Source organism: Rhizobium sp. P38BS-XIX, assembly GCF_012641435.1.
Classification (GTDB): Bacteria; Pseudomonadota; Alphaproteobacteria; order Rhizobiales; family Rhizobiaceae; genus Rhizobium.
Genome location: NZ_JABAIJ010000007.1, coordinates 1 through 56814, shown reverse-complemented (window position 1 = coordinate 56814; position 56814 = coordinate 1). Strand labels below are relative to the sequence as shown.

Sequence of the window (56814 nt, the reverse complement as noted above, 5' to 3'; positions counted from 1 at the left end):
CAATATGCCGGAGAACGCAACGATGCTGCTTGAAGTTTGCGTTGACGATATTGCCGGACTGAAAGCGGCCGTCGAAGGCGGCGCTGACCGCATCGAACTTTGCAGCGCGCTTCCCCTTGGCGGACTGACGCCCAGCGCCGGACTGATGGCCGCAGCGGCAAGCATGCCCGTCCCAGCCTATGCCATCATCCGCCCGAGAGCCGGCAGCTTCATCTATTCCGCCGACGAGTTCGCGATCATGAAACGCGACATCGATACGGCACGCGATGCCGGATTGCCGGGTGTGGTGATTGGTGCTTCCCTGCCCGATGGGCGGCTGGATTTCGAGACGCTATCGGCACTCGTCGCGCACGCCGGTTCTCTCGGCAAGACGCTGCATCGTGCATTCGACCTTGTCCCGGATGTTGCCGAGGCCGTGGAGACCGCCGTATCTCTTCGCTTCGAACGCATTCTGACGTCGGGCGGCGCAAAGACGGCGGCCGAAGGCATCGCTGCGCTGGAAGAGGCAATTGCCGTTGCCGCCGGCCGTATTTCGATCATGCCCGGCTCCGGCGTCACGCTTGCCTCCATCGACCAGCTATGGCCGCGCCTTTCGATCACGGAAGTTCACTCTTCCTGCGCCATCGCAATGACGGAGACGGACGAGCGATTGCTTGCCCTCGGATTTGCCACGCCGACGGCGCGTCGCACCGATGCTGCGACCGTTCAGGCGCTCAAGGCGCACCTTGCCGCTGCAAAGGTATGAATTGATAAAGAAACTTTAGGATGATCAATCGTTCATAAACGCATATGCTGTAGGCATGATCAGGCTGTACAACATAAAGTCATTGCAGCAAGGTGGGTTTCCTTAGGAGCAGCTGTAGATATAGATCATGTCGGTGGCGCCACCTCGCAAGAAAAGCCGGGCCGTCTTCTGGATTGCGGCTGTTGTCATCGGCTCGATCATCCTCGCGACCGCGCTGTTTGCGAACGACATGCGCAATCTGCGAGCGCTCGACAATCGCTACCACCTCAATCTCTTCCCGAAGCCCGAGCAACACACCTCCAACCCGCCAGCGCAGACGCCTGCGCCCATTAGCGCTCCGGCAAGCACGGTTGTCGAAACCGCCGCCGCCGAAAAGCCTGTGGTAACGCCGGGCAGCCCTCCCGTACGCACGGTCAAGACGTCAGCAAGGCCGCGGATCGATAGGCCCAGGCCCACCAGGACCTCGCACCTGTTCGACGCGCCGGTCGATGAGCTGCTGAGCGCCTTCGTGCGCAGCTGGAGAATATCCGGCCAGACCCTTTGCGCCGATCTGGTGAAATTTGGTCTCCCGGTCGGCGAGTGGCGATCAAGCGAACTCGGCGTCGGCACGTCGGAATGCAGCTATGCCATGCAGAAAGGCACCTATGGCAATGCGGGGGCATCCTCGTTCTTCATCATCGTTCGCGGCAAACCGACGGGCGAGATCGAAACCGTGCGCATCAAGGTCCTCATGCCCGACAATGCCGATGGAAAAGCCGTCGCCAGCAGCTTCGTCGACACCGTTGTTCTGCTGCTGAACGAAACGCACTGGCTTGACTTCCAGACGGCGCTGGATGCGATCGGCAAGCTGCAGGATATAACGCTGCAGGCATTCGGCGCAAAGCTTGCCTTCTTCAAGGAGTTCTCGGCCAACAGCAGCTTCAACCTTCAGCTGGAAATGCGAAGAACCAGTCCGGAACAACAACGAACCGCCATTGTCTTCGACAAGGCGCGCTGGACCCTGCCCTCGCCATCCTCTGCCAATTAGAATAATGAAGTGACAGTTTGCGTCCACACTACTTATTAGCTTTCTATCGAGTTTTTGTTGCACTGCGCCATCGATGGTGCGCATATAGGCGACGATTCCGAAGGTCGGCGGATCACCGGCCGGTAGCACCATGTTTCCCGAAAACGCGAGGCGGTTTCCGAAGCGGAGCATGAAAATCGTAAAACACGCCTGTCCCCCAGTCAGGCGTTGGAAAGCTATTACATTCCATGGATTCCACCGACCTCCATCCGCAGGGTCAGACTTTCGCTGTCGAACGCAATCCCCGCCTGCGCTACATCATCCCCGCAGTGGTCGCCGTAGCCTTCCTGATGGAACAGCTCGACTCGACCATTCTCGTCACCGCTGTTCCCGACATCGCCAAGAGCCTCGGCACGACACCGGTTCACATGAACCTCGCGGTCACGACCTATATCCTGACGCTCGCCATGTTCATTCCGGTGAGCGGCTGGTTTGCGGATCGCTTCGGCGCGCGGCGCATCTTCGCGCTTTCACTGTTCATCTTCACCGTCGGCTCGATCCTTTGCGGCCTCGCAACCAGCCTGCCGATGCTGATCGCCACGCGCGCGCTACAGGGCTTCGGCGGCGCGATGATGACACCGGTCGGCCGCCTCATCCTCATCCGAAGCTTCCCGCGAAGCCAGCTGGTCACGGCGATGACGTATATGACCCTGCCCGCCGTCATCGGCCCGGTGATCGGGCCAGTGCTCGGCGGCTTCCTGACCACATATCTTTCCTGGCGCTGGATCTTCTGGGTCAATCTGCCTTTCGGCGTGATCGGCATGTTCATGGCGCTGCGCTATGTCGAGGACACCGAACGCGACGATACGATCAAATTCGATTTTCCCGGCTTCGTCATGGTCGGCCTTGGTTGCGTGCTTCTGCAATACGGCATCGAGAATGTCGGCCGCCCGACGATCCCCGTATGGGCAATTTTCCTGACGCTGGCCGCCGCCGGCCTGCTGCTCATCGGCTTCATCCGCTACGCAAGAACCGCTGAATCGCCGGCCGTCGATCTCACGCTCTTCAGGCTGCGCACCTTCCGTGTCGGCACGCTTGCAGGCGGCATATGTCGCGTCGGTCTGAACGGCGTGCCTTTCCTCTTGCCGCTGATGCTGCAGGTCGGCTTCGGCCTGAGCCCGATCGTCTCAGGCACGCTGACCTTCGTCAGCGCCCTCAGCGCTCTCGCCGTACGGCCGGTCTCCGTGAAATTGCTGAAGCTTTACGGTTTCGATCGCATATTGACCTGGAGCGCCGTCTTCGGCGCCGCTGTCGTTGCCGGTTTCGCGCTGATCACGCCCGCTACGCCGCACTGGTTCATCATTCTCTACGTCTTCATCTTCGGACTGGCGCGCGCGGCGCAGTTCATGACCTCCAATACGCTCTCCTACTCCGATACGCCGGCTGCCCAGCTCAGCCGCGCGACGAGCCTCGGCGGCGTCCTGCAGCAATTGAGCGTCAGCTTCGGCGTGTCCGTCGCCGCCATGCTGCTCGGTGTGGTCACGCTGGATGGATCGCCGCTGACGCCGGATAAATTCCACATTGCATTTTTGCTAATGGCGGTGATCCCGCTGCTCGGCATACCCGGCTTCCTGAAGTTGCAGCCGGAAGACGGGGCGCAGGTGAGCGGCCATCAACGGCGGTCTCAGCCATAAACTCACTAAGCGTGGCCTGCAACGCTCGATGGTATCAGGTTGACAGCCTGATCGCGGACGATACAATCACAAGATGCTATCTCTTGATGATATTCGCTGGAGCGAATTGCAGCACGCCTACGGCGATGCTTCCAATATACCCAACCTGCTGCGGAGACTGGCCTCATCGCCAGGTCCGAAGCGAAACGATCAAGATGGTCCGTGGTTCGACCTTTGGTCGAGCCTGTGCCATCAAGGGGACGTTTACTCCGCATCGTATGTCGCGGTTCCTCACATCGTAAAGATCGCAGGCGAAGTGAAGGAGCCTGTCGACTTCTCATTCTTCCAACTGCCCGCAGCCATAGAGATAGCTCGTCGGACAGGGCACGGCCCTGATATCCCCACAGCTTATGCAGATGATTACCATCGTGCAATCGCGCAACTGGTCGAGAATGTGAGCCTTCACCGGAGCGAAGCTTGGGACCAGCCGATGCTCTTGTCTGCTGCTGCAGCACAGGCTGTGGCGAAAGGACATATCGATGTCGCTGAGGCATTGTTAAACTTGGATGCCGATTGGATTGCCAAAATCAATAGCTTCGAGTTTGATTGAGCCTTCCCAGCCAACTTAAAATGGCAAGCGGTAGAGCCTGTGCTGCCCAACAGATCGCGGCGTCTTCCGCGCGCTAAAGACTGCTGGATCACGGCCCATAGCGACCCTGTGCGCTCTACAGGTCTCACCCACATCCTCATCAAGCCTCGTAATGAGGAGACCACGAGCCAAAAGCTATTTTGGCTATATCTTTTTTGCTTTTCTTTGAATCGCGAAAGCGCTCTATCTTTTTGTTTTTGCGCATTCCGGACGGAAAACCACCAAGCACTTTTCCTGGAAATGCTCCGGCTGTCTTTCTTATGCCGCAAGTGCGGAGGATCGCGGATGGACCAGGTGCTCGCGAAGCACCGTGCCGGCGCTGTCCACCTCCTGCATCAGCACATCGTAGGTCCAGAGATCGGCAAGGTGCTGTAGCACGCGCTTGGCGTCCATATCCTCGAGCAATGCGCCGTTCAGTACCGTGTGCCTGACGATCAGCCGCCGGTCCCCCGCCAGATCGACATCGACGATCTCGATATGCGGATCGATCCAGCCGACATCATATTGCCGCGCAAGCTCGCGCCGGATGCGACGGTAGCCTCGCTCGTCGTGAATGGCCGCCACCCGCAACCCCTCTTCCTCCATGGGATTGTCGGTGAGGTGGAACATGCGCATTTGCCGCATCAGATGCGGGCTGAGAAATTGCGAGACGAAGCTCTCATCGCGGTAGTTGGCCCACAGATCGCGCAGCACCGCCATCGCATCGCCGGTGCCGGCGATATCCGGGAACCATTGACGGTCCTCTTCCTCCGGCTTCGTGACGATGCGCTCAATATCCTGCATCATCGCGAAGCCGATCGCATAGGGATTGAGACCGGAATAACGCTGATCATTGAAAGTCGGCTGGAAAACGACATTGGTGTGCGACTTGATGAATTCCAGGAAATCGCCGTCGCTGATGCCGCCAAGCTCGTGCAGCCGCGTCATGATGCGATAATGCACATAGGTTGCCGTGCCCTCGTTCATCACCTTGGTCTGGCTTTGCGGATAGAAATATTGCGCGACATGCCGGACGATGCGGAGGATCTCGCGCTGCCAGGGCTTCAGTCTTGGCGCCATCTTCTCCAGGAAATAGAGGATATTCTCCTGCGGCAGCCCTGCCAGAGAGCGCCGGCGATCCAGGTCGAGATCAGGCATCTTCTTGCCCGAACCCACGGGGATCGTGCGCCAGAGGTCGTTGAAGATCCGCTCGTCATATTCGCGCCGCTCACGCTCGCGCTTTTCCTCGTCGCGCAGATCCGGCGTCTTCTTGCCGGCGTAACGATGAACCCCATGCGACATCAGCGCGTGGGCGGCATCCAGCGTTCGTTCGACGGCGGCATGGCCATAACGCTCCTCGCAACGCGCAATATAGCCCTTGGCGAAATTGAGGTATTCAAGAATACCCTCGGCATCGGTCCATAGCTTGAAGAGATAATTGTTCTTGAAGAAGTGATTATGGCCGAAGGCGGCATGCGCGATGACCAGCGCCTGCATCGTCGCGGTATTCTCCTCCATCAGATAGGAGATGCACGGCGAACTGTTGATGACGATCTCATAGGCAAGTCCACGCAGGCCCTTGCGATAGAAGGCTTCATGATGGGCGAAATGCTTGCCGAACGACCAATGCTTGTAGAACAGCGGCATGCCGATGGAGGAATAGACGTCGAGCATCTGCTCGGCGGTGATGATCTCGATCTGGTTTGGATAGACGTTAAGCCCGAGCTCCTTGACCGCGATCGTCTCGCAGGCATCGTGGATCCGCTGAATGGTCGCGAAATCCCAGTCCGCACCTTCGAAAAGCCGTTCCATCGACGCCCTTTTGGCCATCATCCGCTCCTTGTTTCCGCTGTCCGGCGCTGGAAGAGTTCGTGGAAGACCGGGTAGATCTGGCTGCGGTCGCTGACACGCCGCATCGAAAGCACCGGCCATGCCGCCTGCACCCGCTCATAGAGAGACCAGATCGCAGAACCGGAAGAAATCGCCACACTGCGCGCCTCGCCCACCTCCAGATAGGCAAAATACTGGCAAACCGGCAGGATCTCGCCGGTCAGCAGGGCAGCCGTCGTCGCATTGTCGGAATAGGCATTGTCGCCGTCCGATGCCTGGGCGGCATAGATATTCCAATCCGAAGCCGGGAAACGATCCTGGACGATCCGGCGCATGGCATCGAGCGCGCTCGAAACCTGCGTGCCGCCGGTAGCCGGACTACGGAAGAAGGTCTCTTCATCCACTTCCTCGGCCACATCGGTGTGCCGTATGAAGACGATCTCGACGCGGCGATATTGCCGGGTGAGGAAGATGTAGAGCAGCATGTAGAAACGCTTGGCGAGATCCTTCATGTGCTCGGTCATGGAACCGGATACGTCCATGAGGCAGAACATCACAGCCTGAGCGACCGGCTTCGGCTCGTTTTCGAAGCGCCGATAGCGGATGTCGATCGGATCGATATAGGGAATACGCCGAACCTTGGATTCCAGCAGCTTGATCTCAGCCTCGAGCTCCGCCCGCCGCGTTTCGTCCTTGCACTCCTCAGCCTCCTCGACAAGCTTGGCGACCGTTTCCGCCTTGGGCCGATGAAGAGCGACGCGCCGCATCATCGCCAGCCGCATCGTGCGATTGATGGCGAGATTGGAGGGCGATCCCGTCACGGAATAGCCCGAACGTACCGGATTGATCTGCTCGGCAGACATCAGCCGCCGCTTGGCGAGATCGGGCAGCTCGAGATCGTCGAGAAAGAGATCGAGAAATTCGTCGCGCGTCAGGATGAAGCGGAAGGCATCCTCGCCGGTGCCGTCGCCGCCGGCCTTTGGCTTGCCGCCCCCACCCTCCGGGCGCGGGATGATATCGCCCTCGAGAAAGTCCTTGTTGCCGGGAAGAATATGCTCCTTCAGCCCCTCGGGGCCGCGATGGAACCGAGGCTCCTCGGTTCCATCTAGGGGAATGCTGATTTCGCCACCCTTCAGAATGTCCTGAATGTCGCGTTTTTGAGAGGATTCGTAGACCGCTCTCTGCACCAGCGCTTTTGCTCTTCGCAAAAATCGTTGACGATTTTCTAGACTTTTTCCGCCTGGGTTCAGGCGTCGGTCAACAATGTGCATTCCTTCTTCCTTGGTGGCTCATCCTGCCTGTTTCACACGCATGTACCATTCCACAAGCCGTCGAACCTGACGCTCGGTATAGCCCCGCGCCACCATGCGCTCGACGAATTCACCATGTTTCTTTTCCGATTCGCCGTCCTTCTTGGACCCGAACGAGATGACAGGCAGAAGATCTTCTACCTGCGAGAACATCCGCTTTTCGATGACCTCGCGGATCTTCTCGTAGCTTGTCCATGACGGGTTCTTGCCGCCGTGGCTGGCCCGAGCCCTCAAGCAGAACTTGACGATTTCGTTGCGGAAGTCCTTCGGATTGGCGATGCCGGCCGGCTTTTCGATCTTGGTGAGTTCCTGGTTCAGAAGCTCCCGGTCCAAAAGCTGACCCGTATCCGGATCCTTGAAATCGACATCCTCGATCCAGGCGTCGGCATAGTCGACATAGCGATCGAAGAGGTTTTGGCCGTAATCCGCATAGGATTCGAGATAGGCCTTCTGGATCTCGTGGCCGATGAACTCCGCATAGCGCGGCGCCAATTCGCTCTTGATGAACTCGATATAGAGTTTCTCGGTCTCAAGCGGCAGCTGCTCCCTGCGGATCGACTGCTCCAGCATGTACATCAGATGCACCGGATCGGCGCCGATCTCCGTGGTGTCGTAGTTGAAGGTCGCTGCTAGCACCTTGAAGGCGAAGCGGGTCGACGCCCCATCCATGCCCTCGTCCACACCGGCCGCATCGCGATACTCCTGCACGCTGCGCGCCCGAGGATCGGTCTCCTTCAGGCTTTCGCCGTCATAGACCCTGAGCTTGGAGAAAGCCGTCGAATTCTCGTGCTTGGAAAGTCGCGTCAGAACCGTGAAGCGGGCAAGCGTTTCCAGAGTCGACGGCGCGCAAGGGGCGTCGCTAAGCTCGGATTCCTCAATCAGCTTCTCATAGATCTTCTGCTCTTCGGTCACCCGCAGGCAATAAGGCACCTTTACGACGCAGATACGGTCGATGAAGGCCTCGTTGTTCTTGTTGGCCTTGAAGGTCTGCCACTCCGACTCGTTGGAGTGAGCTAGAATGATGCCTGAGAACGGTATCGCACCGATATTTTCGGTGCCGATGTAATTGCCTTCCTGCGTTGCCGTCAGCAACGGATGGAGCATCTTGATCGGCGCCTTGAACATTTCGACGAATTCGAGAATGCCCTGGTTGGCGCGGTTCAATGCACCGGAATAGCTGTAGGCGTCCGGGTCGTTCTGCGCCAGGCTTTCGAGCTTGCGGATATCCACCTTGCCGACGAGCGAGGAGATGTCCTGGTTGTTCTCGTCGCCCGGTTCCGTCTTGGCAACGGCGATCTGCCTCAACCTGGATGGCTGCATCCGCACCACGCGAAAGCGGGAAATATCGCCCTCGAATTCTTCCAGGCGCTTCAGGCACCACGGGCTCATCAGACCCGTCAGGCGGCGGCGCGGAATTCCATAGCGTTCTTCGATCATCGGCCCCATGGTAACAGGGTCGAACAGGCTCAGCGGGCTTTCGAAGACCGGGCTCAGCTCATTGCCGGCCTTAAGCACATAGATGGGATGAACCTCCATCAATGACTTCAGCCGCTCCGCGAGCGAGGACTTGCCGCCGCCGACTGGCCCGAGCAGATAGAGGATCTGTTTGCGCTCCTCCAGCCCCTGAGCCGCGTGACGGAAGAAGGCGACGATGCGCTCGATCGTCTCTTCCATGCCGAAGAAGCCCGAAAACGCCGGATAAGTCCGGATCGTCCGGTTCATGAAGACACGCCCAAGCCTTGTATCCTTGGCCGTATCGATCAGCAGTGGTTCACCCATGGCTGCCAGAAGTCGCTCCGACGCATTTGCGTACATGAGCGGGTCATCCCGGCACGCTTCCAGGTATTCAGAGAATGACATCTCGACTTCGCGCCGCGCTTCAAAAGAGCGGGCGAACGTGTTGAACAGTACATCGTTGTTTAACATGGCGCCCCGTTAGCTTGCTATTGCAAATAAACGCTGGACTTTACGAGATCACTGACCCCGTTAGTATCTAAGGTGCGGTATCAGTCGCTTCGAATCAATAGGTGACCCGTACAATAATTCGTACGCCTGATTGTAGATGCCATCAACATCTTGAAGTGCTCATACACCAAATTAATAAGTAGACATCTTCAAGTTGCTGTGACTTGCGCTGACCCGCTGACAGGCGCACGTCTTTTGGCGGTGTGTTCGCGCAGGCTTTCCTTATAGCAAACCGACCTTCGTAAAGGCTATCACCAGCCGGCGTCGACCTTCATTGTCCGCAGAATTTGGGAGAAAAAATGGTGCTGAAGCGGCGGAAAATGGAAGAGATGCGGACCGCGTGAGACCGAGAGTCCAGATCGAGGATCTTTCTTACAGCTGGAATTTGCATCAAAGCACGACTGCTCTCTCGCGTTGCCATTCCGCGGTTGCAAATTCGATATTGATACACATAATCGAATCATCAGCTTGGTTGGAAAATGCAATGACGCTTTGCAAAGAATGTAGCGAGGAGAAACCAGATAACCAGGTCCAACTTGGCGTCTGCGATGATTGTTTCAGATACGGCCCGCCAAATTCGGGACGCCCGCGCCCAACGACACAAGACACCAAGGCAAAAGGGCAAGCAGATGCTCCCGACATCATTCTGACAACCTCGGTCGATGTCCCCAATCGTAAGATAGAGAAAATCGTATCGATCGTCGCAACTGAAGTAGCCCTTGGCATGAACATCTTCAGAGATATTGCCAACAACTGGCGAGATTTCATCGGCGGGCGATCAAGCGCGTCACAAAAAGCGCTGGAGGAGGCCCGCACGGAGTGCTTTGCCGAGCTAAGACGCAAAGCAGCGGCCGCTGGTGCAGATGCCGTCATCGCCATAGACTTGGATTATAATCAGATCTCGACACATGGAGGCGGCAGTATTCTTTTCGTCGCAGCAAGCGGCACAGCCGTTAAATTAACCGCATTGCTATAGGTAGTGCGGCGCGAACACCTGAAATCGGCAAATTACGCTGGACGTATATCTAAATAGATTTGAGAATTTGAGTGGTGCCCAGACGCGGATTTGAACCACGGACACGCGGATTTTCAATCCGCTGCTCTACCAACTGAGCTATCTGGGCATCTAGACTTCGCGTCTCTCGAAGAGCCTTGGAAGGCGCTGGGCGTTTGGTGCGCCCCGGAAGCGAGCGGGGTTATAGCATCTTGTTCGCCCATGTCCAGCCGCAAATGACTCTTTTTTGACAGGAAATGAAATTTTGGTAATTCGCGAGCAAAATGAAGGGGTTCGCCAAAGGCACAACGAAAGGCGTCAAGCCTCTAGTCGTTCTCTGAACCGTCGGCCTTTGTCTCGTCTTCGCTAACAGGGATGGCGTAGGAGCCGTTGAGCCAGCGGGACAGATCCAGCGAACGGCAGCGATCCGAGCAGAAGGGATAGTGTTCGCGCACCGAAGGACGGCCGCATTCTGCGCAAGCACGCGTCTTGCGCAGCGGCTCGACCTTGGAGCCTACCTTGATCTCGTCGGTTTTCGCCATGATGATTATCCTTCCTGCCACCCGGCATGGACGTCGAAGCCCTCGCCTGCCAGCAGCAGCATGGTCTCATAAAGCGGCAATCCGACGACGTTGGTGTAGGATCCCACAAGTTTCTGCACGAACAAGCCGGCAAGCCCCTGGATACCATAGGCACCTGCCTTGCCGCGCCACTGGCCCGAGGCGAGATACATGTCGATATCGCGACCCGAAAGCCGCTTGAAGCGCACCTTGGTCTCCACGACCTTCTGCCGCAGCTTGCGATCCGGCGTAATCAGACAGACGCCGGTATAGACGACATGGCCGCGACCGGAGAGCAGATGCAGCGCCGAGGATGCCTCTTCGACGAATTCCGCCTTCGGCAGAATGCGCCGTCCGACGGCAACCACGGTATCGGCCGACAGGATATAGCTTCCCTGCCATGCGGCATCGCTCTTGATCGCCGCAAACGCCGCCTCGCCCTTCTCGGCCGAAAGCCGCCGCGCAAGCGAGCGCGGATGCTCCGACTTTTTCGGCGTTTCGTCGATATCCATGGGCATGAGGCGCGCTGGCTCGATGCCTGACTGGTGCAGGAGCTCGACGCGGCGCGGCGATCCGGAAGCCAGTATCAGCTTGTGTTTCATCGCCATCAGACCTCGACCTGTCATGCGGGAGTGAGAACCGGCTCTAGAGCATGACTTGATATCGTCGGCCCCAGCGAGCGGAGGACTACTTGAAACGGTAGGTGATGCGGCCCTTGGTCAGGTCGTAAGGCGTCATTTCCACCAGCACCTTGTCGCCGGCAAGAACGCGGATACGGTTCTTGCGCATGCGGCCCGCCGTGTGGGCGATGATCTCATGCTCGTTTTCCAGCTTCACGCGGAAGGTCGCGTTCGGCAGGAGTTCGGTGACGACACCGGGAAATTCGAGGACTTCTTCTTTCGGCATTAAAGCTTCTTTTCCTGTCGGTTGAGGTCGGCGCCCATGGCAAAAAGCCGGAGGTCGCCGGAAATTGCGCGGAAACTACACAATCGCCGCGGTTTTGTGAACCTCGTTGATAAGGGTTTCTGCATTTGTTTCGTTCGCAGCTCTAAAGCGAGCCGCGACGTTCCACAAGCCGGCTTTCGATCAAGCCGAGAAGATAGTCCCGAACAGCGCGATAGGCATCCAGCACCTGCTCGCGCGTTCCGTCGGTCGCGGATGGGTCCATGGTCGGCCAATAGATGACCTCGATGGCATTCGCCCGCGTCAGCTCGAGTGCCGCATGATGCGCCTCCGGCGACAGCGTGATGATGACATCGAAGAAATCATCCTCCAGCTCTTCCAGGGTCTGCGGCTGCCGACGGCCGAGCGACAGCCCCATCTCCGCCAATACGACGTCGACGAAAGGATTGCGCTCGCCGGCGCGCACGCCCGCCGACGCGATATAGGTGCCCTGCGGCAGCATATGCCGGGCGATCGCCTCCGCCATCGGCGAGCGGATGGCGTTCAGCCCGCACATGAAGAGGATGGCGCCGGGCGCTTTGCCATTGTGCTCGCCTCCCTGCCTCTGATCCCGGATCTGCTCCATGGCCGTCACCCGCGCCAGTAGAGCACGCAGACCAGCGTGAAGAGCCGGCGCGCCGTGTCGAAATCCACGCTGATCTTGCCGTTCAACCGGTCCATCAACGTCCGCGAACCTTCATTGTGAATTCCGCGCCGGCCCATGTCGATCGCCTCGATCCGGCTTGGCGTCGCCGAACGGATCGCCTCGTAATAGCTTTCGCAGATCATGAAGTAATCCTTCACGATCCGGCGAAACGGCGTCAGCGACAGAATATGCGTGGCAACGGCGCTGCCGTCCTCGATGCGAATGTCGAAGACCAGCTTCTGGTCCGCGAGCGAAAGGTTGAGGAGATAGGGGCCACCATTGTGCCCGACCGGCTCAAAGCTGTTTTCCTCGATGAGATCGAAGATAGCGACGGCGCGCTCATGCTCGACATCCGGCGTCGAACGGCCGATCGTGTCGTCCAGGACCACATCGCTCAGCCGGAAGACGCCCTCAGCCATGCCTTACCCCTCGAGATTGAGGCGGATCGCGACGGATCGCGCATGCGCATCCAGCCCCTCGGAATTGGCAAGCGCGATCGCCGCCGGCCCGAGAGCGCGAAGCTGTTCCGGCCCAAGTCGCAAGATCGAGGTGCGCTTGACGAAATCGAGCACGGACAGCCCAGATGAGAAGCGGGCCGAGCGCGCCGTCGGCAACACATGGTTCGAGCCGCCGACATAGTCGCCGATCACCTCGGGCGTATGACGGCCGACGAAGATGGCACCGGCATTGCGGATGCCATCCAGCAACGCGTCCGGATCATCCACCGCGAGCTCCACATGCTCGGCCGCGATACGGTTGGCAAGCGGAATGGACTGCTTGAGATCGGAAACAAGAATGATGGCGCCAAAATCGCGCCAGCTGGCGGCGGCCGTCTGCGATCGGCTGAGCCGCTTGAGCTGCCGCTCAACGGCGCTTTCCACGTCCCTGCCGAACTCGGCATCGTCGGTGATCAGGATCGACTGGGCACCCTCGTCATGCTCGGCCTGCGCCAGGAGATCGGCGGCGAGCCAGTCCGGATCGTTGTTTTTGTCGGCGATGACAAGCACTTCCGAAGGGCCGGCAATCATGTCGATACCGACCGTGCCGAAAACATGGCGCTTGGCGGCCGCGACATAGGCATTGCCGGGGCCGGTGATCTTGTAGACCGGCGCGATCGTCTCCGTGCCGTAGGCAAGAGCCGCAATCGCCTGCGCGCCGCCGATGCGGTAGATTTCCTCGACGCCGGCCATGCGGGCGGCAGCCAGTACGGCCGGATTGATCGCACCCTTCATCGTGGGCACAGCGATGACGATGCGCTCGACGCCGGCGACCTTGGCCGGGATCGCATTCATCAGCACCGAACTTGGATAGCTTGCCGTCCCGCCAGGCACATAGAGACCAACGGCTTCGATCGCCGTCCAGCGCGAACCGAGGCCGACGCCGAGGTCGTCCTCATAGATATCGTCCTTCGGCAACTGCCGGCGATGATGCGATTCGATGCGGGTCGCAGCCACCTTCAGCGCGCCCAGCACCTCGGCAGGAACGGCCTCGATCGCCGCGTCGATTTCGGCATCGCTGACGCGCATCGGCGTCGTGGCGAAATCGATGCCTTCGAATTTCTGGGAATAATGCGCAACGGCGCCGTCACCGCGCGCCCGCACATCGTCAATAATGCCGCGCACGACGGCATTCACATCTTCGGACACTTCCCGCTTGGTCGTCAGGAAAGCGGCGAACTGCTGCTCGAACCCTTCCGACGCCTGATCCAGCCAGATAGCCAACGCTGATATTCCTCTTCCATCGAGGCCGCCTTCAGCGGCCGGCATTCATCGATCGCCTGCTTATTCGCCCGTATCGGGATGTCGCGGCTTATGCGCGGTTTCCCATGCGCCGCCGATATCGGCAAGCTGAACCTCGATACATTCGACATCGAGCGCAATCGTGGCGTTGCCGGCCAGCGTCAGCTCGATCGTCCCGTCCGGCCCCTCGCCCTTCTGCTCGAAGCGGATGGCAAGCATCGACAGCACGTCGTCGCGGTTGCGGCGGTTTATCCCGCTGGAGCGCACCGCCTGCACGCGCTTGAACACCAGCGCGGCGCGATGACGCTCATAAGGCTTTTTGCGTTGATCGGATTGTTCCCAGTCGAAGCGATTGGCCGCCAGCGAAAACTGCTCCAGCTTCGGCGCAAAGGACATGTCGCCGACCTTGAAGACGCTATCCTGCATATGCGCGGAAATGACGCCGAGATCTTCGTTGTCGAGTGCCATTAGCCTGAGTTCGCCCATTCGTCCTTTATCCCCGATCGCACAATCGAAACGCCGCGCCGGCATTTCTCTTCTGTGGACATAGGATGCGAGCGCAAAAGACGCAACCGAAGAAAGCGGGCATGCCCGCTCTCTTGTCGTCATCGCGTTGAATTAGGGCACGCCGCACAAAACTCTGTCGCGCTTTTGCGACAGCGATGGGCATAAAACCGGAGCGACGTTTCGCGAGAGCGCGATCCGTCAGTCGCTGATGCGTTCGACGATGGCGCCGCAGCGCGTCAGCTTGTCTTCCAGCCGCTCGAAGCCGCGATCGAGGTGATAGATGCGCGACACCAGCGTTTCGCCTTCGGCGGCAAGGCCGGCGATGACCAGCGAGACGGACGCGCGAAGGTCCGTCGCCATGACGGGCGCGCCCTTCAGCCGCTCGACGCCTTCGATGCGGGCGGTCTGGCCGGAAAGCGAGATTTTCGCGCCGAGGCGGGCCAGTTCCTGCACGTGCATGAAGCGGTTTTCGAAAATCGTCTCGGTGATGTGCGAGATGCCGCCGGAGCGGGTCATCAGCGCCATGAACTGCGCCTGCAGGTCCGTCGGGAAGCCGGGGAACGGGTCGGTGACGACGTCGACGGGCTTGATGCCGCCGCCGTTGCGCTGGACGCGGATGCCGTTGCTCGTGGCCGAAATATCGGCACCGGCGCGGCGCAGGCTTTCGAGCGCCGTGTCGAGCAGCGCCATGTCGGTGTTTTCGAGCGTGACGTCGCCGCCGGCCATGGCGACCGCCATGGCATAGGTGCCGGTCTCGATACGGTCGGGCAGCACACGATGGCGCGCGCCGGACAGCGAGGTGACGCCCTCGATGGTGATCGTGCTGGTGCCGGCGCCGGAAATCTTGGCGCCCATGGCGATCAGGCAATTGGCGAGATCGACGATTTCAGGCTCGCGGGCCGCATTGCCGATGACGGTCGTGCCGCGGGCAAGCGTGGCGGCCATCATCATCACATGCGTCGCGCCGACGGAAACCTTCGGGAAGACATAGCGGGCGCCGATGAGGCCGCCCTTCGGCGCGGTGGCGTTGATATAGCCGGCGTCGATTTCCATGGTGGCGCCGAGCGCCTCGAGACCTTCGATGAACAGATCGACCGGACGCGTGCCGATGGCGCAGCCGCCCGGCAGCGACACGCGCGCTTGGCCTTCACGGGCGAGCAGCGGCCCGATGACCCAGAAGCTCGCGCGCATCTTGGCGACCAGCTCGTAAGGCGCTGTGGTGTCGACGATGGTGCGGCAAGTGAAATGGATCGTGCGGGAATAGCCGTCTTCCTGGCGCTCGCGCCGGCCGTTGACGGCGACATCGACGCCGTGATTGCCGAGGATGCGCATCAGAAGCTCGACATCGGCCAGATGCGGCACATTTTCGAGCGTCAGCGTATCGCTGGTCAGAAGCGAGGCGATCATCAGCGGCAGTGCGGCATTCTTCGCGCCGGAGATCGGAATGATACCGTTAAGCTCGTTGCCGCCGACAATCCTGATACGATCCATGTAAGCAATACGGGCAAGGCCCGCCTTTCCTGAAGTTCCGTGTCCCAAATCCCCACGCCAATACCACACGGTTGGGAAAGCGCGCTCTTTAGACGAAATAGCTCTGGGCTTCAATTCGTTTGATGATGAACAACATCAATCATGACGATTCGTCCAATTTTGCGGCGGTATCCGCGTCATCCCCAGCCTTTGCCGCCGGCAAACCATCGGTCTCGTCAGCCTGGCCGGCGCGCCGCGCGCGCACCTGCTGCTTGCGGCGCGAGAGATTTTCGCGCAGCTTCTGCGCCGCGCGCTCCCGCCGCCTGTCCGCCTCGGTGATCTGCCTGCCGCCCATGGGCTCGCCCGCCTCGCTGGCGCTCGGAGCACCCTGCAAAGCCTGCCCATCATCGATTTTCGTCTTGTCCGCACCCATGTCTTCCTCATAGCGGAAAACACCGCCTGTCAAAAGACCGACACATTTTTTCCAACGATCTTTCACAGAACTTGCAATTTGCGACTTGCACTCGGCCCCGACCTATGGCAATAGCCGCCTCGCCCAATACGGCGCACCACACCGCGCCACGGAATGCTGCTATAGCTCAGGGGTAGAGCACTCCCTTGGTAAGGGAGAGGCCGAGAGTTCAAATCTCTCTAGCAGCACCAGTTTTCTTTACCCTCATATATATGTGCACGTCACCGGAGCTCGTCGCGGATAAAGAGCTTTCATCCCGAAACACGTATAAATAAAAAGAACAAACACTCCGCCGGTGTTTTGAGAAGCCTTTCGTACCATTGCCTAAAATTTAGCTTTGATGCGTCCGATCTACCAGAGACTAGTGAAGATTAGTAGCCTTTCGGCTATACTTGGCCCAGTTGATTCTGGGGTTTGCATGGCGGACAAAACTGATCTGGAAAATCTGCAACGCGGTGAAGTTGATCTCTCCGGTTGTGACTTTAGTGAATCAGATTTGAGTTACTTGGATTTGCGTGGACGAAATTTCCATTCCGCAAATTTTCAGAACGCTGATTTAAGGGGCTCGAACCTTACAGATTGCAATTTAATTCAAGCAAAACTATTCAGCGTCAAAGCTAAAGATGCAGTTTTTGACAACTGCAAAATGACTTCCGCGATCATAAGTAGCGACTTCACAGGTGCCAGCTTTAGAAACGCCGATTTTCAGCACGCAAACCTTCAACATACAGACTTCACTAATGCTGATTTTGGATCGGCCAATTTTCAGCACGCTATGATCGACGATCGTTGTTTATTCACCGGCGTACTCGTAGATCAAACTACTACATTTGCTTCAGTGGCGATTTCAAGGTCTGGAGCTAGGCAGCCCGTTTTCCAAGGTTATGAGTATCGTGATGGAAGACTTGTCCGCAATACAATAGAGATATTGTCTACCAGTAATACGGCTAGACAGACTACCATCACGGCAGGCTATGTTGTGACGCGATTGAATTCTCAGCCTACTGAAATAGCCGATATGGCTTTAGCTTTGGCGAAATTAATTGAAGACGAACGAATTCGGCTCGATGCCGCAAAACCGAATGATCCTATATCTTTGGAATTATGGCACAATCAACAGGATTTTTTATCGAAGATTGCTTATGGGCTTGAATGTCTAGACGTAAGCATACGGCGTTCGCTGGAAATAACAGCATCTCCAAACGAAAAATTCTCCGAGCCGGCATCTATAATCACAGATCTACGTGAGACTTTTGCAAAATGGCTACGCGAGAATAGCAGGGAGATTGCTGATAGCGCTTCGCGCTTGGCGTTGATAGGTGTAGGAACAGGCTTCCTCGGACTATGCGGCGCACCAGTCACAGGCGCGTTCGCAATCTCAGCAGCACTTTTAGGTGGACCAAAAGTTGGTGGCATTATTTCGGAGACGTTGAAATCATCGAAATGATAACAAATTACTTACACTGCGCGGCCCTGATGTTCTGTCAGAAACTTTAATGGCGCAGTTAGTGTTGTTATGTCGCTAAAGTGCAAACAGTCACTTTCCCACGAAACTTGCAAACAGCGCGACTCCAAGTCGGGTGCGTACCCAGACATCAAATACAATATTAAAGCTCTATTCAGCGCGAAAAGCCGCTGCGGTCACCCCTTCCCAATTCCGCTGCAATCCCCCGTTTAAACCCTTTTCCCATCACACCCTTCTTGCCCGGGAGAGCAGCCCTCATGTCAAAACTCCGCGTCGCCGTTCTGTTTGGCGGTCAGTCCAGCGAGCATGAGGTTTCCGTCATGTCGGCCCGCAATGTCGTGAGGGCGATCGATGGCGGGCGATATGAGATCGTGCCGATCCTGATCGATCGCGCCGGGCGCTGGCTGCTAGTGGAGGAAAAGGGTGGCGTGCTGCCGGAGCCGATTGCCTATGAGGGCACGGAAGTCTGCCTCGTGCCGGGCGGCAAGGGGCGGCTTCTGGCGCTGGAAGGCTCGAGCGCACGCGCGCTGCCGGCGATGGATGTGCTGTTTCCGGTGCTGCATGGGCTGAACGGCGAGGATGGCTCCATTCAGGGTCTCGCCCAGATCGTCGGCCTGCCCCTCGTCGGCTGCGGCATTCTCGGCTCGGCCAATGCGATCGACAAGGACATGGCAAAGCGCCTGCTGCGCGAGGCCGGCCTGCCGGTGGCTCGCTCCGTGACGCTTGTGCGCGGCGACAAGCCTGATTTCGATGAGATCGCGGCCACGCTCGGCTCACCCGTCTTCGTAAAACCCACCCGCCAGGGCTCGTCGGTCGGGGTCAGCAAGGTGCAGGATGCCGCCTCCTTCGAGACAGCGCTTGCCGAAGCTTTCCGGCATGACCGCAAGGTGCTGGTGGAAGAATTCGTGCGTGCCCGCGAGATCGAATATGCCGTGCTGGAACAGCCGGATGGAACGCTCTTCGTCTCCGTGCCGGGCGAGATCGCCACGGCGGCAACCCACGGCTTCTATTCCTACGAGGCGAAATATCTCGACCAGAACGGCGCCGTCGTCACCGTGCCGGCGGATATTCCGGCTGAGACGGCAAACGTGTTGAAGCGCATGGCGGCGGAGGGTTTTCGGGCGCTCGGATGCGAGGGGCTGGCGCGCGTCGATTTCTTTGTGCGGCCGGATCAGAGCGTCGTCATCAACGAGATCAACACCATGCCCGGCTTCACCAATATCAGCATGTATCCGAAGGCCATGGATGCCTCGGGCATTTCCTATCCGGACCTCATCAGTCGGCTGATCGAACACGGGTTGGCGCGGGCGCGGCAGGGCTGATCCCAGAAAGGCGGCAGGTTTCGATGCCGCCTGCCGTCAGACCTCTTCCTTTTTCTTCGTCTTCACCTTCGGCTCGACAGGCGCATCCGGCGTCGGCGCGAGCAGTTTTCTCAGCGTGGCGATCTTGTCCTTCACCAGCGGGCGGAAGCGGCTGGCGCGATAGGGCATGTCGGCGGCGCCATAGCCTTCCGGCCCGTCGTCATTGCCGCGATGGATCTCCTCCAGCTTGACGCCGATGAAAGTGCCGTCGACATAATGCGTGTATTCGCCGACCCAGCGGATGGTGTAGATCGTGCCCTTGCGGATCAGCTGATCGATGCTGACATGCTTGAATTTGTCGTCGATGCAGACGACCTTCTGGCCCACATGGAAATCGTAGCTCACCCTGCTCTCCTTGATGCGACCGAAGCGATCCGCCGCGCCGTTCACTTACAAGCATATCCGCATATGCGCCAGTGGGTAAACGCGGGCAGACGTCGCAGCCGCGATCAATGCCTCGGTGACAAAGCAACCCGTTGACATCCTTCATGGAAGGCTGAAGATTGCGCTTCGCTCAAGCCGCCGCAAGGCCTTGGCTTTCATCCACATTCCATACCCCCGCAAGGCCGCGAAGGCTCCTTAAGTTCATGCCCACCCTCCGCCTCATTGCCGACGACTTGACCGGCGCGCTCGATACCGCCGTCGAATTCGTCGGTGTCTACGGGCCGATCGACGTGGAGCGCAGCGACGCGCTTTCCAGGAGCCTGCCGGATTGCCTTGCGATCGATAGTGGCACCCGCGAGAAGACGGCGATCGAAGCCGAAGCCATCGTCGCCGGCATTGCGCCCTTGCTTGAGGGTGCCGATCTCGCCTTCAAGAAGGTGGACAGCCTGTTTCGCGGCCCCTGGGCGGTGGAGCTCGCAGCCTGCTTCCGGCTCAGCCACTGGCGGCACTGCATCCTCGCGCCGGCCTTTCCGCATCACGGGCGGCATACAAGGGGCGGACGGCAGGTGCTTTATGCCGGCAAGGATGCCTGGCGCGATGTCAGCGGCGATCTCGTCGCCCATCTGAGCGCCGAGGGATTGCCGGCCTTCAACACGACGCTCGACAGCACCGGAACGGCCGATATTCCCGACGGCATCCATGTCTTCGACGCGCACACGGACGACGATCTGGATGCGATCATCGCATGGGTATCGTCTGAGCTGGAGGGACCAGTCCTCTGGAGCGGCACGGGCGGCCTCGCCCGCGCGCTGGCGCGCAATATCGACCGGGCAACGCATCATCTGCCCCGCGTGCAAAAGAGCGCTGGAGAACGCCACCCAGCGCCGGCTGTCCCGATCTCGCGCAAACTACAAAGGCCGGTGCTCGGCCTGTTCGGCTCGGATCAGCCCATCACTCTGGCTCAACTCCAAGCCTGCGGCCCTAACTGGCTGAAGCTTGCGGAAGGCGTCGATGCCGATGTCGTCGATCACCAGATCCAGCAAAGCGGCATCGCCATGGTCAGCCTCGACCTGCCGGAAGGGCTGGAGCGCGACGATGCCGCAAGGCGGATCGCGGCGAGTTTCGGCGCCATGGCCAGGGAGCTGCCGGCACCGGGCACATTGATCGTCGCCGGCGGCGAGACGCTGCGCAATCTCTGCTCGGCGCTGGACGTATCGGCCCTCAGCATCACCGGCCAGGCGGCACCCGGCCTGCCGCGCTCGACGATCGTCGGCGGCCCCTGGCAAGGCACGACGGTCATCTCCAAATCGGGCGCCTTCGGCGGCCCGACGCTGTGGCGCGACCTCTTGAGTGAAAACGGACTGATTGCCGGAGGAGAAGAACCATGACGCGGCATCTCGCAATCACCATGGGCGATCCCGCCGGCATCGGCCCGGAAATCATCGTCAAGGCCGCAGCCCGCCTCAAGGATCGGCTCAACGAAGGTAAGCTGAAACTAACGATCCTCGGCAGCGGCCCAGCCCTGCGGCTCGCCGAAAGGCAGCTCGGCCTCGATATCGAAATCCCCGAGGTGCAGATGGAGGACGACTGGCCGAACCTCTGCTTCATCCAGGCCGATGCCGAGGGTGAACCGATCCTGCCCGGCCGGCTTTCCGCCGATGGCGGCCGCATGGCCTTCAAGGCCATCGAAAAGGGTGTCCAGCTCGCGCAATCGGGCAAGGTCGACGGCATCGTCACCGCACCGCTCAACAAGGAAGCGCTGAACAAGGCCGGCTTCCATTACGCCGGCCACACCGAGCTGCTGGCCGAACTCACCGGCGCGCGCGGCTCGGTCATGATGCTGGCCCATGGCAATATGCGTGTCAGCCACGTCACCACCCATGTCGCGCTGGAGGATGTGCCGAAGCGCCTGACCCCGGAACGGCTGCGGCTTGTCATCGATCTCACCCACAAGGCGCTGAGGAATCTCGGCATCGCCAGCCCGAAGATCGCCGTCGCGGCGCTGAACCCGCATGCCGGCGAAGGCGGCCTCTTCGGTCGGCAGGATATCGATATCTCCGCGCCCACCATCGCCAAGGCAGTCTCCGATGGGTACGATGTCGTCGGCCCGGTTCCCGGCGACACCGTGTTCGTCAAGCTGCGCGCCGGCCAGTATGACGCCGTCATCGCCATGTATCACGATCAGGGACATATCCCTGTGAAGTTGCTGGGTTTCGAGATCGATCCGGCGACGGGCAAATGGATGGATCTGTCCGGCGTCAACATCACCCTCGGCCTGCCGATCGTGCGCACCTCGGTCGATCACGGCACCGCCTTCGATATTGCCGGCAAGGGCATCGCCAATGAGCGCAGCCTGATCGAGGCGATCGAATTCGCCGAGAGGCTGGCGACGGACGGTTAAGGCCGCCTCCGGGAATTTCAGCAATAATATTTTCACTCCGGTGTCGGCATCGGCTCTCCTGCTTCGTCCTATGGGCATCCAACGCGAGAGAGGAGCACCCAATGTCCAAGATTGCCCCATGCCTGTGGTTTGCACGCGAGGCCGAGGAAGCCGCGAAATTCTACGTCTCGGTCTTTCCGGATTCGCGGATCGACCATGTGCAGAAAAACATCGTCGAGACGCCGTCCGGCGCGCCTGATCAGGTTCTGGTGGTCACCTTCACAATTTGCGGCCAGCGCTTCATGGCGCTCAATGGCGACACGGGCGTCGAATTCAACCATGGGATTTCGCTGGAGGTGGATTGTAATGACCAGGCCGAAGTCGATCGGCTGTGGGAAGGGCTGATCCACGGTGGCGGCGAGGCCGTTCAATGCGGCTGGCTCAAGGATCGCTACGGCATTTCCTGGCAGATCGTCCCGACCGTACTCGCAAAATACATTGCCGATCCCGATACGGCCAAGGCGGCCCGCGTGATGCACGCCATGATGAACATGGTAAAGCTCGATATCGCCGCGCTGGATGCCGCCTACAAGGGCTGATCAACGCACACGACCGAAGGCTGCTTCGCCGATCACGCAGGCAGCCTTCGGCATGTCATGGCAATGGCCTTTCGCCGACAAGACCGAAGTTTCCGCCAGCCGCCTTGCTCGCGCTGCCAGCTTGGTCTACCGTCGCCTCCAGAGCCCGTGCGCTACGGGTTTACCAATATGATTTCAAACAATTAGGTCACCGTGGCATCGTCGGTGCGACGGTGAGGAAGCATCCGATTCATGCAGCAGCAACGCGACCGCATCGATCTTACTGGACGGGATTACAGGGCGATCTATGCGCTGAGCGACATTCATGGCTGTTACAATGCCATGATGGAGGCACAAAAACGCATCGTCGAGGATGCCAGCACCCTTCCCGGTCGCAAGCTCCTGATGTTCCTTGGCGATTATGTCGATCGCGGCCCACACTCCAGCGATGTTCTCTCGCAGCTATGCGCACCGGCGCCGGAAGGGTTCGATCGCTACGCACTCTGCGGCAATCACGACGATGTCTTCCTGCGTTTCCTCGATGATCCCGAAGCCAATCGCCATTGGCTGGATTTCGGTGCCCTGCCGACACTGGCGTCTTATGGCATCGACGCGAAAGAGCTATTGGCAGAAGGTCAGAGCATTGAGGGGCTTCGCGACCTCACGCTAGAGGCAATGCCGCCGGCCCATGTGGATCTTCTGCGATCTCTGGCTGGCGCCGTCACCATGGGCTCGCTCCTCTTCGCCCATGCCGGCATCCGTCCGGGCATCCCCCTCGCGGATCAGACCGATGAGGACCTGATGTGGATCCGCGAGCCATTCTTGTCGGATGGTCCGCAATTGCCGCTTTTGGTCATCCATGGCCATACACCAGGCGATGACCCCGTTTTCGGCCATGGCCGCATCGGCATCGATACCGGCGTTTCCATGGGCGGGACCTTGACCATTCTCAAGATCGCTGATGGCAAGCAGATGATCCTGAGTTAGATTTTTCGTCCTCGACCACCAAACGAAAACCCCGGCTTGAAGCCGGGGTTTGTTCTGTCAGCACTTACTCGGCAGCCACGGCTGGAGGTGGTAGCTGGATCGTGTTGTTATCCTCGTCCACCTCCTGCGTCTTCGGCGGCTCCGCCGATTTGCTCTTCGGCTCGCGACCGAAGAACAGGGCGTAGCCGGCGGGTAGAACGAAGATCGTCAGTACGGTCGCGACCAGAATGCCGCCCATCATGGCATAGGCAAGCGGACCCCAGAAGACGCCGCGCGAGATCGGGATCAGCGCCAGAACGGCGGTCAGCGCCGTCAACATGATCGGCCGGAAACGACGCACGGCCGAGCCGATGATCGCTTCCTTGCGGTCCATGCCCGCGGCAATATCCTGATCGATCTGGTCCACAAGAATGATCGAGTTGCGGATGATGATGCCAAGCAACGCGATGACGCCGAGGATGGCAACGAAGCCGAAGGGCGCACCGCTGATCAGCAGGGCTCCGGCAGCACCGATGATGCCGAGCGGACCGGTAGCGAGCACCAGCATCGCCTTGCCGAAGTGCTGCAGCTGCGCCATCAGGAGGACGACGATGATGACGAGCATGATCGGCGCCTTGGCGGCGATCGAGGCTTGGCTCTCGGCGCTGTCTTCGGCACCGCCCTGGATTTCGATCTTGTAGCCGGCAGGCAGGCTGTTTCGAAGATCCGCCATGTCATTGTAGAGCTTGGCCGTCACGTCGTTCGACTGCACATTGTCGGGCAGCGTGGCCCGCACGGAGATCGTCGGCAGACGGTCACGGCGCCATTCGATGCTCTGCTCCATGACGGGCACGACCTTGGCGACCTGCGACAGAGGCACGAACCCACCGCTATCCGTCGGAATATAGACCGAGTTCACCGATGTCAGCAGATGACGGCTTGCCTCCGGCTCGCGGGCAACAATGCCGACCGTTTCTTCGCCCTCACGGTAGTTGTCGAGCGTGACACCGGACATCGAGGCCTGCAGCATCTGGCGGATGCGTTGCGAGGTAACGCCGAGAGCGCGGGCGCGATCCTGATCGATCACCAGCTTCATGGCGGGCACTGGCTCGAGCCAGTCGTCATGGATGGCGCCAAGCAACGGATTCTGGGCAAAGCGCTGCTTCACCTCGTCGGCAATATGACGAACCTCCTGACGATCCGGACCCATCACACGCAGCTGCACGGGCCAGCCGGTCGGCGGACCGAGGAACAGGCGGTCGACCTTGCCACGGACTTCCGGGAAATCGTTAGCCAGGATGCCACGCATCTTGGTGATCAGCCGTTCGCGAGCCGGCTCGTCCTTCGCCATGACCAGCATCTGGGCATAGTTCGGGTTTGTCAGCTGCTGATCGAGCGGCAGGAAGAAGCGCGGGGCGCCCTGGCCGACATAGGTGGCGATGAAACGCTTGTCCGGGTCGTCAGCCATGCGGGCTTCCAGAGCCTGCGCCTGCCGTTCGACTTCCTTGATACTGGTGCCTTCAGGCAGCCACAGGTCGACGAGAATTTCCGGACGCGACGACTGAGGGAAGAAGTTCTGCGGAATGAACTGGAACGACCAGAGGCTGCCGACGAAAGCGGCAAGCGTCAGAAGCAGGACGATGACGCGATGGCGCACCGCCCAGGCAACGGAAGAGTGCAGACGGCGATAGAAGCGCGTGTCGAACACATCGTGATGCTCGCCGGCATGATGCCGCTGCTTGAGGATCATGTAGCCGAGCCATGGTGTGAAATAGACGGCCACGAACCAGGAGACGACAAGCGCGATACCGACGACATAGAAGAGCGTGCGGACATATTCGCCCGCGGTCGATGCTGCAAAGCCGACGGGAATGAAGCCGGCTGTCGTGATCAACGTGCCGGTCAGCATCGGGAATGCGGTCGAAGAATAGGCAAAGCTTGCGGCATCGAGCTTGACCAGCCCTTCCTCGAGCTTGCGCTCCATGAGCTCAACCACGATCATGGCATCGTCGACCAGCAAGCCGAGCGCGATGATGAGAGCGCCGAGCGAAATGCGCTGCAGGTCGATCCCGAATTCATACATGATGGCAAAGGTAGCGGCGAGCACCAGCGGAATGGCGATCGCGATCACCAGACCCGAACGCCAGCCGATCGAAAGGAACGAGACGATCAGCACGATGACCAGGGCTTCGCCCAGCGCATGCATGAATTCGCTAATCGCATCCGTGACAACGTCGGGCTGATTGGCGATCTGATCGACCTGAACGCCGACCGGCAGCGAGGTCTCGAAGCGCTTGTAGGTTTCCTCAACCGATTTGCCGACATCCGTCACCTTGAAGCCTGGAGCCATGACGACGCCGAGCTGCACGCTTGGATGACCGTTATAGAGGAATTTGGCCGTATAAGGATCCTGCAGACCAGCCGTTACGGTGGCGATATCGCCAAGCCGCGTCACCTGACCGCCGGCGGTCAGGCGCAGGTTCTTGATATCCTCGATCTTGTTGACATCGCCCTCGACCGAAATGCGAACCGAACGCGTGCTTGTGTCCACATTGCCGGCCGGATCGACATTGTTCTGGCCGACGATGGCGTTCTTCAGGTCGTTCAGCGTCAATCCGCGTTCGGCCAAGACCTTGGACGAGACGTCGATATAGATCTGTTCCGCCTGGTCGCCGATGATGGTCGCCTTCTCGACGCCGGGCGTCGAGAGCAGCATGTCACGGGCCTGGATGGCGAATTTCTTCAGCTCGGGATAGCTGTAGCCATCGCCGCTGATCGAATGCAGCGTGATGAAGGTATCGCCGAATTCATCGTTGAAATAGGGCCCGAGCAGACCGGACGGCAGCTCGTTGCTGATGTCGCCCACCTTCTTGCGGATCTGGTAGAAGGCGTCCTTGACCTCGGCGGTGTTGGTGTCACCCTTGATCTGTACCGTGGTGATGGCAAAGCCGGCGCGGGTGTAGGACTTGACCCAATCGAGATGCGGCGTTTCCTGCAGCTTGCGCTCGATCTTGTTGACCACCTGGTCTTCCATATCCTGCAGGGAAGCGCCGGGCCACACGGTCTGCACGACCATGACGCGGAAGGTGAAATCCGGGTCTTCCTTCTGGCCCATATGGGTCAGACCGAGCGCGCCGGCGATGATGATCAAGCCGAACAGGAAACGCGCGATGCTGGGATGGGCGATCGCCCAACGCGACAGGTTGAAACGCTTCCTCTCGTCGGAGGTGCTGTTGATGGACATGATGTCGTCCCTCTCGATCCGGGGTCAGCGTACGATATCCGCCGAAGCGGCGGTGGTGTCTGCGGAGGCCTGCTGGGCGCCTGTTGCCGGAACCTTGACCTTCATGTTCTCGGTCATGAACTGCGTGCCGGCGGCTACGACGACATCACCGGCTTTCAGGCCATCGGCAACGCGAACACCGTCATCGGCGAAATCGGCAACCTTGATGGCCCGGGAATGAACCGTGCCGGCGTTGCGATCGACGAGCCAGACGACCTGCTTGCCATCCTTCTGCGCCAGCGCGCTCAGCGGAATGGACACGAAAGGCTGCGTGTTGTCGGCGAGTGCCTCGATCGTGGCGGTCATGCCGAGGAGCACGCGCGGATCGTTGGGGACGCTGACACGCACGGCGAAGGTGCGCGACTGATCGGCACTGCCGGAGACTTCACGGACCTTTCCGTCAAGCACGAGAGCCGAGTCCGACCAGAAGCGTGCCTTGACGTCCTTGCCGACCTTGAATTGCGCAATGTCCATTTCCGGCACGGCGACCTGAACTTCCTTTTCGCCATCGACCGCAACGGTGATGACGGGTGTGCCGGAACTGACCACCTGCCCGACATCGGCGTTGATCGTCGTGACGATGCCGTTCATATCCGAGGTCAGGTCGGTATAGGCTACCTGGTTCTTGGCTTCGGTCAAGGCCGAGGCTGCTGAATCGCGTGTCGAAACCGCCTGCTCATAGGTGAGTTCGGCCTGTTCCAGCTGCGATTTGGAGGTGACGTTCTTGTCGAAGAGTGTCTGGGCGCGGGTGCGGGCGAGTTCGGCCGTCTGCACCTGTTTTTGTGCCGCATCCAGATCCGCCTGCGAGCGGCGCACCGAAAGCGTGTAGTCCGTCGCGTCCATGCGGGCAAGCACATCGCCGGGCTTCACGCTCTCGCCGATATCGACCTTGCGCTCGACGATCTTGCCGTTGACGCGGAAACCGAGGTTCATCTCGGTACGGGCACGAACGGCGCCTGAATAGTCCAGCTTGCGTGTGGTGTCGGCCTGGGCAATCTCGACCACCTTGACCGGCCGGATCACCTCCGCCGCCTCTTCTTTCTTCTCGTTGCAGCCGGAGAGCGTCAGCGCAAATGCGGCAAAAGCCGCAGCGCCGGCAACGTTCCGTATGGTAGTGGTCGTCAGCGAAACCATGTCGCTCTCCTATGCGAACAAAAACTGGCATGCACCGGCCATCCGGTGCGCAGGCTGCTATTTCTTCAGGGCCCTGATGGCGAATTCGACGATATCTTCGGGTCTGGCCTCATTCGTCTTGTTGAGGCACTGCGCCACCATCTGCGGATGACAGAGATTGACGGTCGCCGCGCCGTAGCACATGGCCGCGATATGCGGGTCCTGCTCGACAAATTCGCCCGCAGCGATCCCTTCGGCGATGATTTCGCCCGTTACCGTCTGGATCCGGTCGATGAATTTTTCGATGACATGCCAATCGCGCTCGATGGCGATGACGACCATTTCGTGAACCTTCTGCTCATCGAGCATGGTCTCCACGGTCAATCTGTATTGGCCCATCGTATAAGCCCGCAGCCGATCGGCGGCGCTCATCGGCTGATGACGGATCGCAAGCGCCATCTGGTAGCTCTGCTCGAGCATGCGCCCGCACAGAGCCTGATGGATTTCGACCTTGGAGCCGAAAAAGCGATAGATATTGGCCGTCGACATGCCGAGATCGCGGGCGATATCGGCCACATTGGTCTTGCTGTACCCATAATGGCGAAAGAGCTTTTCAGCGGCATCGAGGATGCGCGTGATGTTTTCCTGACGCGCAGGGTCGGCGCTGATATCGGGAAGATCGAGCATGAGCAAAGCCTGATAGATTACGAGTGACGAATTTCAATTTTCGTCACTCGTAATCTATCAGAGTGCCGATGTCAACAAACCCGTCTGCAACCGCAGGCGGTTTTGGGATGCTATTGAATAAATGGAGATTGCGCCGAACAACTTGAAACAAGAGTTAAACGATCAACAACGCTCCTTGCGGAACGCGACGAAAGTATCCGGCATTTTGTCGCAGCGGCAAACGTCGCCCGCTCACGCTCTCATGAGCGTGGGATGAAACCTGCGGACGCTAAAGTAGCCGACGAGCAGAGTGACCACCAGCAACGCCACCTGCGCCGCCAATATCGGCGGCTCGTTGCCATTCGGCGCCAATGCGTTGAGCGCCGTTATCTTCTGGAACGACTGGATGACCAGCACGAGACAGTTGAAGAACAACAGCACGAGCGCGCCGACGACGAAAACGGAGCGCCAGATGCCGGCAAGGTGAAAGCTGTAGCGCGCCAGCGCCGTTGGAACGAAGATGACCAGACAGAGGATACCGACGATGATCGCCGGCGTGACGCCGTGAAACGGGAACAGAAAACCCGTTATGCTCGTGAGAGCGGTGGTCAGCATGTAAACGAGCGTCGATCGATCGTGGCGGTCCGCCGTCAGGAACCCATAGGCGACGACGATGCCGCTGACGATGGCAATCAAGCTGACGACGACATGAATCTGAAGAATTCCAAACATTCGCCCCTCCCCTTGAGCATTGCATTTCAGTGGACATGAAAGCCCAATGCTCTGATGAGGAATGTAGACGAAAAACGCCGCGCCAGCCAGCGGGCAAGCGCGGCGAGAAATCCTGAAGCAGCCGCTTAGATGGCGTGAACTTCCAGGGAAATCGGAACGGATGCCAGCGCCTTTGAAACCGGGCAACCGGCCTTTGCCTTGTTGGCAAGTTCGGTAAAGGTCGCCTCGTCGGCACCGGGTACCTTGCCCTTCAATGTCAGGTGGATTGCGGTGATTGCAAAGCCGCCTTCGACGCTTTCGAGCGTGACCTTGGCCGTGGTTTCCATGTTTTCGGCGGTGAAACCTGCCTCATTGAGGATCAGCGACAGTGCCATCGTGAAGCAGCCGGCATGAGCAGCGCCGATCAGCTCTTCAGGGTTGGTGCCGGGGACACCTTCGAAACGGCTGGCGAAACCGTAAGGATAGTTGTTGAGCGCGCCGCTCTGGGTCGAAATCTGGCCCTTGCCATCCTTCAAACCACCAGACCACTGAGCCGAACCTGTACGATTGATCTGCATGTCGTCCTCCTTGTCGTTGATTGAGCTACGAGGGTGCGATTTACGCCTCCCCGCGATGACCGCCGGCAGTCGCCTGCCGTAGCGGCACCATAGACCTTCTATCCGTCGAAGACGACGCCGCCATAACAAGACGCCGCCGACTTCGACAAAGCGCGGCGCCGCAGATTGTTCCCATTTGCGATCCACGACAACCGCTAATCATCATACAATATTGTTGCTCATGTATGATGATTGATGTATCTTCTGCGCTGTGATCGATGTCTCCGCATGAAACGATGAAGGCGGCATTGACCTTCCGGAATGGAAGGTTTGGGAACATTCGCGTGACTTGGGGGAGTTAGGGTGGATTCGGTTGAAGGACAGGGGCACGGCTCCTCAACTCAGCCCGCGCGGCGTCCCCGCGTGCGCAAGAATGTGACGGCATCGATTGCCGCCCACATCTGCTCTGAACACTATCCCTCCGGATCGACCTTGCCGCGCGAGAACGATCTTTGCACGATTTACGGCGTCAGCCGCACCGTCATCCGCGAATCTCTCAAAGTTCTGGAATCGAAGGGACTCGTGCGTGGCAAGCCGCGTATCGGCACCACGGTTTGCGATAGGGACGACTGGAACATCCTCGATCAGGATGTGCTGGAGTGGATGGGCCCGTATATCGCCAAGTTCGATATTCTCGGCTCGATTCTCGAGGCTCGCCGGACCATCGAACCCGCTGCCGCCGAATATGCCGCAGAACGTGCGACCGCGCAGGAAATCGCCGATCTCGACAATGCCTGGCGGCAGATGCGCGACAGCGCCGATGACCCGGAACGCTTTACCGAGGCTGATCTGGCGTTCCACAATGTCCTATTGAGCGCCAGCCACAATCAGGTCTTCCGCCGCCTGTCGAGCGCGATGCATGCCGGCCTCCGATATGTGCTCCACGCCTCGAACGTAGCCGCACGCAGCCGTGACGACGCGATCGTTGTCCATGGCGAACTTGTAGAGGCGCTTCGCCTGCGCGATCGCGCTGTGGCTCGCGACTGCGCACATCGCATGCTTGATCTTGCCGCCCGCGATCTTGCCGTAGAGAGACGGCTGGACGACGGCCGCAAACCAAATTCCGAAACCCCGACATCTGCGGCCACTCGCCGCTGAACGCAACCCAAAGCCAAACGGAAACAATCCCATGAAAATCACCAAGCTGACGACCTATATCGTTCCCCCGCGCTGGCTGTTCCTGAAGATCGAGACGGATGAAGGCGTCGTCGGCTGGGGCGAGCCGGTGGTCGAAGGGCGTGCCCTGACGGTGCAGGCAGCCGTGCACGAACTGGAAGACTATCTGATTGGCAAGGATCCTTTCCTGATCGAGGATCACTGGAACGTCATGTACCGCGCCGGCTTCTATCGCGGCGGCGCCGTGCACATGTCGGCGCTTGCCGGCATCGACCAGGCGCTCTGGGATATCAAGGGCAAGGCGCTCGGCCAGCCGATCCACTCGCTGCTCGGCGGTCAGGTGCGCGACAGGATCAAGGTCTATTCCTGGATCGGTGGCGACCGCCCCTCCGACGTCGCCAACAACGCCAAGGACGTCGTTGCCCGCGGCTTCAAGGCGATCAAGCTCAACGGTTGCGAGGAGATGCAGATCGTCGACACCTACGACAAGGTGGAAAAGGCGGTTGAAACCATCGCCACCATCCGTGAGGCGATCGGCCCTTATGTCGGCATCGGCGTCGATTTCCATGGTCGCGTCCACCGGCCGATGGCCAAGGTGCTGGCCAAGGAGCTCGAACCCTACAAGCTGCTGTTCATCGAGGAGCCGGTGCTGTCGGAAAACCGCGAGGCGCTGAAGGAAATCGCCAATCATTGCTCGACGCCGATCGCCTTGGGTGAGCGCCTCTATTCGCGTTGGGACTTCAAGTCGGTGCTGTCGGACGGCTATGTCGACATTCTCCAGCCGGATCTCAGCCACGCCGGCGGCATTACCGAATGCCGCAAGATCGCTGCGATGGCGGAGGCCTATGACGTGGCGCTGGCTCCGCATTGCCCGCTCGGCCCGATCGCGCTTGCCGCCTGCCTTCAGGTCGATGCCGTCAGCTACAATGCCTTCATCCAGGAGCAGAGCCTCGGTATCCACTACAACAAGGGCAACGACATCCTCGATTACATCTCCAACAAGGAGGTATTCCAGTATGCCGACGGTTTCGTCTCGATCCCGCAGGGACCGGGCCTCGGCATCGAGGTCGACGAGGCCTATGTCATCGAACGCGCCAAGGAAGGCCATCGCTGGCGCAATCCCGTCTGGCGTCACGAGGACGGCAGCGTCGCAGAGTGGTAAAAAGATAGCCTTCGCTGCCTGAGGCGGAGGATTGGAATTCTGGCTAAATTGGCCGGTGATCGCGTCATGGCGGTTGCCGGACAATTCTTATGACGCAAGCTTATTCGAAGGCGGGGCGATAGATTTTCGTTGCCTGTTCCAAAGAGGCCCCGGCTTCATCGAGCGCTTTCAGCACCACCCCCATATCCTGTGAAGGATTGCTGTAGAACCAGTCGATGGTAAAGCGCAGGGTCTGGCCGAGCTGTTTGGTATTTGCGGCCATCGGCGGCAGTGCGAGCGCGCGCAGCTGCATGTTTTCGCCGCCACGTGCGCGATCCCGCGTCCACCAGGCCAGAAATTCGAGTGCCTTCAGACCTTTTTCGTCCCGCTCGATCGAAAAACCGATCGAGAGCAGCAATTCCTCCGGCAAGGCCCCGTTCGTTCTGCGCAGGGCAGCAGCAGGCAGATCGGCGTAGGCACCGGGCAGCGAAAGATCCGAAACGGCCACATGGGGCAGATAGACCTTGCCGAGTTCGGCATCCGTCACGCCGGGTATGGCCTTCACGGCCTCGGTCAACCGGGCGACTTCCTTGGGCGCCTCACCAGCCATGGACGACATCGCCAGCGTCTGGACGATCCCCAATGCGAAACATAGTCGTTGCCACCATCTTGCCACCGCTCAAACCCGTGTGCGAAATCGATAGCACAACTTGGCAAAGGCAGCCGGGAAAATCAAACCGTGGCTGGGAAATCGGCGCGACAGGCACGCCTAGGGCAGAAAGCTGCCGGCAAGACGATTCAAGGCGAGTGTCGCCATCACATAAATCTCGTCGCGATTTCCAGGCTTTTCTTCCAGCATTGCATGTCTTTGATTTTAAGCATGTCGCGGTCGTAAGGCGTCTGAACACGTGTGTCCGACACGCTCAAAAAATTGCGCCTGCAGTATCGGCGCAGATACTGCAGGCGCGTCATGCGTCTCAACAAGCCCCCAGGGAGACGCATTTCCAGAACACGATCACCAAAAACGTGGAGTGTCTTTTGGCTCAGACCGTGCTCAAGCTTTATTCCGATACTATTCCCGCTCGCCGGTGAAGTTCAGCAGCAGCTGGAAGATATTGACGAAGTTCAGGTAGAGCGACAGGGCACCGAAGACGGCAAGCTTCTGCTGCGATTCCTGATCGTAGTTTTCGGCATACTGTTCCTTGATGTTCTGCGTATCCCAGGCGGTCAGGCCGACGAAGACCACGATGCCGATTACCGAGATTGCAAACTGCAGCGCGCTTGAGCCCAGGAAGATATTGACGATGCTGGCAAGGATCACACCGAACAGACCCATCATCAGGAACGAGCCGATGTTGGAAAGATCACGCTTCGTCGTATAGCCGTAGAGGCTGGTCGCGCCGAACATGGTCGCGGCGATGAAGAAGGTGCGGGCGATGCTCGTGCCGGTGAAGACCAGGAAAACCGAGGCCAGTGACAGGCCCATGACCACGCAGAATGCCCAGAACATCGTCTGTGCCGTGCTTGCCGACATGGACTGGATGCGGAACGAGAAGAACAGCACGAAGGCGAGCGGCGCCAGCATGACGACCCACTTCAGCGGGCTCTGGAAGATCGGCACATAGAGCGCCGGCGTCGTACCGACGATCAGCGCGACGATGCCGGTCACGACAAGGCCGATGCCCATGTAATTGTAGACGCGCAGCATGTGCTTGCGCAAACCTTCATCGAAGAGCGCCTGCGAGCCAGCGGCGGCGCCGTAGCCGTATCGCGGATTGGTCGGATTCATGGTCGTTCTCCTTTAACTCAAACTAGTACAGGCTGCGGGCGAGCTTTTCGGCATCGCCGTCAAGTTGACCCGCCTGGCCATTACCGATCAGTGCGTAGGCGACTTCGCCGATCTGCCAGTAGGCAGCCTGGACATCGTCACGCTTGACGTGACTGACATCCTTGACGGCGAAGGTTCCCGGACGCACGGCGAACAGTGACAAATGCCCGTCCTTGCCGGCATCGACCATCATTTCGACGCTCGGACCGAATTCGGACGGATAGATCTGCGCGTCCGTGACGCGCCACCCACCCGGGAGTTCCGGCAGGACGATCGCCGTCGATGCGCGGATTTCTTCCGGATTGTAATTTTCGGCCGCAGCCTGCGGCTTTATTTCTTCCCGGACGGCTGTCGTCTTATAAGCGCGGACCGCATCGTCAACGAAGGCCGGCGGCCGTGTGGAAGCGCTGACCTCGCTCGCCGTGAAGGCGCCGAAGGACGTATGCGCAACCCAGCCAGCCGTTACCAATACGGCAACGGCGGCAACCCTTTGAAAGGAGCCGAGCATGCGGCCGTACACCAGCCCACGCTCCAGCCGACGGGCGGCTTCCCGCGTTTCGGCCCGCACCACATGCCCCTCTCCGGCCAGCGCCATGCGCAGCTCGCCGCGGATACTCATGTCCGCCATGACCTTGGCGGCGATCTCCGGATGCTCCGAGAGATAGGACTCCACCTCGACCCGCCGCGCGAGCGTGAGCTCGCCATCGACATAAGCGTCGAGATCGGTATCGATGATCGGATCAACGATTTTCATTGCCGCCTCCCTCGATAAGCCGCAGATGTGAAACCTTGGAGGCAGCCTCCTCGAAATTGCGCAGGCTCGCCCGTGCCCGCGCAATGCGGGACATCAGCGTACCAACAGGAATGCCAAGTGCGGATGCCGCCTCCTGATAGGAGAGGTCCTCGATCGCCACCAGATGCAGCGCCTCGCGCTGCTCCTCCGGCAGACTGAAGAAGGCTTCGCGGACCTGGCTCAAACGAACCGTATGATCCTGCGATGCCGGCAGCGCCGTTTCGAGATCGGCCGCAGCCTCCTCATGACGACGGTTCAGCGACTTCTTCTGGCGAATGCGGTCGATATGCACATTGTGCAGGATCGATAGCAGCCAGGTGCGCAGATTGCCGTCGCGCCTGAAAGAGGCCTTGCGCTCGTATGCCTTGACCAGTGCGTCGTGCACCAGATCTTCGGCCTCGTCCGCGTTGCGCACGAGCGAGCGGGCATAACGTCTCAGCGAACCGAGCTGCCCCAAAACATCGAATGTGCGTCCTTTGCGTTCCATACACCTATATACGGAACCACTTCGGATTCTATTCCATCGCCCTTCGAATATTTTTTGCTGATTTTTACATCAGCACGAAATCCTTGGGCTGCGGCAGCGGCGGCAGGTCGGTTTCTCCGAGCGCTTCGCGCAGATTGATCTCGATCGTATCGGCAAGAGCGCCGATGGCGAGGGCATTGGAGCGCTGGCCGAAAGGATCTTCCAACTCATCACCGAGCGCATCGAGGCCGAAGAAGGCATAGGCAATGAGGGTCGTCACAAATGGCGATCCCCATCCGAGCGTATCCACATAACCGAAGGGAAGCAGGAAGCAGAAGAGATAGGCGGTGCGGTGCAAGAGCAGCGTGTAGCCGAAGGGCAGCGGCGTGCTGCGAAGACGCTCGCAGGCAGCCTGCACCGCACCCATCTGGCCGATGCTGATATCCAGCATCTGGTATTGGATATCCGAAATCACACCCGATGCCTTCAATCGCGCCAGATCGGCTGACATCAGCCGCAGGATGAGATCGGCGCGGTTTTGAGCCGCTCGATAAAACTCCGCCTCGCTTGAAGTCAGCAGACGCAACACCTTCGTTTCATCGCTGCCAGGCCGCAGGAGACAGACGAGCGCCTGCGCGAACGCCATCGTCAGACGCAGCAGGTTCTTTCTTGCCGCGACGCCGCTCTCGCCCGCGGCATCGAGAACGAGTGTCTGGCGGGCAAAGCCGCGCGCCACATATACAAGCTGTCCCCAGTCGCGCCGCCCTTCCCACCAACGGTCGTAGGCAGCGTTGTTGCGAAAGCCGAGAAAGATCGAAAGCGCGATACCAAGCAGCGCAAGCGGCGAGCCGTTGAACGAGACGACGAGGTTCGGCCGCTCCTCATGCCCCCAAACGATCAGGGCCGACATCAGGAAGATGACGATGATCTGCGGCAGGATGCGCCGGATGATCGACCCGCGAACGATGAAGAAAAGCTGGAAGAGATTCGGCCGGTCGCGGACGATCATGGCGAAACGCACTCTCGATGACACTCTGGTGAGGCACCAATACACCAGACGAGCCAGGAGTAACGAGCATTTCTTGCAGGGCGGCCGTGACCGGCGGACATCGCTCGCCGGTCACGCAGCTGGTCAGTTTGCGCTTGCGCTCGCCATCACCAGAACCGGATCAGAACGGTAATCCTTGGGGAAGAGATGCTGCAGGCTCTTCACCTTCGGCAGATCGTTGATGACGATATAGGGATAGCTCGGATGGGTGGTCAGGAAATCCTGATGATAATCCTCGGCGGCATAGAATTGACGGCCCGGCTCGATCTTGGTGACGATGGCGGCGTCAAAAGCCTTGGCATGATTGAGCTGGTCGATATAAGCCTTGGCGACATCGACTTGCGACTGGCTGGTCGGGAAGATGGCCGAGCGATATTGCGTGCCGCTATCCGGCCCCTGGTAATTCAGCTCGGTCGGGTCATGCGCCACCGAGAAATAGATCTGCAGCAGGTGCCCATAGCTGATCTTGTGTGGATCGAAGACGATGCGCACGGATTCGGCATGGCCCGTATCGCCCGAGCTCACCATTTCATAGTGAGCCGCATCCTTGCTGCCGCCCGTATACCCCGACGTCGCGCTGATGACGCCGTTGACGTGCTGGAAGACGCCTTGAACGCCCCAGAAGCAACCGCCCGCAAGCACCACCGTCTCCGTGCTCGCCGAGGCGCCCTTTTCGTCCATGCTGGGCGCGGGAATGACCCGGGCATCCTCGGCCGCAGCCCGACCAGCAAACTGCAGGCCAACAGCAGCAACCAGCACCGTGGCTGCCATCAATCCGGCGTAGCGCGCCACCCGCGCCGAGCCAATGCGGATTATATCTGTCGATAAAACCTTCATGACATTCTCCTCTCGACCGCGATTGTACACGCTTCGGTCAGAAGGAAATACGGGAAGAACAGGGGGAATGTTACACACGCACGCGTGTAACACCGAAACGTGAACGCCTGATCAGTAATGTGGCGGCTTGGTAATAGCCGGAGCGTTAAGCGATTGCTCCTCAAGCGTCAGGAAGCGCTCGGTCAGCCGATCAAGCTTTTGACGCGTCTGCTCCACCACCTTCCATTGTTCGGCGAGCTGGTCAGAAAGCTCCTCGATGGTCTTTGCCTGGTGGGCGACAATTTCCTCGAGTTTGATGATGCGGCTCTGTTCGTCTGACATATCTGATCCCCTTCGCACTGCTCTATAACATCAGGCGTGGCCGCGTACACCGCTTCAATTCGTTGCGAAGCAACCGCCGGCGCCGTTTGACGGCCATGTGACAAAACTGAAAAACAGATGAAAAGGCCCGTTACCTAACTGACATGGGCGCCTTCTAAAGAGAGCGCAGAGACGCGCCCGCTGGAAGGCAATCCTTTTGCTGGCGCACCCTTTCTGAAGACTTCGGAGAAGCGCCTTGAAGATCATCCAGATCACCGACACCCATTTGAGCCCCAACAAGCCGCATTTCAACGGCAATTGGGAGCCGCTGGCGAAATGGATCGAGGCAAGCGGCGCCGATCTGGTCATTCACACCGGCGATCTGAGCGTCGATGGCGCCGATAAGGATGAAGACCTCACCTTTTCGATGGATCTGATGCGGCAGGTTTCCGTGCCGATGCTGATCGTACCCGGCAACCACGACGTAGGCCACCTGCCCGGCTCTCATCAGCCCGTCAACCCCGAGCGACTGGAGCGCTGGCGGCGCCTCGTCGGCCCTGATTACTGGGCAAAGGACGTCGACAACTGGAGGCTGATCGGCCTGAACAGCCTGCTGATGGGCTTCGAGGATGCCGAAGAGCAGAAGCAGTTCGACTGGCTGCAGCAGATGCTCGAAAGCCGCGGCGACCGCCGCGTTGCCCTCTTCGCGCACAAGCCGCTGTTCGTCGACGCCCCGGATGAAGGTGACACGGGCTATTGGAGCGTGCGTCCGGCGCAGCGTCGCCGTCTGTATGATCTTATTGCCGCTCATGACGTCGCGCTGTTCGGCAGCGGCCACCTGCACTGGACGTGGGAAGGCCGCTTCAACGACACCGCCGTCGTCTGGGCACCGCCAGGCGCCTTCATCCTCGACAAGATGGAACGCGAAATGCCTGGCGAACGCCTGGTCGGCGCCGCCATCCATGAGCTTGGCGAGACGGTATCCACCGAGCTCGTCGCCGTTCCCGGCATGACCGCCTACTTCCTCGACGACGTCGTGATGGAGGTCTATCCGCAGGCCGCCCCGAAGGTACAGAAGGAAGCAACGGAATGAGCGCACTCTCGCTTCGCGGCATTGCCAAATCTTTCGGCGGCAACGCCATCCTCAAGGGCGTCGATCTCGACGTTCAGCCGGGCGAATTCATTGCCCTCGTTGGGCCCTCAGGATGCGGCAAGAGCACGCTGCTGCGCATCCTTGCCGGCCTTGACCATGCCGACAACGGCGAGATCATTCTCGGCGGAAACGACGTCTCCGGCGTTGCGGCCGCGGATCGCAACATCGCCATGGTCTTCCAGTCCTATGCGCTCTATCCGCACCTGACGGCTTCGGAAAACATCGCCGTGCCGCTCGCCATGCGCCGCCTGTCGCGCGTCCAGCGCCTGCCTTTCATCGGCTCGCTGATTCCCGGCCAGCGCGCCACCCGCTCCGCAATCATCCGTGATGTCCGCGAAATGGCGACCTCGTTGAAGATCGACCATTTGCTCGATCGCAAGCCCGGCCAGATGTCCGGCGGCCAGCGTCAGCGCGTGGCGCTCGCCCGCGCCATGGTGCGCCGGCCCGCCGTCTTCCTCATGGACGAACCGCTTTCCAACCTTGATGCCAATCTGCGCGTCCATGCCCGCGGCGAGATCGTCGATCTGCATCGCCGCGCTGGCGTTCCCACGGTCTACGTCACGCACGATCAGGCCGAAGCTCTATCCATGGCCGATCGCGTCGCCGTCATGATCGGCGGCCAACTGCTGCAGCTCGCCTCGCCGCAGACGATCTATGACGATCCCTCGCATATCGAGGTCGCCCGCTTCGTCGGCCAGCCGCGCATCAATCTGCTCCCGGCTCGCGCTGAAAACGGTATCGTCGCCTTCGGCGGCATCCGGCTTGCATTGGAAGACGGCAGCATTGCCGGAAACAACGTCACGCTCGGTATCCGTCCGGAATTCGTAAGTCTTACGCAAAACCGGCAGGATGCGCTGGCAGCGCATATCGAGCGCATGGAGTTCCTCGGCTCCGAAGTCATCCTGTATGCCAAGCTCGATGCAATCGGCGAAACCATGATCGTCAAGCTCGCTCCGGCCGAGGTTGCCGGGCTTTCTATAGGCATGCCCGTCGCCCTGACGTTAACGGCCGAACAGGCGATGGTCTTCGCCGAAGATGGTCGCCGCCTGCGCGCAAACCCGACGACCGTCGATGCCGCCCGGGAGAAGGCACATGGCTAGCATTGCCGCCACGTCCCTGCCGACACGGTCGGTAGCGGCGCGCGAGCGCAGCGAGGCCCGCACGGCTTTGCTCTTCGCCCTGCCCGCCATCATTTTGATCGTGCTCTTCATTCTGGTGCCGATCGTCGCCGTCGTCATCCTTGGCTTCACCGACTTTCAGCTCGGCGACACGAGCCTGCGCTTCGTCGCCTTCGAAAACTACCCGCATCTGCTCAAGGATCGCGCCTTCATGAAATCGCTCTGGAACACGACGGTCTATACGGCGATCGTCGCGCCGGTTTCGATCGTACTCGGCCTGGGCGTCGCACTCTTGATCGAGAGCGAAGGCATCGGCCGCAGCTTCTTCCGCACGGCTTATTTCTTGCCGGTGGCATCGCTGATCGTGGCCATGGCCACCGTCTGGCAATATCTCTTCCACCCGACGATCGGGCCGATCAATGCCATGCTTGCCGAGATGGGCTTGCCTGGGCCGAACTGGCTCGGCTCGTCTGCGACGGCCCTCTACAGCCTGTCGATCATCGGCGTCTGGCAATCGGTCGGCTTCAACATGGTGCTGTTTCTCGCCGGCCTCACCGCAATCCCACGCGAACTTTATGCGGCAGCGGAAGTCGATGGCGCGAAGTCGGCCTGGGATCGCTTTTGGCTCGTTACCTGGCCGATGCTCGGGCCGACGACGCTTTTCGTCACGACCATCAGCATCATCAACGCCGTGAAAGTCTTCGACACCGTCAAGGCCCTGACCGATGGCGGCCCCAACCATGCCTCCGAAGTGCTCCTCTTCACCATCTACCAGGAAGGCTTCGTCTATTTGCGCGTCGGCTATGCCTCGGCGATGACCACCGTCTTCCTCGCCATCCTCGTGGTGCTGACCTTCCTGCAATATCGCGTCCAAGACCGGCAGGTGCATTACACATGACCTCGACAGGCTTTACCTTCGGCCGCATCTTGCGCCTCGCCGTGCTGATCCTTGGCGCCCTCATTTTTCTGGCGCCCTACATTTTCATGATCTCGACCGCCGGCAAGGCGCAGGACGATATCTTCACCTCAGCCCTCAACCTCATTCCGACGCACCTCTTTTACGTCGAGAACATCACCAAGGCCTTGAGCAAGGTCGACATGGGCACGCTGCTCTTCAACGGCGTTTTCGTGTGCGGGCTGATCTTCTTCTTCCAGGTGCTGATCGCCATTCCCTGCGCCTATGCCATGGCGAAGCTGAAATTTCGCGCAGCGCGCACCATGATGGTGCTGATCATGCTCGGCCTGCTGATCCCGATCCATGCGACGGCATTGCCGCTCTATGTGGGCTTCAACAGCCTGTCGCTCCTGAACAGCTACGCCGCTCTCGTCGCGCCTTTCTCGATCTCGGTCTTCGCGATCTTCATGTTCCTGCAGTTCTTCCGCGCCATGCCGGATGATCTGATCCATGCCGCCCGTCTCGACGGCATGTCAGAACTCGGCATCGTCGCCCGCGTCATCGTTCCGAATGCGTGGCCTGCGGTAACGGCCTTTGCGATCTTCTCGGTCGTGGCACACTGGAATGATCTCTACTGGCCGCTGATCGTCATCAGCAAGCAGGCCTATTTCACGCCGCCGCTCGGCCTCATGTATTTCCGCGCCGCCGAAGCCGGCGACGACTACGGCGCGCTCATGGCGGCAACCCTCATCATCACCATTCCCCTCGTCGCGGCGTTCCTTCTCGCACAGAAGCGTTTCGTCGAGGGCATCACCATGACCGGTCTCAAAGGCTGACCGGTTTGAAAAACGGAGAACGAGCGATGAAGCATATCACCCAGATTCTCGCCGCCGCGGCCATTTCGATGGTCGTGACGGTCCCGGCCTACGCCGAAACGACCCTGACGGTTCACTATCCCATGCCCGGCTTCTTCAAGAACGTGATGGACACGATCTCGAAGAAGTTCATGGAAGAAAATCCCGACATCAAGATCCAGTTTGCGGCTCCTTCGGCCACCTATGAGGAAGGCATTCAGACCATCCTGCGCCAGGTAGGCACGAGCGAAATGCCCGATGTCACCTTCATCGGCCTCAACCGCCTGCGCATGATGGACGAGCGCAACGTCGCCGTCGATCTCGGACCGCTCGTCAAGAAAGACGGCAACATGGCCGAGCAAGGCTTCTCGGACACGATCCTGAAGCTCGCCCAGGTCAAGGGCAAGCAGGTCGGCCTCGCCTTCGCGACCTCGAACCCGATCATGTATTACAATGCCGACCTGGTGAAGGCTGCCGGCGGCAACCCGGACAACCCGCCGCAGACCTGGGATGAAGTTCTGACGCTTGCCGGCAAGATCAAGGCGCTCGGCAATGGCGTCGACGGCATGGACTTCCGTTGGCAGGGCGATGACTGGATGTTCTCCGCCCTCCTCTTCGGCGCCGGCGGCAAGATGCTAAGCGACGACGAAAGCAAGGTTGCCTTCAACGGTCCCGAAGGCCAGAAGGCCGTCGACATGATTCAGCGCATGGTCAAGGAAGGCGGCATGCCGGTCTTCACCAAGGCCGCAGGCGAACAGGCCTTCGCTGCCGGCAAGGTCGGCTTCGAATTCCAGACCACCGGCGCTCTCGTCAACACCATCAAGAACGTCGGCACCAAATTCGACCTGCGCACCGCCAAAATCCCGCTGATCGACCCGGTCAATGGCCGCCTGCCGACGGGCGGCAATGCCGTCGTCATCCTGACGCATGATCCGGTCAAGGAAGAAGCTGCCTGGAAATTCGCCAAGTTCGCGGCCGGCCCCTATGGCGCATCGGTCGTCGTTCCCGGCACCGGCTATGTCCCGAACAACGAGCTTGCTGCCAAGTCTCCCGAATATCTCGGCGACTTCTACAAGAAGAACCCGCTGTTCCAGGCTAGCCTGAACCAGATGTCGCTGATGATCCCGTGGTATGCCTTCCCGGGCTCCAACGGCGTCAAGGTCACGCAGACCATCGTCGACAACCTCTCGCGCATCGTCGATGGCTCGGCAACGCCGAAAGAAGCGCTGGATGACGCAGCTTCCGACGTCGAAGGCCTGCTGCCGCGCAAGTAATCCTTGCATCTGATCAGAACGATCGCGCCGCCTCACTGACGAGGCGGCGTTTTCATATGGATAGTCAATGTCAGGACTGGGTTGCGAGATTGCGCACGGTCCCACCGGTGCGAAGCCGATAAGGCACGGTCAGATGGCGGGACGGCGCCGCATTTTCCGCCATGTCGAGCAGCAGCGAGGCCGCCGCCGCCCCCATAGTTCCGTCCGGTATCTCGACGGTCGTCAAGGACACCTCCGCCAGCAGACCAAGGGAAAGCCCGTCGAAGCCCGCCACGGAAATATCGCGCGGAATCGAAAGCCCCTGTCGCCGAAGCGTGCCCATGACACCAAGCGCCAGAAGATCGTTGGAGGCTATGATGGCCGTTGGCCCCAAGCGCGCAACGGCATCCGCGAGATCGAGATGTTCCAGGTTGTTGACGAAGGAAATCTCCAGCGCATCGAGCGGCGCCTGCCGCGCGGCTTCCATAGCCTTCAAGTGGCCGAGATAGCGCAGCTTCGCCCGATCAGAGCCCGAGAAGTGGCCTGAGATGAACAGGATACGGCGATGCCCCTTCTGCAGGAGATGATCGGTCAGATCACGACCAGCGCCGAAATTGTCGGTCGCGACGGCCGCTGTGAAACGCGCAGTCGGCAAATTGCCGAGCAGCACCGTCGGCGGCAGGGCGGATGACAGAAGCAGGCTGCGCTCCGGATCGCAGAGCGTCAGGATAAGCCCGGTCGGCTGCTGCTGCAGCAGCGAGGCGACGGCATCAGCCTCCTGCGCCGGATCATAATTCGATTGCGCAATCAGCACGCTGTGCCCGGCATGCAGCGCCCTGTTCTGAATGCTGGAAAGCGATGCCGCGAAGACGGGATTGGTGATGCTGGGAATGAGCACGCCGATCGCCGGTCTTCCACTGCCGCTGCGGCTGCCGGCACGATAGCCAAGCTCCGCCGCTGCACGGCGCACGCGCCGCACCATCTCGTCGCTGACGGGACCGTTGCGGTTCATCACCCGGCTTGCCGTCGCCACCGAACAACCGGCGCGAAAGGCGACCTGCTGGAGCGTCGACATGATATCAATCACCTCCAGCTTCGAGTTTCAGATACAGGCTCTCATAGCCTGTGGAATGGCGGGGATTTATATCAGTCGGATGACACTTATTTGACGGAGCCCTTGAGGCCACCCGGCAAATCCGCACGCTCAAGGGAGATCACCTGCCAAAGACCAAGTCAGGGATGATTTCGCCGACGCCGGCGAAAGACCATTCTAAGATGCATCCTCCTCGGCGATCAGTCGATCCAGGTTCTGGTTCAGACGACGCATCAGGTGCACAAGCGTCTCGACCTCATCGTCGCTGAAGCCGGCAAGCATGTTCGCCCGCCCCTCCTCCAGCGCCTGACGCGCAGCCGGCAGTCTCTCGACTGCGAGTTCGGTCAACGTAACCAGACTGCTGCGCCCATCGGCCGGATCAGGCGTGCGGCGGATCAAGCCATCGCGCTCCATGCGCGCCAGCATCTGCGCCATCGACGGCTGCTCGATCTTCGCGAATTTCGCCAGATCCTTTTGGGACATCTGGGCCCCGTTGCGAAGCAGGTAGAGCACGGGAAGCTGCCCGATATTGAAGCCCAGCGCTTTCACGCGCCTCTCGCCAAGACGCGAAAAGGCGCGAGACGCCATGTTGATCAGCGGCGCCGGCGTATCGAACAGATCCCAATCACTCATTACTGCCTCTTGCATAGGTACCTATGTTAATTTATATAGGTACCTATCTACAACAATACGAGACCCCTGTCCATGACGTCCCATCCCCGCATCGCCATCATCGGCGCCGGTCCCGGAGGCTTGACGCTCGCGCGCATTCTCCATCAAGCCGGCGTGCACACCACTATTTTCGAGCGTGAAGAACATTCCCTTGCGCGACCGCAGGGCGGTACGCTCGATCTTCATGCAGAATCCGGCCAATTGGCGCTGCGCCGCGCCGGCCTGCACGAGGAGTTCAGCAAGATCGCCCGCTACGAAGATCAGGGAAGCCGGCTCTACGACAAGGACGGCACGCTCATCTTTGCCGATGACGACGCCGATGAGTCCGACAGGCCGGAAGTGGACCGCACGGCGTTGCGGCAAACGCTGCTCGCCTCCTTGCCGGCGGAGATGATCCGCTGGGATCGCGGCCTGCATGCAGTGCGCCCGCTCGATGACGGGACGTACGAACTGGTGTTCGAAAGCAGCACGACTGGCCCGTTCGATCTCGTCGTCGGTGCCGATGGCAGCTGGTCGAAGGTGAGGCCGCTGGTGTCTTCCTACCGCCCGCAATATAGCGGCATCACCTTCATCGAATTCGGCATCGATGATGTCGACGAGAGCCATCCCGAGCTTGCAGCCCTGGTTGGTCGCGGCAAGATCGGCGTCGAGGCCGATGGAAGAGGCCTGATCGTCCAGCGCAACGGCAACGCTCATCTGCGCGGCTACGCGATTTTTCGCGTTCCGACGGAATGGGCCGAAAGAACATTCGATTTCGCCTCACCGGCAAAAACTCGCGCGCGGCTTGCCGCCGAATTCGAAGGCTGGGCGCCAAGCATCGTTGGCCTGATCGAAGCCAGCAACGACCACATCGTGCCTCGGCCGATCTATGCACTGCCGGTCGGCCACCACTGGCAGAACCGCATCGGCATTACGCTTCTTGGCGATGCCGCACATGTTATGTCGCCTTTTGGCGGCGAGGGCGTGAACGCCGCAATGCTGGACGCGGCAGAACTCGCCCGCCAGCTTCTTGAAAACGATGACTGGAAAGTCGCCGTCAAAACCTATGAGGCGGAGATGTTCGAACGCGTCGTCGAGCCCGCCGAACATGCCGCCGAAGCGGTCGCGACCGAACTTTCCCATCTCGGAGCGGAACTTTCCCTCCAGCATTACCAGGCGCATCTCGACGCCCGACTTCAGGGCTCGGCCGCCTAGCATCGTGCAAACGAAAAGCGGGCCTGATGGCCCGCTTCAAATATCGTAGCTTATCGCATAGGGGAGCTGATCAGCTGCCCTTGCGCACGCCATCGAGCAGATGCGGCAGCGATTGCACGCTCCCGTCACGAAGCTCGGTCGGCAAAAGGCCCGCCGGGAGATCCTGATAGGAAACCGGGCGGAGGAAACGGCGAATGGCCAGCGTTCCCACAGACGTCGTGCGGCTGTCCGAGGTTGCCGGGAAAGGGCCGCCATGCACCATGGCATGAGAAACTTCGACGCCGGTTGGCCAGCCATTGGCGAGAATGCGGCCGGCCTTGCGTTCCAGAACGGGTACCAGCTTGGCAGCCGTCGCATAGTCTTCCGCTTCGATCTGCAGCGTCGCTGTGAGCTGGCCTTCAAGCTTTTCCGCAACAGCGATCATCTGGTCGACATCCTTGCAGCGCACGAGAAGGCTGGCCGCACCGAAAACCTCGTGGCCCAAACGCTCGTCGCCCAGGAACTGCTCGGCCGCGGTCTCGAAGAAAATACCGGGGCTGCGATTGACGCCTTCGGCGGCAGCACCGTGAGCCACGGTCTTGACCGCGTCATGCTCCGCCAACGCAGCAACACCCTTGTCGAAAGCGGCATGAATGCCCGGCGTCAACATCGGCGCCGGCGCACGGCCGGTCAACGCCCCGCTGGCAGCCTGGACGAACCGGTCGAGATCGGGGCTCTTGATCGCAAAAAGCAGGCCCGGATTGGTGCAGAACTGACCGGCTCCGAGCGTCAACGAGTCGATGAAACCCGTGCCGATCGCTTCGGCGCGGGCCGCAAGCGCAGCCGGGAAAAGGAAGACGGGGTTGACGCTGCTCATCTCGGCATAGACCGGGATAGGCTCGGGACGGGCAGCCGCAATTGCGCCCAGCGCCAGGCCGCCGCCGCGCGAACCGGTGAAGCCGACGGCCTTGATGCGGGGATCGCGAACCAGCGCAGCGCCCGTCTCGTTGGCGCCCGTCAACAGCGAGAACGTGCCTTCCGGCAGGCCGCAAGCGGCAACGGCGGCGCGGATCGCGCGGCCGACAAGTTCGCCCGTGCCCGGATGGGCCAGATGACCCTTGACAACAACCGGGCAGCCGGCGGCAAGCGCCGACGCCGTATCCCCACCGGCAACCGAGAAGGCGAGCGGGAAATTGCTCGCACCGAACACGGCAACCGGACCAAGCGGGATCTGGCGCAGGCGCAGGTCGGCGCGCGGCAGCGGCTTGCGCTCCGGCAATGCGGGATCCATACGCAGATCGAGCCACTCGCCGGCGCGGACAACCTGCGCGAAGAGCCGAAGCTGGCCGACAGTGCGGCCGCGCTCGCCCTGCAGGCGCGCGACCGGCAGGCCGGTTTCTTCCGTCGCCCGCTCGATCAGCGCATCGCCAATTTCCATGATGTTGTCGGCGATCTTTTCGAGAAATTGCGCGCGTTCCTCGGGGCTGGTGGCGCGGTAGGCATCGAACGCCTGAGCCGCCAGTTCGCATGCCTTTGCAACATCGGCCTCGCTGGCAATCGCAAAGGCCGGCTCCAGGTTTGCGCCGGTTGCCGGATTGACGGCACGCGCTGTTCTGTTGTCGCCGGTGGAATCTGAGCCGATCAGCAGATCGCCGCGAATCTCGAAAGACTGTGTCATGGGTATTCCTTGATGATTTCAGAGCGCGAAAGGATGCGCTCCACGAGCAGATAGCAGGATGGGATGACACATGTAAGATGATAATCGTCATCTAATTATCAAGGCATATAATGGAAGATTGACGTGTTGAGGCTTTCAACGTTGCATAGCCCCCATATGGCGTTGCCGTATCTTTCGTGCCAATTTAGCAGCCATCCGAAAGACCGAGTGCGGCAAAGTTCACATGTCCATAGCGCTTCTTGGTGATCCGATCGTCCAGTTCTGCATTCTGGTTGTGATCGGCACTTTTATCAGTCGCATCATGCTGCGCCACCAGCGTGCCGGACGGCTTATCGGCCAGGTCGCCTTCTTCGTCTCGCTCACCGTGCTTTTGCTGTATCATGGCATCGTACCCTACGAGCCTAGCCCACCACAGAATTCGGTGGCGCTGCGCACATTTACCAGCGTCGCGAAGATCGTGTGGTGGGTCAACGGCGCCTGGGTGCTGATCGCCTTCGTGCGGCTGTTCCTGATCTTCGAGCGCAAGCCCCGCGAGGGCCGGCTTCTGCAGGATCTGATCGTCGGCATCATCTATCTCGGTGCGATCCTCTCCATCGTCGCCGATGTCTTCAGTGTGCCGATCGGCACCTTGATCGCCACGTCGGGCGTCTTCGCCATCATTCTCGGTCTGGCACTTCAGAGTACGTTGAGCGATGTCTTCTCGGGCATCGCCCTCAATCTCGGCCGTCCTTACTCGGTCGGCGACTGGATCGTCCTCGAAAACGATATTCAGGGCCGGGTCGTCGAAACGAACTGGCGCGCCACACAATTGCTGAGCGGCACCAACGATCTCATCGTCATCCCGAACAGCATCCTCGCCAAGACACGGCTCACCAACCTCTCCTCACCCGACGAAAGCCACGGCGCCACCGTAACCGTGCGGATCCAGCCGACGACGCTGCCGCGCATCGTCGCCGATCTCATGCAGAACGTCCTGATCAGCTGCAACACCATCCAGAAGAACCCGGAACCCAGCGTTGCGATCAACTCCGTCGATGGGCAGGCGATCGAGCTGCAGCTGTCGTTTCGCGTGCGCGACATGTCCATGACAACGGCGGCAAAGAACGAACTCTATGATCTTCTTTACCGCCACACGAAAGCAGCGGGGCTGAAATTTGCCGGGCCGCCGGGTGCGCTCGTGCTTCCGAGCGAACAGAAGACGGAGACGCCGGCCGAGCAACAGCATGCTCCGGGTACACCATGGCGGCTCGTGAGCAATATCCCGATATTCTCGTCGCTGACGGAAGACGAGAAGGAACATCTGGCATCGCGTATGCAGCGCCGCACCTATCGCAAAGACGCGGTGATTGCCGAGCAGGACGCCCGCATGCGGGCGCTGACGATCGTTCGCTCCGGCGTGGTCAGCGTTACCAGACGCGAGGGACATCGCCAGATCGAGCTGACGCGTCTCGCACCGGGGGATTATTTCGGTGAGAACGGCCTGCTGATGGGGTCGGGCGAAGTCGGCACCGTGCGAGCTCTGACCTTCGTCGTCACCTATGAAATCGGCGAGGATTGCCTCGCGCCCCTGCTGCACGACCGACCGGCGCTCGCAGAAGAGCTCGCCGCCATCATGGAGAAACGCATAGAGGCCGAGCGGCATCTGTTCGCCAACGCCGATCTGCACGTCCACGGTACGGCGGTCAGCTCGCTGAGCTCACGCATCAAGCACCTGTTCCAGCTGCAACAGCACGATTAGTTCGACTTGGCCGCCGCGGGCGCCTGCGTCGCATAGAAGGCCTTGGCATCGCCGGTAAATTGCTCGCGCGACGCCGGCCGCGTGTAGAACATGTGGCCGCCACGATAAAGCTTTAGCGCGACACGATCAGCAAATGCCGCCGGCATGTGGTCGAGCACATATTTGTTGACGCTGAAAGGGATGACGAGATCGCTATAGCCCTGCCCCACCATCACACGGAAGGACGGGGAAAGCGACAACAGCTCCTTGAGATCGTCGGAAACACCGGCAGTCAGGCGCGAGCCGCCGTTACGGCCGCCCCACTTCCACTCCCTGTTCACCGAGTTCGACAGCAGCGTGTAGGTCATGTCGGTGTGGAAACCGAGCTCATCCCGCGCATAGCTCGAAAAGGCACCCCCATAGGCGCGCACGAAGCCATCGAGCACCGGATCGCCGCCATGATCGTCGTCGGATTGCGGATATGGATCCGGCGCGAGAAAGGAGGCGTCATAGGCGCTCGCAACGTCAGTACCGCCGCCATCGACATGCTTTCGATAGACATCGCCCAGAAACCCCTGGTTCTTGGCAACCACATCCTGCGGAATACCCGTCAGCTTTGCCACGCGACCATAGAAATCACGGCCGGTATCGCCTGAGGGCGGCGGCCCGGCGAGAGCGGGCAGATATTCGCGCAAGGCGAAAACCTGGGCATCCTCGACCGCCTTTTCACTGAAGGCATTCTTCCGCTCCAGCTCAGCTGCGGCGAGCGAAGGCAATTCCAGCGATGCGGCGAAGGGATCGTCGCCGCCGCCGAACACCAGCCGCCCCTCGAGCAACGGCGACAGCATGACGATGCCGGAAATCAGAATGCCCTGATCCTGTCGCAGACTGTCGGCGACCTTGACGGAGCGAAAGCCGCCATAGCTCTCCCCGAGAATATATTTCGGCGAAGTCGAACGACTGTTATGCGCGGTATAGAGCGCGATCGCCTTCGCCAGGCTCTCGGCATCGCTGGCCACACTGTAGAAATCGTTCTGATCATCCGCCTTGGCGGCGCGGCTCCAGCCGGTGCCGATCGGATCGATCAACACGAGATCAGTGAATTCAAGCCAGCTTTGCGGGTTGTCGACGAGCTTTGCATTGACGCCGTCACGCCCGTCAGCACCGAAATCAAGAACACGCGGGCCGACAAGTCCGAGATTGAGGAATGCGGAAGCAGCACCGGGTCCACCATTGAAGACGAAGGTCACGGGCCGGTTCGCATCACGGTTTTTCGCGACATAGGCGGTGTAGAAGACCGCCGCACTGCGCTGTCCATCCTGGCCGAACAGATCAAGCGTTCCCGCCGTTGCCGTATAGGGCACGGTCTTGCCGCCTACGTTCAGCACATGCTCGCTCACCGCATCGGGCGGCAGCAATGACAGCACGCCGCCGCCGGCAGGCGAGCTCCGTCCCGGTTCTGGCGATGCGGCCAATGCAGGCGCGGATATCATAAAGGCCAGCACAAGGCCGGGAACCATCTGGCGAAAAGACATGAAATCGCGTCCTCCAAAGGTTCATCGCGTAGACGTCATTGCCGGCGATACTATGTCACGGAGGGCACCGGCCGAAACTCAAGAGATGTTGATCGAACAACCATCGGGCCGCATTTCTTGGACCAGTAACACTCTTGAGGCGTCTCCCGCCCTTTGCCAAACTGGCCCGAGGCACCGGGATGTTCAGCCGATAAAAACATCGCAAGGAATTCGATGATGAAACAGGATATCGAAATCAAGACGGCCGACGGGACCGCCAAAGCGGCTCTCTTTCGCCCCGAAAATGGCGCGGACGCCAAGCACGGCGTCATTCTCTACATGGACGCCATGGGACCCCGCGCCTCGCTGCAGGAAATAGCGCAGCGGCTGGCCGATGCCGGCTATGTCGTATTGCTTCCCGACCTCTTCTATCGCTTCGGTGCATACGGTCCCTTTGACGGGAACGCCTTCAATGACCCCGCCTCCCGCGAAACAATCCTGACCATGTTGCGCGGCACCACACAGGAAATGACGAAAGCGGACAGCGCCGCCTTTCTCGAGGTCCTGTCGGACGCCGGCGTCCAGGCGCCGGTTGGGGTGGTCGGCTATTGCATGGGCGGAGGTCGCGCCCTGACGGCGGCCGCCGCTTATCCGGACCGCATCGCAGCTGCTGCGAGTTTCCACGGTGGCAATCTTGCCAGCGACGCGGAAGACAGTCCGCACCGCTTTGCCGCCGATATCAGGGCACGCGTCTATGTCGGCGTCGCCGGCGTTGACAACAGCTTTCCGCCGGAGCAATCAGCCCGCCTCGCCGAAGCGCTCCGCACCGGCGGCGTCGATCACATCATCGAAAACTATGTGGGCATGGCGCATGGCTGGACCGTGCCGGACCATGGCATCTATGACGAAGCCGGCGCCGAACGGCATTGGAAGCGGCTGTTGAACTTGTTCGACGAGGCTTTGGCTTAAGCCTGATCGTCAGGGGATATTCGTTGCCGTTGCCGGCAGGATATCCCCTTTTCAGATCCGAGATCAGAACTTGATCCGGTCGATGCTGGTCAGCGTCGTTTTCTGCGAGACCCCCGGCGCATTGACCATGTGCCAGGCCACATATTGCTCGCCGTAAAGCTCGGTGGACGACATGCCGTCGACGGGCAGCACGATGTTCATGCCGTTGAGCGCGGCATCCGTCGCCGTATCGAGCACAGCCCCTTCGGACGCAGTGCCGGTGACGATGATTGTCTTGATGTCCTTGTCGGAGAGTATGGTTCGCAGATTGGTGCCGATAAATTTGTCCGGCCCGGATTTGACGATCGGCTCGCTCGCCAAGGGCGCCAGCGCCGTTGCGATATCCGGCGCCTCGCCAGCGCCGGCGAGGCTGAAGACGACGAGCATTTCCTTGGCGCGAGCCTGATCGAGGAGGGTTTTGACCTTGGGTACGGAGATCAGGCAGCGCGGCTTGGTTTTCTCGTTGCACGGTCCCTTGGTCGGGTCCTGCGCACCATTGAAATCGAGGATCAGCAATGCCGTCGTCTTCGGATCGACCGTGACGGATTTCAGCTCCGGAGCCGCCGGCGGTTTCACCTTCTGCCAGTCATCGATGATCGTCTGTGCCGCTGCCGGCGTGGCCAAAGCAGCGCCCAGAACCGAAATACCCAGGTAAAAAGCGAATGCCGCCTTCCGTACCGCACGCCTTGTCGTCGTGATCAAGTTGCTGTCCTGCATCTGCATCCTCATGAGTAGACGGTCGTGCAAGACAGATAGGCCATAATGACCGGCACGGCATCGAAACTCTTCGTGATAGCAATCGGAAGCGCGCAGCAAACCCTCGGAAGGCTGACACCGCTCCCTTCCCGGATCCGGTTGCGGCAATGAGTTACGCAAGACAATCCGTCGTTGACAAAAGCAAGCCACACCATAGTCTGCGTCTAAGCCCTTGCGATGACCCACTTTTTCCATGGAGATCCGGAGCATGCCGTCAAATTGCATGAGACGACTGGTTCTGGCAGGCATTGTGCTGGCCGCAACTGCCTATACCGCTGCCGCCGCTCAGACACTCGACCTCATCGCCCAGAAAGGCACAATCCGCATCGGCTATATCAGCGATGAGGCGCCCTTCTCTTCCAAGAAAGCCGATGGCCAGCCCACGGGATACGCCATCGACCTCTGCGGCAGGGTAGCAGATGCCGTCGGGAGAAAAGTCGCAAACCTGAAGCGCAACTATATCGAGACCACGCTCGCCACCGGATTCGATGCAGTCAAGAACGGGCAGATCGACCTTCTTTGCGGCGCGCTGACCATCAATCTCGGCAGGCGTCAGAGCGTCGATTTCTCGCAGCCGATTTTCATCACCGGTGCAAGCGCGCTGCTGCGCAAGGATTCACCCGATTATCTGATGGCCCTCTTCCTTGACAGGCCGGCGACGCAAGTCTCCGCGAAACGAGCGCCGGCGACGAGCACGATCGGCGTTCGCGCCGATACCACGACCGGTGCTACGCTGCGCGACGCGCTGGGCTCGGACGTGCCGAAGACCCGCATTGCAGATTTCGCCACACATCAGGACGGCTTGGCCGCACTTGAAAGCCGCAAGATCGATGCCTATTTCGCCGACCGCGCCCTGCTCTTCGATCTCGCCTCTCACGCCCGCAAGCCATCGACGCTTGCAATCGGCAACCGCCTCTTCACGCACGAGCCCTATGGGATCGCGCTGCGCCAGGATGACTCCGCCTTCCGCCTGCTGGTCGATCAAACCTTGACCGAGACCTATCAGTCCGATGATTTTTCCAAACTCCTGACCACCTATTTCGGCGACGAAGGTCCGATTTTGCGACGCGAGATCATGATGCAATCGATCCCGCAATAGCGCTGCTGCCGCGACGAGTAGACCCCGTCGCATTCGCGACATGGCCGCTCACGATCATCTGAACGAGCTTGCACCGTTTCCAGAGGTGACGAGCTTTGCGGATGGTCGTGCAAGCATCTTCAATATGTCGTAGACAGGCTCTGGTCGTCGCCGCACACGTCATAAAATCCGTTCCAGTATCAATCAGGGTCGCACGCAATGGCAGTATTTCCTCAAAAGGCGAAGGTCGTCATCATCGGGCTCGGCGGTATCGTCGGCGCATCGATCGCTCATCATCTGATCGAGCGCGGCTGGGACGATATTGTCGGCATCGACAAGTCAGGCATCCCGACCGATATCGGCTCGACGGCCCACGCATCCGACTTCTGCTACACGACCAGCCATGATTTCCTCTCCTGCTGGACGACCCTCTACTCCATCGATTTCTACGAGAAGCTTGGTCACTACGCCCGCGTCGGCGGCCTGGAAGTCGCCCGCGTCGGCGATGACGACCGCATGGCGGAAATCAAGCGCAAGGTGACTTCGGGCAAGGCCTTCGGCACACGCGTGAGCCTGGTCGAACCTGCCGAGATCAAGGAAAAATTCCCGCTGATCGAGGAAAGCATGGTGCAGGGCGGCATGTGGGACCCGGATGCCGGCCTCGTCATCCCCCGCTCGCAGACCGTTGCCGGCAAGCTGATCGACCAGGGCGAAAAGAGCGGCAAGCTGCAATCCTTCGCCAACACCCCGGCCCAATCGCTGATCGTTAGGGATGGCCGCATCACCGGCGTCGTCACCCATCGCGGCACCATCGAGGCCGAATATGTCATCGTCTGCGCCGGCCTCTGGGGCCGCCTGATCGCCGAAATGGTCGGCGAAGACCTGCCGGTCATGCCGGTCGACCATCCCCTGACCTTCTTCGGCCCCTACAATGAATTTGCCAATACCGGCAAGGAAATCGGCTTCCCGCTGATGCGCGACCAGGGCAATTCCGCCTATATGCGCGACACCGGCGACCCGAAGACCGCCGAAGGCGGCCAGATCGAATGGGGTTATTACGAAGAGAAGAACCCGCGCCTCTGCCATCCCCGCGATCTCCTCGAGAAGCATGAAGCTCGTCTTTCGCCTTCGCAGCGCGATCTCGACATGGAACAGATCCTCGAGCCGCTCGAACGCGCCATGGAACTGACGCCGATCCTCGGCGAACTCGGCTACAATGAAGGCCACTCGTTCAACGGCCTGCTACAGGTTACGACCGATGGCGGCCCGTCCGTCGGCGAAAGCCAGAAGGTTCGCGGCCTGTGGTATTGCGTCGCCATCTGGGTGAAGGACGGTCCCGGCTTCGGCAAGCTCGTCGCCGACTGGATGACCGACGGCCGCACGCCGATCGACCACAACAGAATCGATTATTCCCGCTTCTACCCGCATATGCTGGAAGAAAAGTTCATCGAAGGCCGCTGCACGGAGGCTGCCCAGAAGATCTACAATCCCGCCGTCCATCCGCGCGAACCTTACGCCACCGGCCGCAACATCCGCCGCTCGCCCTTCTATGAGCGCGAAAAGGAGCTCGGCGGCTACTTCATGGAACTTGGCGGCTGGGAGCGCGCGCATGGCTACGCCGCCAACGAGCACCTGCTCGAGAAATACGGCGATCGCATTCCTGTGCGTGAAAACGAATGGGACAACCGCCATTTCTGGCGTGTCTCCAATGCCGAACACCTGGCGCTGAGCGAAGATTGCGGCATCATCAACCTCTCGCATTTCGCCATGTACGACATCGAAGGCCCCGACCATGTCGAGCTCTTGGAATGGCTTTGCGCGGCGAAGATCGGCGGCGACGCCAATATCGGCAAGGGCATCTACACCCACTTCCTCGACGACGAAGGCATGGTGCGCGCCGATTTCACCGTGATCCGCATGGCCGATCGCTGCCGCCTGATCGACGGCGCCGATGCCGGTCCGCGCGATTTCCATTACATGCGCCGCGTTGCCGAGGATAAGGGTTTCGACGTCACCATCACCGATGTCACCGAACGCTATGTGACGATCGGCATCTGGGGACCGAATGCCCGCACCAACCTGCAGAAGGTGGTCGAGGCCCCGGAAAATCTCACGCAGGAAAACTTCCCCTTCGCCGCGATCAAGCAGATCCGCATCGCCGGCAAGAACGTCACCGCATTCCGCATCTCTTATGTCGGCGAACAGGGTTGGGAACTGCACATGGCCTATGGCGATGCTCTCGCCGTCTGGGATGCACTGCGCTCGACCGGCGCCATCGCCGTCGGCGTCGAGACCTATGCCAACAGCCGCCGCATGGAGAAGAGCCTGCGCCTGCAGAATGCCGACCTCTTGACGGAATATAATCTGCTCGAAGCCGATCTCGCCCGCCCGAAGGTCAAGGACGCCGATTTCCGCGGCAAGGCCAAGCATCTGGAATATCGCGCCCGCGAGCATCAACCGGCCATGCTCTGCACGCTCGTGGTCACTGATAATACCGACTCCAACGGTGTGGCCCGCTACCCGGTGGGTATCCTGCCGGTCATGGACCCCGAAACCGGCGAAACCCTGGTCGACGATCTCGGCCGCCGCTCCTTCACCACCTCGATCGCCTATGGCCCAACGATCGGCAAGAACATCGCGCTGGCCTACCTACCCTGGTCTTATGCCCAGGAAGGACGCAAGCTCAATGTGGAGTATTTCGGCGAAACATACCCGGTGGAAGTCGTCGGTGTTGGCTACAAGCCGCTTTACGATGCGGAGAATTTGAAGCCGAGAAGCTGATCACTTAATTGTCGGCGGACCAACTCCCCTGCCCGCTGGGAAGCCAGCGGGCATTTTCATGCTGACTGGTTGAGAGTCTGGTGGTTTTGTACTTGGTTGCCGTGCGGAGGGTCTTTTGGTTCGACGTGTGGGCGAGGGATTGCCGGCGATTTTGGGAACACGCACGTATCTCGGGCGCGCCTACCAGTATCAATGCACGACGGCGGCCGGCGATCTTGTTGCCAATGGCGTTTTATCGGAGCCGATGATTTCGGGAGAGGCGGCGGTGCTGGTGCCCATGGCTGAGCAGTGCTGCATTCTTCAGCCAGATCGGTAGGGCGCTGAGCTAGCATCGCCAGCGAAGAAGAAGTCTTGGCGCCAGCGATAGAGCATGTCCAAGATTTCGCAAAATAGGAAGAAGAAGAATTTGGTTGCGGGGGCAGGATTTGAACCTGCGGCCTTCAGGTTATGAGCCTGACGAGCTACCGGGCTGCTCCACCCCGCGTCACCAGCGCAAATCGCGATGCGATTTGTCGCGTCAGAGCAAACTCG

54 protein-coding genes, 3 tRNA genes and 1 pseudogene (1 of these 58 only partly in view) are annotated in these 56814 nt (G+C 60.0%); 26 read left to right on the top strand and 32 right to left on the bottom strand.

Translation table 11 applies throughout. The features are described from left to right. The 5 genes from HGP17_RS21905 to HGP17_RS21885 all read left to right on the top strand — a co-directional run. Window positions 1-33 carry the end of an ROK family protein gene (locus HGP17_RS21905; protein ID WP_168812571.1) on the top strand. 894 nt of this gene lie to the left of the window's left edge, so only the last 33 of its 927 coding nucleotides appear in the window; the start codon falls outside the window, past its left edge; its stop codon occupies window positions 31-33. Beyond that, on the top strand, window positions 23-745 hold the full coding sequence (locus tag HGP17_RS21900; RefSeq protein WP_168812570.1) for a copper homeostasis protein CutC: 723 nt from the start codon (window positions 23-25) through the stop codon (window positions 743-745). Before HGP17_RS21905 ends, HGP17_RS21900 begins: the two co-directional genes overlap by 11 nt. Before the next feature lie 127 nt (window positions 746-872). Further along, a complete protein-coding gene (locus HGP17_RS21895; RefSeq protein ID WP_168812569.1) occupies window positions 873-1772 on the top strand; it encodes a DUF6030 family protein in 900 nt (299 codons plus the stop codon). 227 nt (window positions 1773-1999) lie between these two features. After that, complete coding sequence (locus HGP17_RS21890) at window positions 2000-3445, top strand: DHA2 family efflux MFS transporter permease subunit (protein WP_168812568.1); 1446 nt, start codon at window positions 2000-2002, stop codon at window positions 3443-3445. 73 nt (window positions 3446-3518) lie between these two features. Further along, complete coding sequence (locus HGP17_RS21885) at window positions 3519-4034, top strand: hypothetical protein (protein WP_168812567.1); 516 nt, start codon at window positions 3519-3521, stop codon at window positions 4032-4034. Window positions 4035-4331: 297 nt separating this feature from the next. Here the strand turns inward: HGP17_RS21885 and HGP17_RS21880 are convergent, their stop codons facing one another. From HGP17_RS21880 to HGP17_RS21870, 3 genes are read right to left on the bottom strand one after another with little or no spacing between them, the layout of a single operon-like run. After that, window positions 4332-5885 (bottom strand): SpoVR family protein, encoded by a 1554-nt coding sequence (locus HGP17_RS21880; RefSeq protein ID WP_168812566.1) that lies wholly within the window; start codon window positions 5883-5885, stop codon window positions 4332-4334. Next, window positions 5882-7153 (bottom strand): YeaH/YhbH family protein, encoded by a 1272-nt coding sequence (locus HGP17_RS21875; RefSeq protein WP_168812565.1) that lies wholly within the window; start codon window positions 7151-7153, stop codon window positions 5882-5884. Before HGP17_RS21875 ends, HGP17_RS21880 begins: the two co-directional genes overlap by 4 nt. 18 nt (window positions 7154-7171) lie before the next feature. Then, window positions 7172-9118: a PrkA family serine protein kinase gene (locus HGP17_RS21870; protein WP_168812564.1), complete on the bottom strand. Its 1947-nt coding sequence runs from the start codon at window positions 9116-9118 to the stop codon at window positions 7172-7174. 313 nt (window positions 9119-9431) lie between these two features. On the opposite strand from HGP17_RS21870, the gene HGP17_RS21865 reads away from it, so the two are divergent. Then, window positions 9432-10133: a heavy metal-binding domain-containing protein gene (locus HGP17_RS21865; RefSeq protein ID WP_246704171.1), complete on the top strand. Its 702-nt coding sequence runs from the start codon at window positions 9432-9434 to the stop codon at window positions 10131-10133. Window positions 10134-10205: 72 nt separating this feature from the next. Here the strand turns inward: HGP17_RS21865 and HGP17_RS21860 are convergent. The 10 genes from HGP17_RS21860 to HGP17_RS21815 form a co-directional block, all read right to left on the bottom strand. Further along, window positions 10206-10281 (bottom strand) — tRNA-Phe (locus tag HGP17_RS21860). Between the two features lie 196 nt (window positions 10282-10477). After that, window positions 10478-10693, bottom strand: coding sequence for a DNA gyrase inhibitor YacG (gene yacG / locus HGP17_RS21855; protein WP_168812563.1), 216 nt, complete (start codon window positions 10691-10693; stop codon window positions 10478-10480). A 5-nt stretch (window positions 10694-10698) separates the two neighbouring features. After that, window positions 10699-11319 (bottom strand): Maf-like protein, encoded by a 621-nt coding sequence (locus HGP17_RS21850; RefSeq protein ID WP_168812562.1) that lies wholly within the window; start codon window positions 11317-11319, stop codon window positions 10699-10701. A 79-nt stretch (window positions 11320-11398) separates the two neighbouring features. Beyond that, window positions 11399-11617, bottom strand: a complete 219-nt coding sequence (gene infA / locus HGP17_RS21845) for a translation initiation factor IF-1 (RefSeq protein WP_004117876.1) — start codon at window positions 11615-11617, stop codon at window positions 11399-11401. A gap of 142 nt (window positions 11618-11759) precedes the next feature. Beyond that, a complete protein-coding gene (locus tag HGP17_RS21840) occupies window positions 11760-12239 on the bottom strand; it encodes a low molecular weight phosphatase family protein (protein WP_168812561.1) in 480 nt (159 codons plus the stop codon). Window positions 12240-12244: 5 nt separating this feature from the next. Next, a complete protein-coding gene (locus tag HGP17_RS21835) occupies window positions 12245-12718 on the bottom strand; it encodes a UPF0262 family protein (protein WP_168812560.1) in 474 nt (157 codons plus the stop codon). A gap of 3 nt (window positions 12719-12721) precedes the next feature. Next, on the bottom strand, window positions 12722-14020 hold the full coding sequence (gene hisD, locus HGP17_RS21830) for a histidinol dehydrogenase (RefSeq protein ID WP_168812880.1): 1299 nt from the start codon (window positions 14018-14020) through the stop codon (window positions 12722-12724). Between the two features lie 60 nt (window positions 14021-14080). Further along, window positions 14081-14524, bottom strand: a complete 444-nt coding sequence (locus HGP17_RS21825) for a DUF2948 family protein (protein WP_168812559.1) — start codon at window positions 14522-14524, stop codon at window positions 14081-14083. A gap of 219 nt (window positions 14525-14743) precedes the next feature. Next, window positions 14744-16036 carry a UDP-N-acetylglucosamine 1-carboxyvinyltransferase gene (murA, locus tag HGP17_RS21820; RefSeq protein ID WP_168812558.1) on the bottom strand — a complete coding sequence of 431 codons (1293 nt, stop codon included), beginning with the start codon at window positions 16034-16036 and terminating at the stop codon, window positions 14744-14746. Between the two features lie 139 nt (window positions 16037-16175). After that, a complete protein-coding gene (locus tag HGP17_RS21815; protein WP_168812879.1) occupies window positions 16176-16370 on the bottom strand; it encodes a hypothetical protein in 195 nt (64 codons plus the stop codon). A gap of 233 nt (window positions 16371-16603) precedes the next feature. On the opposite strand from HGP17_RS21815, the gene HGP17_RS21810 reads away from it, so the two are divergent. From HGP17_RS21810 to HGP17_RS21800, 3 genes are all read left to right on the top strand, one after another. Next, window positions 16604-16678: transfer RNA gene (locus HGP17_RS21810), tRNA-Thr, on the top strand. Between the two features lie 227 nt (window positions 16679-16905). After that, window positions 16906-17934, top strand: a complete 1029-nt coding sequence (locus HGP17_RS21805) for a pentapeptide repeat-containing protein (RefSeq protein WP_168812557.1) — start codon at window positions 16906-16908, stop codon at window positions 17932-17934. 275 nt (window positions 17935-18209) lie between these two features. Further along, window positions 18210-19274 (top strand): D-alanine--D-alanine ligase family protein, encoded by a 1065-nt coding sequence (locus HGP17_RS21800; protein WP_168812556.1) that lies wholly within the window; start codon window positions 18210-18212, stop codon window positions 19272-19274. 36 nt (window positions 19275-19310) lie between these two features. Here HGP17_RS21800 and HGP17_RS21795 read toward each other — a convergent pair whose 3' ends face one another. After that, the gene (locus tag HGP17_RS21795) at window positions 19311-19658 is read right to left on the bottom strand and encodes a CAP-Gly domain protein (protein WP_168812555.1); all 348 of its coding nucleotides are present in this window, start codon (window positions 19656-19658) and stop codon (window positions 19311-19313) included. 242 nt (window positions 19659-19900) lie between these two features. Between HGP17_RS21795 and HGP17_RS21790 the strand changes: the two genes are divergently transcribed. The 4 genes from HGP17_RS21790 to HGP17_RS21775 all read left to right on the top strand — a co-directional run bounded on the left by HGP17_RS21790 (window position 19901) and on the right by HGP17_RS21775 (window position 23642). Further along, complete coding sequence (locus tag HGP17_RS21790) at window positions 19901-21085, top strand: four-carbon acid sugar kinase family protein (protein WP_168812554.1); 1185 nt, start codon at window positions 19901-19903, stop codon at window positions 21083-21085. Beyond that, window positions 21082-22098 (top strand): 4-hydroxythreonine-4-phosphate dehydrogenase PdxA, encoded by a 1017-nt coding sequence (gene pdxA, locus HGP17_RS21785; protein WP_168812553.1) that lies wholly within the window; start codon window positions 21082-21084, stop codon window positions 22096-22098. Before HGP17_RS21790 ends, pdxA begins: the two co-directional genes overlap by 4 nt. Window positions 22099-22199: 101 nt before the next feature. Next, window positions 22200-22676 (top strand): VOC family protein, encoded by a 477-nt coding sequence (locus HGP17_RS21780; protein ID WP_168812552.1) that lies wholly within the window; start codon window positions 22200-22202, stop codon window positions 22674-22676. Window positions 22677-22907: 231 nt separating this feature from the next. Further along, window positions 22908-23642, top strand: coding sequence for a metallophosphoesterase family protein (locus HGP17_RS21775; RefSeq protein ID WP_168812551.1), 735 nt, complete (start codon window positions 22908-22910; stop codon window positions 23640-23642). Between the two features lie 64 nt (window positions 23643-23706). Here the strand turns inward: HGP17_RS21775 and HGP17_RS21770 are convergent, their stop codons facing one another. The 5 genes from HGP17_RS21770 to HGP17_RS21750 all read right to left on the bottom strand — a co-directional run bounded on the left by HGP17_RS21770 (window position 23707) and on the right by HGP17_RS21750 (window position 29972). After that, complete coding sequence (locus HGP17_RS21770) at window positions 23707-26865, bottom strand: efflux RND transporter permease subunit (protein ID WP_168812550.1); 3159 nt, start codon at window positions 26863-26865, stop codon at window positions 23707-23709. A gap of 24 nt (window positions 26866-26889) precedes the next feature. Next, window positions 26890-28038 (bottom strand): efflux RND transporter periplasmic adaptor subunit, encoded by a 1149-nt coding sequence (locus HGP17_RS21765; RefSeq protein ID WP_168812549.1) that lies wholly within the window; start codon window positions 28036-28038, stop codon window positions 26890-26892. 57 nt (window positions 28039-28095) lie between these two features. Then, window positions 28096-28704, bottom strand: a complete 609-nt coding sequence (locus tag HGP17_RS21760) for a TetR family transcriptional regulator (RefSeq protein ID WP_168812548.1) — start codon at window positions 28702-28704, stop codon at window positions 28096-28098. A 231-nt stretch (window positions 28705-28935) separates the two neighbouring features. Next, the gene (locus tag HGP17_RS21755; RefSeq protein ID WP_168812547.1) at window positions 28936-29415 is read right to left on the bottom strand and encodes a hypothetical protein; all 480 of its coding nucleotides are present in this window, start codon (window positions 29413-29415) and stop codon (window positions 28936-28938) included. 125 nt (window positions 29416-29540) lie between these two features. Beyond that, on the bottom strand, window positions 29541-29972 hold the full coding sequence (locus HGP17_RS21750) for an OsmC family protein (protein ID WP_168812546.1): 432 nt from the start codon (window positions 29970-29972) through the stop codon (window positions 29541-29543). Window positions 29973-30314: 342 nt separating this feature from the next. Here HGP17_RS21750 and HGP17_RS21745 point away from each other — a divergent pair, with 342 nt between their 5' ends. Beyond that, window positions 30315-31109 carry a FadR/GntR family transcriptional regulator gene (locus HGP17_RS21745; RefSeq protein ID WP_168812545.1) on the top strand — a complete coding sequence of 265 codons (795 nt, stop codon included), beginning with the start codon at window positions 30315-30317 and terminating at the stop codon, window positions 31107-31109. A 31-nt stretch (window positions 31110-31140) separates the two neighbouring features. Beyond that, entirely contained in the window at window positions 31141-32289 is a 1149-nt protein-coding gene (dgoD, locus tag HGP17_RS21740) for a galactonate dehydratase (protein WP_168810380.1), read from the top strand. A 100-nt stretch (window positions 32290-32389) separates the two neighbouring features. Here dgoD and HGP17_RS21735 read toward each other — a convergent pair whose 3' ends face one another. The 7 genes from HGP17_RS21735 to HGP17_RS21705 all read right to left on the bottom strand — a co-directional run bounded on the left by HGP17_RS21735 (window position 32390) and on the right by HGP17_RS21705 (window position 37561). Continuing rightward, window positions 32390-32878, bottom strand: a complete 489-nt coding sequence (locus HGP17_RS21735) for a hypothetical protein (protein ID WP_168812544.1) — start codon at window positions 32876-32878, stop codon at window positions 32390-32392. Window positions 32879-33340: 462 nt separating this feature from the next. Then, entirely contained in the window at window positions 33341-34057 is a 717-nt protein-coding gene (locus HGP17_RS21730; protein ID WP_168812543.1) for a Bax inhibitor-1/YccA family protein, read from the bottom strand. Window positions 34058-34079: 22 nt separating this feature from the next. Then, window positions 34080-34850, bottom strand: a complete 771-nt coding sequence (locus tag HGP17_RS21725; protein WP_168812542.1) for an anti-sigma factor — start codon at window positions 34848-34850, stop codon at window positions 34080-34082. Continuing rightward, the gene (locus HGP17_RS21720) at window positions 34837-35376 is read right to left on the bottom strand and encodes a sigma-70 family RNA polymerase sigma factor (RefSeq protein WP_168812541.1); all 540 of its coding nucleotides are present in this window, start codon (window positions 35374-35376) and stop codon (window positions 34837-34839) included. Before HGP17_RS21720 ends, HGP17_RS21725 begins: the two co-directional genes overlap by 14 nt. Before the next feature lie 64 nt (window positions 35377-35440). Further along, window positions 35441-36364, bottom strand: coding sequence for a bestrophin family ion channel (locus tag HGP17_RS21715; RefSeq protein WP_168812540.1), 924 nt, complete (start codon window positions 36362-36364; stop codon window positions 35441-35443). 123 nt (window positions 36365-36487) lie between these two features. Next, window positions 36488-37240: a peptide-methionine (S)-S-oxide reductase MsrA gene (msrA, locus tag HGP17_RS21710; RefSeq protein ID WP_168812539.1), complete on the bottom strand. Its 753-nt coding sequence runs from the start codon at window positions 37238-37240 to the stop codon at window positions 36488-36490. A 111-nt stretch (window positions 37241-37351) separates the two neighbouring features. Next, entirely contained in the window at window positions 37352-37561 is a 210-nt protein-coding gene (locus HGP17_RS21705) for a SlyX family protein (RefSeq protein ID WP_168812538.1), read from the bottom strand. 235 nt (window positions 37562-37796) lie between these two features. On the opposite strand from HGP17_RS21705, the gene HGP17_RS21700 reads away from it, so the two are divergent. The 5 genes from HGP17_RS21700 to HGP17_RS21680 are packed head-to-tail and all read left to right on the top strand — an operon-like array spanning window position 37797 to window position 42834. Next, complete coding sequence (locus HGP17_RS21700) at window positions 37797-38633, top strand: metallophosphoesterase (protein WP_168812537.1); 837 nt, start codon at window positions 37797-37799, stop codon at window positions 38631-38633. Beyond that, complete coding sequence (locus HGP17_RS21695; RefSeq protein WP_168812536.1) at window positions 38630-39793, top strand: ABC transporter ATP-binding protein; 1164 nt, start codon at window positions 38630-38632, stop codon at window positions 39791-39793. Before HGP17_RS21700 ends, HGP17_RS21695 begins: the two co-directional genes overlap by 4 nt. Then, complete coding sequence (locus HGP17_RS21690; RefSeq protein ID WP_168812535.1) at window positions 39786-40709, top strand: sugar ABC transporter permease; 924 nt, start codon at window positions 39786-39788, stop codon at window positions 40707-40709. Before HGP17_RS21695 ends, HGP17_RS21690 begins: the two co-directional genes overlap by 8 nt. Next, complete coding sequence (locus tag HGP17_RS21685) at window positions 40706-41542, top strand: carbohydrate ABC transporter permease (protein WP_168812534.1); 837 nt, start codon at window positions 40706-40708, stop codon at window positions 41540-41542. Before HGP17_RS21690 ends, HGP17_RS21685 begins: the two co-directional genes overlap by 4 nt. 26 nt (window positions 41543-41568) lie before the next feature. Further along, on the top strand, window positions 41569-42834 hold the full coding sequence (locus HGP17_RS21680) for an ABC transporter substrate-binding protein (protein ID WP_168812533.1): 1266 nt from the start codon (window positions 41569-41571) through the stop codon (window positions 42832-42834). A 70-nt stretch (window positions 42835-42904) separates the two neighbouring features. Here HGP17_RS21680 and HGP17_RS21675 read toward each other — a convergent pair whose 3' ends face one another. Further along, window positions 42905-43888, bottom strand: a complete 984-nt coding sequence (locus HGP17_RS21675) for a substrate-binding domain-containing protein (protein WP_168812532.1) — start codon at window positions 43886-43888, stop codon at window positions 42905-42907. A gap of 195 nt (window positions 43889-44083) precedes the next feature. Next, on the bottom strand, window positions 44084-44539 hold the full coding sequence (locus HGP17_RS21670) for a MarR family transcriptional regulator (protein WP_168812531.1): 456 nt from the start codon (window positions 44537-44539) through the stop codon (window positions 44084-44086). A 72-nt stretch (window positions 44540-44611) separates the two neighbouring features. On the opposite strand from HGP17_RS21670, the gene HGP17_RS21665 reads away from it, so the two are divergent. Then, window positions 44612-45772 (top strand): NAD(P)/FAD-dependent oxidoreductase, encoded by a 1161-nt coding sequence (locus HGP17_RS21665; RefSeq protein WP_168812530.1) that lies wholly within the window; start codon window positions 44612-44614, stop codon window positions 45770-45772. A 70-nt stretch (window positions 45773-45842) separates the two neighbouring features. Here the strand turns inward: HGP17_RS21665 and HGP17_RS21660 are convergent, their stop codons facing one another. Next, window positions 45843-47429 (bottom strand): aldehyde dehydrogenase (NADP(+)), encoded by a 1587-nt coding sequence (locus tag HGP17_RS21660; RefSeq protein ID WP_168812529.1) that lies wholly within the window; start codon window positions 47427-47429, stop codon window positions 45843-45845. Window positions 47430-47652: 223 nt separating this feature from the next. Here HGP17_RS21660 and HGP17_RS21655 point away from each other — a divergent pair, with 223 nt between their 5' ends. Then, the gene (locus tag HGP17_RS21655) at window positions 47653-49167 is read left to right on the top strand and encodes a mechanosensitive ion channel family protein (RefSeq protein WP_168812528.1); all 1515 of its coding nucleotides are present in this window, start codon (window positions 47653-47655) and stop codon (window positions 49165-49167) included. On the opposite strand, the gene HGP17_RS21650 is transcribed toward HGP17_RS21655, so the two are convergent. After that, window positions 49164-50681, bottom strand: a complete 1518-nt coding sequence (locus tag HGP17_RS21650) for a carboxypeptidase (RefSeq protein ID WP_168812527.1) — start codon at window positions 50679-50681, stop codon at window positions 49164-49166. The genes HGP17_RS21655 and HGP17_RS21650 overlap by 4 nt on opposite strands. A 216-nt stretch (window positions 50682-50897) precedes the next feature. On the opposite strand from HGP17_RS21650, the gene HGP17_RS21645 reads away from it, so the two are divergent. Then, complete coding sequence (locus HGP17_RS21645; protein WP_168812526.1) at window positions 50898-51629, top strand: dienelactone hydrolase family protein; 732 nt, start codon at window positions 50898-50900, stop codon at window positions 51627-51629. 63 nt (window positions 51630-51692) lie between these two features. Here the strand turns inward: HGP17_RS21645 and HGP17_RS21640 are convergent, their stop codons facing one another. Continuing rightward, complete coding sequence (locus tag HGP17_RS21640; protein WP_168812525.1) at window positions 51693-52385, bottom strand: isochorismatase family protein; 693 nt, start codon at window positions 52383-52385, stop codon at window positions 51693-51695. A 247-nt stretch (window positions 52386-52632) separates the two neighbouring features. Between HGP17_RS21640 and HGP17_RS21635 the strand changes: the two genes are divergently transcribed. The 3 genes and pseudogenes from HGP17_RS21635 to HGP17_RS21625 form a co-directional block, all read left to right on the top strand. Next, window positions 52633-53523 carry an amino acid ABC transporter substrate-binding protein gene (locus tag HGP17_RS21635; RefSeq protein WP_168812524.1) on the top strand — a complete coding sequence of 297 codons (891 nt, stop codon included), beginning with the start codon at window positions 52633-52635 and terminating at the stop codon, window positions 53521-53523. A 198-nt stretch (window positions 53524-53721) separates the two neighbouring features. Continuing rightward, the gene (locus tag HGP17_RS21630; RefSeq protein WP_168812523.1) at window positions 53722-56283 is read left to right on the top strand and encodes an FAD-dependent oxidoreductase; all 2562 of its coding nucleotides are present in this window, start codon (window positions 53722-53724) and stop codon (window positions 56281-56283) included. A gap of 85 nt (window positions 56284-56368) precedes the next feature. Beyond that, a pseudogene (locus HGP17_RS21625) lies at window positions 56369-56599 on the top strand (ABC transporter ATP-binding protein); the annotation flags it as partial. A 91-nt stretch (window positions 56600-56690) separates the two neighbouring features. On the opposite strand, the gene HGP17_RS21620 reads toward HGP17_RS21625, so the two are convergent. Continuing rightward, a tRNA-Met gene (locus tag HGP17_RS21620) sits at window positions 56691-56767 on the bottom strand. Window positions 56768-56814: the final 47 nt, after the last annotated feature.

Bases quoted from the DNA above. Each gene is read 5' to 3' on its own strand.
- HGP17_RS21900 (WP_168812570.1), top strand. From the start codon at position 23: ATGCTGCTTGAAGTTTGCGTTGACGATATTGCCGGACTGAAAGCGGCC.
- HGP17_RS21895 (WP_168812569.1), top strand. From the start codon at position 873: ATGTCGGTGGCGCCACCTCGCAAGAAAAGCCGGGCCGTCTTCTGGATT.
- HGP17_RS21890 (WP_168812568.1), top strand. From the start codon at position 2,000: ATGGATTCCACCGACCTCCATCCGCAGGGTCAGACTTTCGCTGTCGAA.
- HGP17_RS21885 (WP_168812567.1), top strand. From the start codon at position 3,519: ATGCTATCTCTTGATGATATTCGCTGGAGCGAATTGCAGCACGCCTAC.
- HGP17_RS21880 (WP_168812566.1), bottom strand. From the start codon at position 5,885: ATGATGGCCAAAAGGGCGTCGATGGAACGGCTTTTCGAAGGTGCGGAC.
- HGP17_RS21875 (WP_168812565.1), bottom strand. From the start codon at position 7,153: ATGCACATTGTTGACCGACGCCTGAACCCAGGCGGAAAAAGTCTAGAA.
- HGP17_RS21870 (WP_168812564.1), bottom strand. From the start codon at position 9,118: ATGTTAAACAACGATGTACTGTTCAACACGTTCGCCCGCTCTTTTGAA.
- yacG (WP_168812563.1), bottom strand. From the start codon at position 10,693: ATGGCGAAAACCGACGAGATCAAGGTAGGCTCCAAGGTCGAGCCGCTG.
- HGP17_RS21850 (WP_168812562.1), bottom strand. From the start codon at position 11,319: ATGGCGATGAAACACAAGCTGATACTGGCTTCCGGATCGCCGCGCCGC.
- infA (WP_004117876.1), bottom strand. From the start codon at position 11,617: ATGCCGAAAGAAGAAGTCCTCGAATTTCCCGGTGTCGTCACCGAACTC.
- HGP17_RS21840 (WP_168812561.1), bottom strand. From the start codon at position 12,239: ATGGAGCAGATCCGGGATCAGAGGCAGGGAGGCGAGCACAATGGCAAA.
- HGP17_RS21835 (WP_168812560.1), bottom strand. From the start codon at position 12,718: ATGGCTGAGGGCGTCTTCCGGCTGAGCGATGTGGTCCTGGACGACACG.
- HGP17_RS21825 (WP_168812559.1), bottom strand. From the start codon at position 14,524: ATGGGCGAACTCAGGCTAATGGCACTCGACAACGAAGATCTCGGCGTC.
- murA (WP_168812558.1), bottom strand. From the start codon at position 16,036: ATGGATCGTATCAGGATTGTCGGCGGCAACGAGCTTAACGGTATCATT.
- HGP17_RS21815 (WP_168812879.1), bottom strand. From the start codon at position 16,370: ATGGGCGGCAGGCAGATCACCGAGGCGGACAGGCGGCGGGAGCGCGCG.
- HGP17_RS21805 (WP_168812557.1), top strand. From the start codon at position 16,906: ATGGCGGACAAAACTGATCTGGAAAATCTGCAACGCGGTGAAGTTGAT.
- HGP17_RS21800 (WP_168812556.1), top strand. From the start codon at position 18,210: ATGTCAAAACTCCGCGTCGCCGTTCTGTTTGGCGGTCAGTCCAGCGAG.
- HGP17_RS21790 (WP_168812554.1), top strand. From the start codon at position 19,901: ATGCCCACCCTCCGCCTCATTGCCGACGACTTGACCGGCGCGCTCGAT.
- pdxA (WP_168812553.1), top strand. From the start codon at position 21,082: ATGACGCGGCATCTCGCAATCACCATGGGCGATCCCGCCGGCATCGGC.
- HGP17_RS21780 (WP_168812552.1), top strand. From the start codon at position 22,200: ATGTCCAAGATTGCCCCATGCCTGTGGTTTGCACGCGAGGCCGAGGAA.
- HGP17_RS21775 (WP_168812551.1), top strand. From the start codon at position 22,908: ATGCAGCAGCAACGCGACCGCATCGATCTTACTGGACGGGATTACAGG.
- HGP17_RS21770 (WP_168812550.1), bottom strand. From the start codon at position 26,865: ATGTCCATCAACAGCACCTCCGACGAGAGGAAGCGTTTCAACCTGTCG.
- HGP17_RS21765 (WP_168812549.1), bottom strand. From the start codon at position 28,038: ATGGTTTCGCTGACGACCACTACCATACGGAACGTTGCCGGCGCTGCG.
- HGP17_RS21760 (WP_168812548.1), bottom strand. From the start codon at position 28,704: ATGCTCGATCTTCCCGATATCAGCGCCGACCCTGCGCGTCAGGAAAAC.
- HGP17_RS21755 (WP_168812547.1), bottom strand. From the start codon at position 29,415: ATGTTTGGAATTCTTCAGATTCATGTCGTCGTCAGCTTGATTGCCATC.
- HGP17_RS21750 (WP_168812546.1), bottom strand. From the start codon at position 29,972: ATGCAGATCAATCGTACAGGTTCGGCTCAGTGGTCTGGTGGTTTGAAG.
- dgoD (WP_168810380.1), top strand. From the start codon at position 31,141: ATGAAAATCACCAAGCTGACGACCTATATCGTTCCCCCGCGCTGGCTG.
- HGP17_RS21735 (WP_168812544.1), bottom strand. From the start codon at position 32,878: ATGGCTGGTGAGGCGCCCAAGGAAGTCGCCCGGTTGACCGAGGCCGTG.
- HGP17_RS21730 (WP_168812543.1), bottom strand. From the start codon at position 34,057: ATGAATCCGACCAATCCGCGATACGGCTACGGCGCCGCCGCTGGCTCG.
- HGP17_RS21725 (WP_168812542.1), bottom strand. From the start codon at position 34,850: ATGAAAATCGTTGATCCGATCATCGATACCGATCTCGACGCTTATGTC.
- HGP17_RS21720 (WP_168812541.1), bottom strand. From the start codon at position 35,376: ATGGAACGCAAAGGACGCACATTCGATGTTTTGGGGCAGCTCGGTTCG.
- HGP17_RS21715 (WP_168812540.1), bottom strand. From the start codon at position 36,364: ATGATCGTCCGCGACCGGCCGAATCTCTTCCAGCTTTTCTTCATCGTT.
- msrA (WP_168812539.1), bottom strand. From the start codon at position 37,240: ATGAAGGTTTTATCGACAGATATAATCCGCATTGGCTCGGCGCGGGTG.
- HGP17_RS21705 (WP_168812538.1), bottom strand. From the start codon at position 37,561: ATGTCAGACGAACAGAGCCGCATCATCAAACTCGAGGAAATTGTCGCC.
- HGP17_RS21695 (WP_168812536.1), top strand. From the start codon at position 38,630: ATGAGCGCACTCTCGCTTCGCGGCATTGCCAAATCTTTCGGCGGCAAC.
- HGP17_RS21690 (WP_168812535.1), top strand. From the start codon at position 39,786: ATGGCTAGCATTGCCGCCACGTCCCTGCCGACACGGTCGGTAGCGGCG.
- HGP17_RS21685 (WP_168812534.1), top strand. From the start codon at position 40,706: ATGACCTCGACAGGCTTTACCTTCGGCCGCATCTTGCGCCTCGCCGTG.
- HGP17_RS21680 (WP_168812533.1), top strand. From the start codon at position 41,569: ATGAAGCATATCACCCAGATTCTCGCCGCCGCGGCCATTTCGATGGTC.
- HGP17_RS21675 (WP_168812532.1), bottom strand. From the start codon at position 43,888: ATGTCGACGCTCCAGCAGGTCGCCTTTCGCGCCGGTTGTTCGGTGGCG.
- HGP17_RS21670 (WP_168812531.1), bottom strand. From the start codon at position 44,539: ATGAGTGATTGGGATCTGTTCGATACGCCGGCGCCGCTGATCAACATG.
- HGP17_RS21665 (WP_168812530.1), top strand. From the start codon at position 44,612: ATGACGTCCCATCCCCGCATCGCCATCATCGGCGCCGGTCCCGGAGGC.
- HGP17_RS21660 (WP_168812529.1), bottom strand. From the start codon at position 47,429: ATGACACAGTCTTTCGAGATTCGCGGCGATCTGCTGATCGGCTCAGAT.
- HGP17_RS21655 (WP_168812528.1), top strand. From the start codon at position 47,653: ATGTCCATAGCGCTTCTTGGTGATCCGATCGTCCAGTTCTGCATTCTG.
- HGP17_RS21650 (WP_168812527.1), bottom strand. From the start codon at position 50,681: ATGTCTTTTCGCCAGATGGTTCCCGGCCTTGTGCTGGCCTTTATGATA.
- HGP17_RS21645 (WP_168812526.1), top strand. From the start codon at position 50,898: ATGAAACAGGATATCGAAATCAAGACGGCCGACGGGACCGCCAAAGCG.
- HGP17_RS21640 (WP_168812525.1), bottom strand. From the start codon at position 52,385: ATGCAGGACAGCAACTTGATCACGACGACAAGGCGTGCGGTACGGAAG.
- HGP17_RS21635 (WP_168812524.1), top strand. From the start codon at position 52,633: ATGCCGTCAAATTGCATGAGACGACTGGTTCTGGCAGGCATTGTGCTG.
- HGP17_RS21630 (WP_168812523.1), top strand. From the start codon at position 53,722: ATGGCAGTATTTCCTCAAAAGGCGAAGGTCGTCATCATCGGGCTCGGC.